General features: G+C 60.1%; 51 protein-coding genes and 1 tRNA gene (1 of these 52 running past the window's edge). 19 read left to right on the top strand and 33 right to left on the bottom strand.

Going from position 1 to position 57671, the window contains the following annotated elements; all coding sequences use genetic code 11:
* The 4 genes from HMPREF2779_RS03720 to HMPREF2779_RS03705 form a co-directional block, all read right to left on the bottom strand.
* Positions 1-369, bottom strand: the 5' portion of a protein-coding gene (locus HMPREF2779_RS03720) for an NfeD family protein (protein WP_070686795.1). Its footprint begins 81 nt before the window's first position; 369 of the gene's 450 nt are visible here — the first part of the coding sequence; it begins with the start codon at positions 367-369; its stop codon lies beyond the left edge, outside the window.
* Positions 370-904: 535 nt separating this feature from the next.
* The gene (trpD, locus tag HMPREF2779_RS03715; RefSeq protein ID WP_105360856.1) at positions 905-1978 is read right to left on the bottom strand and encodes an anthranilate phosphoribosyltransferase; all 1074 of its coding nucleotides are present in this window, start codon (positions 1976-1978) and stop codon (positions 905-907) included.
* A gap of 103 nt (positions 1979-2081) precedes the next feature.
* Positions 2082-2435 (bottom strand): HesB/IscA family protein, encoded by a 354-nt coding sequence (locus HMPREF2779_RS03710; RefSeq protein WP_070484390.1) that lies wholly within the window; start codon positions 2433-2435, stop codon positions 2082-2084.
* Positions 2436-2668: 233 nt separating this feature from the next.
* Positions 2669-4063 carry a M20/M25/M40 family metallo-hydrolase gene (locus HMPREF2779_RS03705; protein WP_105360855.1) on the bottom strand — a complete coding sequence of 465 codons (1395 nt, stop codon included), beginning with the start codon at positions 4061-4063 and terminating at the stop codon, positions 2669-2671.
* Between the two features lie 126 nt (positions 4064-4189).
* Here HMPREF2779_RS03705 and HMPREF2779_RS03700 point away from each other — a divergent pair, with 126 nt between their 5' ends.
* On the top strand, positions 4190-4819 hold the full coding sequence (locus HMPREF2779_RS03700; RefSeq protein ID WP_070686800.1) for a DUF3043 domain-containing protein: 630 nt from the start codon (positions 4190-4192) through the stop codon (positions 4817-4819).
* A 291-nt stretch (positions 4820-5110) separates the two neighbouring features.
* Here HMPREF2779_RS03700 and HMPREF2779_RS03695 read toward each other — a convergent pair whose 3' ends face one another.
* From HMPREF2779_RS03695 to HMPREF2779_RS03670, 6 genes are all read right to left on the bottom strand, one after another.
* Positions 5111-6199, bottom strand: coding sequence for a quinone-dependent dihydroorotate dehydrogenase (locus HMPREF2779_RS03695; RefSeq protein WP_070686802.1), 1089 nt, complete (start codon positions 6197-6199; stop codon positions 5111-5113).
* A gap of 69 nt (positions 6200-6268) precedes the next feature.
* A complete protein-coding gene (locus HMPREF2779_RS03690) occupies positions 6269-7060 on the bottom strand; it encodes an isoprenyl transferase (RefSeq protein ID WP_105360854.1) in 792 nt (263 codons plus the stop codon).
* A gap of 175 nt (positions 7061-7235) precedes the next feature.
* A complete protein-coding gene (gene recO, locus HMPREF2779_RS03685) occupies positions 7236-8087 on the bottom strand; it encodes a DNA repair protein RecO (protein ID WP_070686804.1) in 852 nt (283 codons plus the stop codon).
* 214 nt (positions 8088-8301) lie between these two features.
* Positions 8302-8580, bottom strand: coding sequence for a hypothetical protein (locus HMPREF2779_RS03680; protein ID WP_070643281.1), 279 nt, complete (start codon positions 8578-8580; stop codon positions 8302-8304).
* Positions 8581-8967: 387 nt separating this feature from the next.
* Entirely contained in the window at positions 8968-9927 is a 960-nt protein-coding gene (locus HMPREF2779_RS03675) for an L-lactate dehydrogenase (protein ID WP_070686806.1), read from the bottom strand.
* A gap of 275 nt (positions 9928-10202) precedes the next feature.
* Positions 10203-11807, bottom strand: a complete 1605-nt coding sequence (locus tag HMPREF2779_RS03670; RefSeq protein WP_105360853.1) for an amidohydrolase — start codon at positions 11805-11807, stop codon at positions 10203-10205.
* 339 nt (positions 11808-12146) lie between these two features.
* Here HMPREF2779_RS03670 and HMPREF2779_RS03665 point away from each other — a divergent pair, with 339 nt between their 5' ends.
* Positions 12147-13232: a 2,3-butanediol dehydrogenase gene (locus HMPREF2779_RS03665; protein WP_070686811.1), complete on the top strand. Its 1086-nt coding sequence runs from the start codon at positions 12147-12149 to the stop codon at positions 13230-13232.
* A gap of 192 nt (positions 13233-13424) precedes the next feature.
* On the opposite strand, the gene HMPREF2779_RS03660 is transcribed toward HMPREF2779_RS03665, so the two are convergent.
* Positions 13425-13510, bottom strand: a tRNA-Leu gene (locus HMPREF2779_RS03660).
* Between the two features lie 222 nt (positions 13511-13732).
* Between HMPREF2779_RS03660 and pepN the strand changes: the two genes are divergently transcribed.
* Complete coding sequence (pepN, locus tag HMPREF2779_RS03655) at positions 13733-16405, top strand: aminopeptidase N (RefSeq protein WP_070686813.1); 2673 nt, start codon at positions 13733-13735, stop codon at positions 16403-16405.
* A 366-nt stretch (positions 16406-16771) separates the two neighbouring features.
* Positions 16772-18028, top strand: coding sequence for an HIRAN domain-containing protein (locus tag HMPREF2779_RS03650; protein WP_105360852.1), 1257 nt, complete (start codon positions 16772-16774; stop codon positions 18026-18028).
* A gap of 169 nt (positions 18029-18197) precedes the next feature.
* On the opposite strand, the gene HMPREF2779_RS03645 is transcribed toward HMPREF2779_RS03650, so the two are convergent.
* From HMPREF2779_RS03645 to HMPREF2779_RS03620, 6 genes are all read right to left on the bottom strand, one after another.
* Complete coding sequence (locus tag HMPREF2779_RS03645) at positions 18198-19358, bottom strand: LCP family protein (protein ID WP_105360851.1); 1161 nt, start codon at positions 19356-19358, stop codon at positions 18198-18200.
* A gap of 326 nt (positions 19359-19684) precedes the next feature.
* On the bottom strand, positions 19685-19939 hold the full coding sequence (locus HMPREF2779_RS03640; protein ID WP_005506069.1) for a type B 50S ribosomal protein L31: 255 nt from the start codon (positions 19937-19939) through the stop codon (positions 19685-19687).
* 252 nt (positions 19940-20191) lie between these two features.
* Positions 20192-21070, bottom strand: coding sequence for a TrmH family RNA methyltransferase (locus HMPREF2779_RS03635; RefSeq protein WP_070738405.1), 879 nt, complete (start codon positions 21068-21070; stop codon positions 20192-20194).
* Positions 21067-21855: an ABC transporter ATP-binding protein gene (locus HMPREF2779_RS03630; RefSeq protein WP_005506071.1), complete on the bottom strand. Its 789-nt coding sequence runs from the start codon at positions 21853-21855 to the stop codon at positions 21067-21069. The genes HMPREF2779_RS03635 and HMPREF2779_RS03630 overlap by 4 nt, the downstream gene beginning before the upstream one ends.
* 228 nt (positions 21856-22083) lie before the next feature.
* Positions 22084-22827: an SDR family oxidoreductase gene (locus tag HMPREF2779_RS03625; RefSeq protein ID WP_005506073.1), complete on the bottom strand. Its 744-nt coding sequence runs from the start codon at positions 22825-22827 to the stop codon at positions 22084-22086.
* Positions 22828-22900: 73 nt separating this feature from the next.
* Positions 22901-23617 carry a beta-ketoacyl-ACP reductase gene (locus HMPREF2779_RS03620; protein ID WP_070686821.1) on the bottom strand — a complete coding sequence of 239 codons (717 nt, stop codon included), beginning with the start codon at positions 23615-23617 and terminating at the stop codon, positions 22901-22903.
* Positions 23618-23903: 286 nt separating this feature from the next.
* On the opposite strand from HMPREF2779_RS03620, the gene HMPREF2779_RS03615 reads away from it, so the two are divergent.
* Both HMPREF2779_RS03615 and HMPREF2779_RS03610 read left to right on the top strand, forming a co-directional pair.
* Positions 23904-24131, top strand: a complete 228-nt coding sequence (locus tag HMPREF2779_RS03615) for a hypothetical protein (RefSeq protein WP_005506080.1) — start codon at positions 23904-23906, stop codon at positions 24129-24131.
* A 169-nt stretch (positions 24132-24300) separates the two neighbouring features.
* Complete coding sequence (locus tag HMPREF2779_RS03610) at positions 24301-25029, top strand: metal-dependent hydrolase (RefSeq protein ID WP_070686824.1); 729 nt, start codon at positions 24301-24303, stop codon at positions 25027-25029.
* Between the two features lie 759 nt (positions 25030-25788).
* On the opposite strand, the gene abc-f is transcribed toward HMPREF2779_RS03610, so the two are convergent.
* On the bottom strand, positions 25789-27387 hold the full coding sequence (abc-f, locus tag HMPREF2779_RS03605) for a ribosomal protection-like ABC-F family protein (protein ID WP_105360850.1): 1599 nt from the start codon (positions 27385-27387) through the stop codon (positions 25789-25791).
* A gap of 291 nt (positions 27388-27678) precedes the next feature.
* On the opposite strand from abc-f, the gene HMPREF2779_RS03600 reads away from it, so the two are divergent.
* From HMPREF2779_RS03600 to HMPREF2779_RS03590, 3 genes are read left to right on the top strand one after another with little or no spacing between them, the layout of a single operon-like run.
* Positions 27679-28320, top strand: coding sequence for a biotin transporter BioY (locus HMPREF2779_RS03600; RefSeq protein WP_105360849.1), 642 nt, complete (start codon positions 27679-27681; stop codon positions 28318-28320).
* Positions 28321-28352: 32 nt separating this feature from the next.
* On the top strand, positions 28353-29261 hold the full coding sequence (locus HMPREF2779_RS03595) for an energy-coupling factor ABC transporter ATP-binding protein (RefSeq protein WP_070686830.1): 909 nt from the start codon (positions 28353-28355) through the stop codon (positions 29259-29261).
* Positions 29251-29925 carry an energy-coupling factor transporter transmembrane component T family protein gene (locus tag HMPREF2779_RS03590; RefSeq protein ID WP_105360848.1) on the top strand — a complete coding sequence of 225 codons (675 nt, stop codon included), beginning with the start codon at positions 29251-29253 and terminating at the stop codon, positions 29923-29925. Before HMPREF2779_RS03595 ends, HMPREF2779_RS03590 begins: the two co-directional genes overlap by 11 nt.
* A gap of 79 nt (positions 29926-30004) precedes the next feature.
* Here the strand turns inward: HMPREF2779_RS03590 and HMPREF2779_RS03585 are convergent, their stop codons facing one another.
* Positions 30005-30859, bottom strand: coding sequence for a DUF4253 domain-containing protein (locus tag HMPREF2779_RS03585; protein ID WP_070686833.1), 855 nt, complete (start codon positions 30857-30859; stop codon positions 30005-30007).
* Positions 30860-31400: 541 nt separating this feature from the next.
* On the opposite strand from HMPREF2779_RS03585, the gene HMPREF2779_RS03580 reads away from it, so the two are divergent.
* Positions 31401-31901: an HD domain-containing protein gene (locus tag HMPREF2779_RS03580; protein ID WP_070686834.1), complete on the top strand. Its 501-nt coding sequence runs from the start codon at positions 31401-31403 to the stop codon at positions 31899-31901.
* Positions 31902-31980: 79 nt separating this feature from the next.
* Here HMPREF2779_RS03580 and HMPREF2779_RS03575 read toward each other — a convergent pair whose 3' ends face one another.
* From HMPREF2779_RS03575 to HMPREF2779_RS03550, 6 genes are all read right to left on the bottom strand, one after another.
* Positions 31981-32553, bottom strand: a complete 573-nt coding sequence (locus HMPREF2779_RS03575) for an Ltp family lipoprotein (protein WP_070686835.1) — start codon at positions 32551-32553, stop codon at positions 31981-31983.
* Between the two features lie 271 nt (positions 32554-32824).
* Positions 32825-33154, bottom strand: coding sequence for a metal-sulfur cluster assembly factor (locus HMPREF2779_RS03570; RefSeq protein WP_105360847.1), 330 nt, complete (start codon positions 33152-33154; stop codon positions 32825-32827).
* Positions 33155-33193: 39 nt separating this feature from the next.
* Positions 33194-33952, bottom strand: a complete 759-nt coding sequence (sufC, locus tag HMPREF2779_RS03565) for a Fe-S cluster assembly ATPase SufC (protein ID WP_070686839.1) — start codon at positions 33950-33952, stop codon at positions 33194-33196.
* A gap of 19 nt (positions 33953-33971) precedes the next feature.
* Positions 33972-35246 carry a Fe-S cluster assembly protein SufD gene (sufD, locus tag HMPREF2779_RS03560; RefSeq protein WP_105360846.1) on the bottom strand — a complete coding sequence of 425 codons (1275 nt, stop codon included), beginning with the start codon at positions 35244-35246 and terminating at the stop codon, positions 33972-33974.
* Positions 35246-36703 (bottom strand): Fe-S cluster assembly protein SufB, encoded by a 1458-nt coding sequence (sufB, locus tag HMPREF2779_RS03555; RefSeq protein WP_070643258.1) that lies wholly within the window; start codon positions 36701-36703, stop codon positions 35246-35248. Before sufB ends, sufD begins: the two co-directional genes overlap by 1 nt.
* A gap of 220 nt (positions 36704-36923) precedes the next feature.
* Positions 36924-37772, bottom strand: coding sequence for a helix-turn-helix transcriptional regulator (locus HMPREF2779_RS03550; protein ID WP_049327159.1), 849 nt, complete (start codon positions 37770-37772; stop codon positions 36924-36926).
* 175 nt (positions 37773-37947) lie between these two features.
* Between HMPREF2779_RS03550 and HMPREF2779_RS03545 the strand changes: the two genes are divergently transcribed.
* The 9 genes from HMPREF2779_RS03545 (at position 37948) to HMPREF2779_RS03505 (ending at position 48740) form a co-directional block, all read left to right on the top strand.
* On the top strand, positions 37948-39081 hold the full coding sequence (locus HMPREF2779_RS03545) for an ABC transporter ATP-binding protein (protein WP_105360845.1): 1134 nt from the start codon (positions 37948-37950) through the stop codon (positions 39079-39081).
* Positions 39078-40028, top strand: a complete 951-nt coding sequence (locus HMPREF2779_RS03540) for an ABC transporter permease (protein WP_070686847.1) — start codon at positions 39078-39080, stop codon at positions 40026-40028. Before HMPREF2779_RS03545 ends, HMPREF2779_RS03540 begins: the two co-directional genes overlap by 4 nt.
* Positions 40029-40758: 730 nt before the next feature.
* Complete coding sequence (gene tkt / locus HMPREF2779_RS03535; protein ID WP_105360844.1) at positions 40759-42861, top strand: transketolase; 2103 nt, start codon at positions 40759-40761, stop codon at positions 42859-42861.
* 171 nt (positions 42862-43032) lie between these two features.
* On the top strand, positions 43033-44133 hold the full coding sequence (gene tal, locus HMPREF2779_RS03530) for a transaldolase (RefSeq protein WP_105360843.1): 1101 nt from the start codon (positions 43033-43035) through the stop codon (positions 44131-44133).
* Positions 44134-44410: 277 nt separating this feature from the next.
* A complete protein-coding gene (gene zwf, locus HMPREF2779_RS03525; protein ID WP_070686853.1) occupies positions 44411-45958 on the top strand; it encodes a glucose-6-phosphate dehydrogenase in 1548 nt (515 codons plus the stop codon).
* Complete coding sequence (locus HMPREF2779_RS03520; RefSeq protein WP_070686854.1) at positions 45955-46941, top strand: glucose-6-phosphate dehydrogenase assembly protein OpcA; 987 nt, start codon at positions 45955-45957, stop codon at positions 46939-46941. The genes zwf and HMPREF2779_RS03520 overlap by 4 nt, the downstream gene beginning before the upstream one ends.
* Entirely contained in the window at positions 46934-48034 is a 1101-nt protein-coding gene (locus HMPREF2779_RS03515) for a 6-phosphogluconolactonase (RefSeq protein WP_105360842.1), read from the top strand. The genes HMPREF2779_RS03520 and HMPREF2779_RS03515 overlap by 8 nt, the downstream gene beginning before the upstream one ends.
* Positions 48035-48151: 117 nt before the next feature.
* Positions 48152-48403, top strand: coding sequence for a toxin HicA (locus tag HMPREF2779_RS03510; RefSeq protein WP_005506120.1), 252 nt, complete (start codon positions 48152-48154; stop codon positions 48401-48403).
* A complete protein-coding gene (locus tag HMPREF2779_RS03505; protein WP_070604265.1) occupies positions 48396-48740 on the top strand; it encodes a type II toxin-antitoxin system HicB family antitoxin in 345 nt (114 codons plus the stop codon). The genes HMPREF2779_RS03510 and HMPREF2779_RS03505 overlap by 8 nt, the downstream gene beginning before the upstream one ends.
* Before the next feature lie 140 nt (positions 48741-48880).
* On the opposite strand, the gene HMPREF2779_RS03500 is transcribed toward HMPREF2779_RS03505, so the two are convergent.
* The 8 genes from HMPREF2779_RS03500 to HMPREF2779_RS09140 form a co-directional block, all read right to left on the bottom strand.
* The gene (locus tag HMPREF2779_RS03500) at positions 48881-51502 is read right to left on the bottom strand and encodes a hypothetical protein (RefSeq protein WP_105360841.1); all 2622 of its coding nucleotides are present in this window, start codon (positions 51500-51502) and stop codon (positions 48881-48883) included.
* 459 nt (positions 51503-51961) lie between these two features.
* Positions 51962-53302, bottom strand: coding sequence for a hypothetical protein (locus HMPREF2779_RS03495; RefSeq protein ID WP_233992258.1), 1341 nt, complete (start codon positions 53300-53302; stop codon positions 51962-51964).
* A 483-nt stretch (positions 53303-53785) separates the two neighbouring features.
* A complete protein-coding gene (locus HMPREF2779_RS09005; protein WP_168165229.1) occupies positions 53786-54124 on the bottom strand; it encodes a hypothetical protein in 339 nt (112 codons plus the stop codon).
* Positions 54125-54312: 188 nt separating this feature from the next.
* Positions 54313-54570 carry a preprotein translocase subunit SecG gene (gene secG / locus HMPREF2779_RS03490; protein ID WP_005506130.1) on the bottom strand — a complete coding sequence of 86 codons (258 nt, stop codon included), beginning with the start codon at positions 54568-54570 and terminating at the stop codon, positions 54313-54315.
* Between the two features lie 108 nt (positions 54571-54678).
* On the bottom strand, positions 54679-55143 hold the full coding sequence (locus HMPREF2779_RS03485; protein WP_070686862.1) for a hypothetical protein: 465 nt from the start codon (positions 55141-55143) through the stop codon (positions 54679-54681).
* Positions 55144-55381: 238 nt separating this feature from the next.
* Positions 55382-56158 carry a triose-phosphate isomerase gene (gene tpiA, locus HMPREF2779_RS03480; RefSeq protein ID WP_070686864.1) on the bottom strand — a complete coding sequence of 259 codons (777 nt, stop codon included), beginning with the start codon at positions 56156-56158 and terminating at the stop codon, positions 55382-55384.
* Between the two features lie 259 nt (positions 56159-56417).
* The gene (locus HMPREF2779_RS03475; RefSeq protein WP_105360840.1) at positions 56418-57254 is read right to left on the bottom strand and encodes a DUF6318 family protein; all 837 of its coding nucleotides are present in this window, start codon (positions 57252-57254) and stop codon (positions 56418-56420) included.
* A gap of 16 nt (positions 57255-57270) precedes the next feature.
* On the bottom strand, positions 57271-57516 hold the full coding sequence (locus HMPREF2779_RS09140; RefSeq protein WP_233992250.1) for a hypothetical protein: 246 nt from the start codon (positions 57514-57516) through the stop codon (positions 57271-57273).
* Positions 57517-57671: the final 155 nt, after the last annotated feature.

Here is a 57671-nt window from a genome sequence, read left to right as displayed (position 1 = left end):
TCCGGAGGCGGTGCGCGCCGTCCAGGTGTCGCCAGCTAGTACAACCAAACCAGTTTCACTAGTCACATCTTGAGTGACGCGCACCTCAGCACCAACGAGTGCTTCAGCATTAGTGACAGCACCGGTGGCTGATTTATTGAGCTTTTTCAGCAGCGGCGGGCGCAGACCAAGAACCAGAATCAGGCAGATTACCACGAAAATAACGGCTCGAATCAGCATGTTATCCACGAAGGGCGATATTGCTGCGGTGATGCCTGCGCTAATCGCCAGCATGAGAAAGAACAGGTCGAGGCTGAGCATTTCTATGACGGCGAAAACGAGGGCGAGTGCAACCCAGAGTGTCCAGGGTGTCTCAAAGAGCCAATCCACGAGTTTTCTCCTTTGGTGTACATCAACCGGCGTGGTTGACGTTGGATCTGCACACGAGGCGACAGCACCTTCGTGATGCGGGGTATATCCATTATTTCAGGTGGATTGAGTACTGGTGACAGTTCTGGTGACCGAGTGAGGTTAATACATAAACTGTTAAGACTTTATTTAGATACGGGGAATCTTTGGTTCATTCTAGACCTCCCTAAAAAGCCGATAATATACATTATGTAAAGTAGACCTATTTTTCACTACCCCACCGGCGCTCACCGGTGCTTTCTACGCTCTAGCTGGCACGGGTCGAACTGCGGTCCCCGTAATGCGACTGTTGCGACTACGCTCTTCCGTCCGCGGTTCTGAGCTCCGTGAGCCTCGCACCTTTCTCTGCGCTCCGCGCACCTCAGCTAGCAGTACGCTCACATGCCCCGAACCTTCGGGCTCCTCAACGCCTCCCGTTAAACGACAAACACCCGAGACTCCACACCTTTCGGTGCGCTCTGTTCGTCTCGGGTGCCTGCCATCAATTTCTAGAGCTTTACGCTTCTGCGTGCTTTTCGCTGAACTCTACCCATGCGTTGAGCACATGCTCCGCTGCACCGGATGCAATAGATTCGCGCGCATCAGCCAAAGCCTGAGTGAAACGGGTCTCAAAGCTCTCCCCGTTGACCGGGCGGTACGCGACCAGGCCAGCCGCAGCGTTCATCACCACGGCGTCGTGAATGGCGCGCAGCGGGCTCTTCGGGGCCTCGCCCTCCCCCGCCAAAATTGCACGGAAAATGCCCGCGTTGTACTCGGCGTCGCCGCCACGCAGCTGCTCCAGCGGTGCATTCTGCAGACCGTACTCGGTCGGGTCAAAACGATACTCGGTCAGCTCGCCGTCGACAGCCTCCCACAGGCGGCTCGTGGTCGCGATGGTCAGCTCATCCAGGCCGTCATCACCGCGGAAAATCAGGGCGTGGTCGCCGCGCTCCGCAAAGACGTGAGCCATCTTCTCAGCCATGACCGGGTTAGCAACGCCGATAGCCGAGGACTTCACGCGAGCCGGGTTGGTCATGGGGCCCAGGTAGTTGAACGCGGTCGGAATGCCCAGCAGGCGGCGGGTCGGGCCCACGTGGCGCATTGCCGGGTGGAAGGTCATCGCAAACAGGAACGTGATGCCGGTCTCGCGAGCGCATTCGGCGACTGCGGAAATGGGCATGTCGAGGCGGATTCCGAGGGCTTCGAGGACGTCTGCGGAGCCGGATTTGGAGGTAGAGGCGCGGTTGCCGTGCTTGACGACGGTTGCGCCGGTGCCTGCGATGACAAGGGCGGCCATAGTGGAGATGTTGACGGTGTTTTGCTGGTCGCCGCCGGTGCCGACGATGTCTACGGCGTTGGGGTCGATGTCGACGGTTTCTGCTTTGGCAATCATGCCGGCTGCGAGGGCGCCGAGTTCTTCGGGGGTTTCACCCTTGGAGTGTAGTGCGGTGAGGAATGATGCGAGGATCGGCTGTTCGGTTTGGCCGGTCATGATTTGGTCCATTGCCCAGGCGACTTCGGTGTCGCTGAGGTTCTGGTGCTTGACGAGCTGGTTGAGGATGTATTTCCAGGTGATTTCGTGCGTAGTCATGTGTTAAGTGTAAAACCCCCGCCGCGTATCTGCATGGTTGGGTGCAGTATGCGAGACGGGGGTTTGTTAGGCGTGTTGCGCTTTAGTGGTGGGTGCCTTCGGTTTAGTGGAAGGAGTCACCGCATGCGCAGGAGCCTGCTGCGTTGGGGTTGTCGATGGAGAAGCCCTGCTTTTCGATGGTGTCTTCGAAGTCGATGGTGGAGCCGTCGAGGTAGGGTGCGCTCATCTTGTCGACGATAACTTCTACGCCGTCGAAGTTGCGGACTGCGTCGCCGTCGAGGACACGCTCGTCGAAGTAGAGCTGGTAGATGAGGCCGGAGCAGCCGCCGGGCTGGACGGCGATGCGCAGGCGCAGGTCGGTGCGGCCTTCCTGTTCGAGGAGGGTGTGGACCTTGGTCTGTGCTACTTCGGTGAGGTTGACGCCGTGGGTCGGCAGTTCGATGGTGGTTTCACTCATTGGTGTTGTCCTTTTGTTTGGTTGGTTGCCCGTGTGCGCCGCGTGTGGTGCGTGCGGGCGTTTTATCCTTCACGATACGCGCCCGAGTGTTTGATGCACAACCTAGGGTGTGCATAGTTCGCCGGGGGCGTGAGTTTTGGTGTGGGGGCTTGACATGTAATTCTGCTTCTAGGATACCGAAAAAGTGGGGGTTGGGGTTTGTGACCCTTCTCCCCCATTTTTTGTGGATGTTCCTAGCGGGCGCCGAGTGCGCTCAGAAGTAGTGCCTCCGCGAGGATTGCGTTCTTGAAGTCCGGGATGTAGAGGGACTCGTTGGCGCTGTGTGCGCGGGTGTCGGGGTCTTCTACGCCGGTGACGAGGATCTGTGCCTGCGGGAAGAGGTCCTTGAGGTCGGAGATGAACGGGATGGAGCCGCCCATGCCGGTCTGTACGGGTTCTACGTCCCAGGCGGCGCGCATTGCGTCGAGGGCGGTTTGTGCGCCGTCTGCGTCGACTTCGGTGGCGAAGGGCATGCCGGAGTCGACGGCGGTGTAGTTCGCCTGGGCGCCGTGGGGTGCGTGTGCCTTGATGTGTTCGGCGAGTGCGCGGTGTGCGTTTTCGGGGTTGTCGCCGGGTGCTAGGCGGGTGCTGATGCGTGCGCGGGATACGACGGCGAGGGTGTTGGAGGAGGTTGCGATGGAGGGGATGTCCATGCCGATGACGGAGATTGCCGGCTGGGTCCACAGGCGGGATGCAACACTACCGGTGCCTGCTAGGGGTACGGTGTCGAGGATGCCGGAGTCGTTGCGGAAGTCTGCTTCGGCGTATTCGAGTTCGGGTTCGGGGGCGCGGTGCAGGCCTTCGACGGCTACGGCGCCGGTGGCGTCGTGCAGGGTGGCGAGTAGCTGCGCCATGAGGGTGTGTGCGTCGAGCATGGGGCCGCCGAACATGCCGGAGTGGATGGCGTGGCTGCCGACGCGTACTTCGATGTCGCCGGATGCGACGCCGCGCAGGCTGGTGGTCAGTGCGGGTACGCCGGCACGCCAGTTGGCGGAGTCTGCGACAACAATGTAGTCAGCGGACAGTTCCTCACGGTAGGTGTTGAGGAAGGAGACGAAGGAGGGCGAGCCTGCCTCTTCTTCACCCTCAATGAAGAGCTTCACGCCGAGCTTGAAGTCATCGCCGAGAGTTTCGTTGAGAGCTGCGAGCGCGGCGAGGTGCACGAGGATGCCTGCCTTGTCGTCTGCTGCGCCGCGGCCGTAGAGGCGGTCGCCCTTGCGGGTTGCGACGAAGGGTTCGATGTCCCACAGGTCGAGGTCGCCGGCGGGCTGCACGTCGTGGTGGGCGTAGAGCAGGATGGTCGGGTAGCCTTCTGCGGCGGGGCGGGAGGCGATGACGGCGGGCATGCCCTGCTTTTCGGTGCCGTCTGCGGTGGTGTAGGTGGCGCGTTCGATGCGTACGTTGTTGAAGCCTGCCTTGGTTGCGAGCGCGGCGACTGCCTCGGCGCTGCGGTCTACCTGGGTGAGGTCGTGCGATTCCCAGGCGATGGAGGGGATGGCGACGAGCTCGGTGAGAGTCTGCAGGGTTGCTTCGAAGTTTTTGGTGACGGCGTCGCTGAGGGCGCTGTGGTGGGTGAATTCAGTAGTCATGTTTCTACCTTACCCCCACCTTGACCCCGTCTTGGCCCGAACCGTCGAGTGGTTGGGGTTGTTTCAGTTGCTGGTGTGGGCTTGTGGGGGCGGGTTTGATGTGTACCGTTCGGGTATGATGGGAGGGTGTTTGGTCGTAAGAAAGAGAAGGCTGAAGCGGAAGCTGTTCAGCCGCAGGTTGTAGAGGAGCCTCAGGCTCCGGTTAATCCGAAGTTCACCCCGAAGAAGGGCCGTCCTACTCCTTCGCGTAAGGAGCAGCAGGCGGCTCGTCGTCAGCCTCTGGTTGTTAATGACCGTAAGGAGGCGAAGGCGCGTGAACGAGAGGCGATGGCAAAGGCTCGTGAGCGTCAGAATGATGCGTTGATGGGTGGCGATCAGCGTTACCTGCCCGCCGTGGATCGTGGTTCGCAGCGCCGTTATATCCGTGATTATGTGGATGCGCGCCGTAACCTTGGCGATTTTATGTTGGCTGTGCTGCTGGTTCTGCTTATTGGTGGCTGGATTGCTCAGGGCGTGTCGGGTACGTCTAGCGTTGGTGCACCGATTTATTACGGTTCCGTGTACGCGATGTATGCGCTGATGATTCTGTGGGTTGTTGACTACTTTATTTTGTGGCGCAGCCTGAAGAAGAAGCTGATTGCGAAGTTCGGCGAGGTTCAGCGTGGTTCTGGCATGTATGCGTTTAACCGTGTGATGATGATTCGTCGTATGCGCCGCCCGGTTCCGATGGTGAAGTACGGCGAGTACCCGCACTAAGTCGTTAGTGCCTTATAGGTGCTTGGGGAGAGGTCCTGAAGGTTCAGGCCTCTCCCCTATTTTTATGCCCGCTAATCCTCTATACGCGAGAAGCCACATGTGTTTCGAGAAGCTACTTCTTTGGTGGCTTTTCGAAACACATGTGGCTTTTCGGCAGAATAGAGGGCACACAAAGGGGGGGGGCACCGACTCCACCCCCTACGGGTAGAGAACAGTGCCCCCTTTCAGCACGCAGAGTCGACACGCCAAGTCAGCGTGCCGGGAAGCATAACGCTCCCGCCTGCAAACCTTCTAGCGGCGAGCGCGGCGCAACTTCACCAGGCCACGGTTAATGTGTGCCGCCCAGAGCGGACCCTCATACAGGAACGCGGTGTAGCCCTGCACCAGGTCAGCGCCAGCGTCCAGGCGCTCCTGCACATCCTCAGCGGTGGTCACGCCGCCAACGGAGATGATGGCGAGGTCATCGCCGATTTCACGCTTGAGCAGTCGCAGCACCTCCAGGGAGCGCGGCTTCAGCGGCGCACCGGAGAGGCCGCCAGCACCGATTTCCTTGACCTTGGTCATGTCGCTGGTCAGGCCCATGCCGTCGCGGGCGATGGTGGTGTTGGTGGCGATGATGCCGTCCAGCTTCAGCTCCTTAGCCAGGGCTGCCACCTCGATCACGTCCTCATCGACCAGGTCCGGCGCGATCTTCACGGTCAGCGGTACGTGGCGGTTGGGGCATGCGCGGTCTGCCTCTTCACGCACGGCGGCAAGCAGCGGGCGCAGCGACTCGATAGCCTGTAGGGTGCGCAGACCCGGAGTGTTCGGGGAGGAGACGTTGACGACCAGGTAGTCTGCCTGCGGTGCCAGGGTGCGGGTAGAGATCAGGTAGTCCTCGATAGCGTTCTCGAGTTCCACGATCTTGGTCTTGCCGATGTTCACGCCGATAACCGGGCGTACAGCGCCGCGGTATTCAGTTTCGAGGTCTGCACGGGCGGCGGCTACGCGCGGGCCTGCCGCTGCGGCGCCGTCGTTGTTGAAGCCCATGCGGTTGATGACCGCCTTATCTTCCACGAGGCGGAAGAGGCGCGGCTGCGGGTTGCCGGGCTGCGCCTGGCCGGTGATGGTGCCGATCTCGACGTGGCCGAAGCCGATACCAGCCAGCGCGGCAATGCCCTTGCCGCCCTTGTCGAAGCCTGCAGCCAGGCCGAACGGCGAGGGGAAAGTAATGCCCATGACGGTGGTTGCCAGTTCGGGGGCGGGCTGGAAGTACTTGCGCAGCGCGCGGGTGATGCCGACGTTGCGCAGGGTCTGAACGCCCCAGAAGCCGACGTGGTGTGCCTTCTCGGGGTCCATGCCCTTGAAGAAGATGTTGAAGAAGGTCGGGTAGATGCGCATTTGTTCTCCCTAGTGTTGGAGGGTGTGGGTGGTTTATGGGGCTATGAGCCGGGACTGTATGCCGGGCCGCTACTTGTCGTTGGCGACGGCGTCGACAGCGCCACCGTAGCGGCGGTCGCGGCGCGCATACTCTTCGACAGCTTCCCAGAGGGTGCGGCGGTCAACGTCGGGCCAGAGCACGTTCATGAAAATCATCTCGGCGTAGGCGCTCTGCCACAGCAGGAAGTTCGAGATGCGCTGCTCACCGGAGGAACGCAGGAACAGGTCAACGTCGGGCAGGTCGGGCTCGTCCAGGTACTTCTGGATGGTCTTTTCGGTAATGTTGCCGGGCTTGATCTTGCCCGCCACGGCGTCTGCTGCGATAGCTGCCGCCGCGTCAGCGATTTCTGCGCGGCCGCCGTAGTTCACGCACATGGTGAGGGTGCAGACGGTGTTGTCGATGGTTTCGCGCTCGCAGTGTTCGAGCTCTTCGATGACGTTCTTCCACAGCTTGGGTCGGCGGCCAGCCCAGCGGATGCGCACACCCCAGGTCTTGAGGGTTGCCAGCTGACGCTGCAGCACCTCGGTGGAGAAACGCATGATGAACGCGACTTCGCTGGGTGAGCGTTTCCAGTTTTCGGTGGAGAACGCGTAGGCGGTAACGTACGGGATGCCCATTTCGATAGCGCCCGCAACAACGTCCAGCAGTGCCGCCTCGCCGGCGCGGTGGCCCTCGGTGCGGGGCAGGCCGCGTTCGTTCGCCCAGCGGCCGTTACCGTCCATGACGACGGCGACGTGCTGCGGAATGAACTTCTTCGGGATCGGCGGCGGGGTTGCCCCGGTGGGGGGTGCGGGCGGGGGTACGGGCTGGGTGCGTGCCATATGTGCCTTTCTTCCCTGGCGGGTTCTCCCCCGGGGTCGTTTGCCTAGATATGCGCCAGATATAAACCTGGCGTGCTGTTAGCTATTTTACCGTGACACAGCGCGCATGGGCGGGTGCTTCGGGGGTTATTTTGCGTCCTGGTTGGCCCATGTTTGACGCGCCGGCGTGCATCTTTTACGATGCAGGAATTTCTGCTTCGAGGGCGCTCGCCGTTTTCAGGGGGTGTTCGAGCAGGTTTTGGGTGGTTTTCAGGTAGAGTCCCAGAATTTTGGAGGCGACCGGTACCGGTGCTGCGTCAATAGTTGCCCAGGCCCGCGGATCCGCCGATGCGGTAGCGAGCGCATAGCCGAGCTCTTCGGCATGCAGACCGGTTAGGGGCGTGTCGGTGGCGGGTGCGCATTGGGGGCAGAGAACCGTGTGGTGCCCGTAGGTGTGGGCGGTGTGGAAGGCAATGTACCTGCCGCTTCCGCTTGTAGCGACGGGGGTGCTACTGTCTGCCCCGTTATCGCCCCGGCTATCGGTGCTGACAAGCGGGTTGCCGCATCGAGTGCAGTTCTCACCGATGAGCGGCCAGCCGGCGGCGTTCATGCTACGCGCCAGGTAGCGGGTCAGGATCCTCTGCGGCACGTGCTGCCCGTGCGCGAGCACGGCAAGCGCCCCGTGGGTGAGGGTGTAAATATCGGCGGTGCTGTCGGTGTCTTTGGTGAGTGCTTCTGCCAGTTCGGCGATGGTGGAGGCACACGTGTACGCATCGTAGTTCGCCATGATGGGTGCGGTGTAGGCGTGCAGGGTTGCCGCCTGGGTGATGGTGTGCAGGTTGGTTCTGCCGCGGCTGAAGGACAGGTCGGTGTGCATGAACGGTTCGAGTCGTCCACCGAATTTGGAGGTGGGTTTGCGTACGGCTTTGGCGACGGCGTGGGTGATTCCTCCGTCGCGGGTGAGCATGATGATGATGCGGTCGGTCTCGCCGAGTTTTTGGGTACGGAGGATGAGGGCGGCGTCGCGCCAGGTGCGGGGTTCGCTCACGGGTGTCTCCGTTCTCGGTACATGCTCGGTGGGTATCGGGTGGGCAGGTGTTCGGCGGGTGCTTGGTAGACGTTGCACTCAGTAGGCGCTGAGGAGCGGTCGCTGAGGGCAGGGGCTGCACGGGTGTTGCGGGTACGGTTCGACCCCTGCCTCGTTACCCCGCGTAGGGGGTACCGGTCAGGGGTCGGTCCGTAACGTATGGGCGAGGTGCTAGTTAGTCCTCGTACTCGATATCGTCGTCGTCTTCATCTTCTTCGTCGTCGACCAGTTCGTCGAGGTCGTCTTCGTCTTCGTCACCGTAGACGCTCAAAGGAGTGACCTCGTTGTGAGCCTCGAAGAGGGCATCTTCGTAGGCTTCGAAGGCGTTGGCGATTTCTACGTACGCCTCATCGACGGCGGGGTCGTGCTCGCCGGTTCGGTTTACGACGGCGGTCAGGTGCGCCTCCAGTGCGTCAAGGAGGCGGGTGAGTTCGGTGCGAGGATCAATGCTCATGCCATTATTCTACTACCTACGCGCCTATAGTGTGCGCCGGGCGGTCATACAGCGGTTTAAAATGCGGAACTGTGAACGGGCGCGGCAGGTAAATCGGCGGGTAAATTCGGTGCCGTGAAGAGAACGCCAAAGCCAGAGCGGTAAGCCCGGTTAGTCAAGCCAGGCTGGGCGATTCAGGCTGGGCAAGCAAAGCATGCACGCGGCACATCAAGCCCCGCATAGAAGACCTTACAGACACAGCGAACCCGCCGTCCCCGGCTCCCCCACTCCTCAAGGGAGCAGGTGCCGGGTGCGGCGGGTTCTTCTGTCGGTTAGCTCAGCTTGACGCTGCGCCTACTGAATGTTTGCTTCTTGCGGGTTGAGCCGAGAGAATTAGAAGCCGGGTTTTTAGAAGCCCAGGGATGCTGCTGATGCGCGGATTGCCTCAGCGGACGCCTTCAGCTGTGCCAGCTCAGCCTCGTTCATGGGAACCTCGAGCACGCGCTGGATGCCCTCACGGTTGACGATGGTGGGCAGGGACAGTGCAACGTCCTTGAAGCCATACAGCTCGCCTGCAATGGTGGTGGAGACGGGCAGCACTGCGTTCTGGCCGCCGAGGAATGCCTCAGCGATACGTGCGCCGGAGATACCGATTGCGTAGTTGGTGGAACCCTTGCCCTCGATGACCTTGTATGCTGCGCGCATAGCTTCGGTTGCCAGTTCTGCACGGACCTCTTCGGTGAACAGCAGCTTGCCGTCCTGCTTCCACTCGGTCAGGGGAACCATGCCGATGTTTGCTGCGGACCAGACGGGGAACTCGGAGTCGCCGTGCTCGCCAACAACGTTTGCGTGGACGCTCTTGATGGAGACGCCAGCCTTGTTAGCGATCAGCCAACGCAGGCGGGAGGAGTCCAGAACGGTACCGGAGGACAGCACGCGGTTTGCGGGCAGGCCGGTGATCTTCTGGGCAACGATGGTGAGAACGTCACAGGGGTTGGTGACGAGCATGATAATCGCGTTGGGTGCTACGGACAGAATGTTTGGCAGCAGCTTCTCGAGGATTGCAACGTTTGCACCTGCCAGTTCGAGGCGGGGCTGGCCGGGCTTCTGGCGAGCACCAGCGGTGATGATGACCATGTCGCAGTCGCGCAGCAGTTCGATGTCGTCGCCACCGGTTACGGTTGCTTCGTGTGCGAACATTGCGCCGTGTGCGATGTCCAGTGCTTCAGCGTGTGCGCGCTTGCCGTCGATGTCGTACAGGACGATTTCGTCTGCGGAGCCGCGGACCATAGCTGCGTATGCGGTTGCGCTACCGACGCCGCCTGCACCGATGACGCCGAGCTTGGTGGGGTTGTTGACACCGTTCATTGCTGTATGCCCTCTTTCGTGAGAGTTATCCGTGTGGTGCGAGAGGATTCTCGCGTGGTTTATCGGGAAGCGGGTGTGTGCCTCGGGGTTGAATTTCCTCGGGTGGGCGTTCTTCCCCGGTGAGCTTGCTTCGTTATGTTCTATTATGCCGCAGATTTTGCGTTTTGTGTTGGGTTATTTTGCTTTTTTCGATGGGTCATAGTGACTTTATGGGTTGTGGATGGTGTTTTTCACTCATAAAACCAAATAATGACCTTCTGACCTTTTGAGCAAGCTCACATGCCGCTAAAGTAACCCTCCACATCCACGGCACCGCCGGAAGCCTCAAAATCAGCACGAACCGCCTGCGCCAACTCATTATCAACCAGGAAGTCCAAAGCAATAGAAGCCAAACCGAATGCCGCATCCAGAGCAGCATCAACCGCCGCCGGAGTGTCCGCACAGTGCGCGAACTCCACCGTGTGCATGCCGGTACCCTCGGGCGCAATCTGAATCAGCGGGTGAATACCGGGCACGCGCAGGCTCACATTACCGAAATCAGTAGAAGCCGCCAGGGTGTCGCTAACCGTACCGGGCGGGTACGGGTGGCGACCCACCGAACGCTGAGCCGAAACCCAACGCTTCAACAGCGGACGGTTCGTACGCACCGGCATGGTCATCGGCGAAGAATCCCACGTCACCTCCGCACCCACGCCAGCCATAAGCGCCGCACCGCGCAGCACCTCCTCAACCCGTCGCGACAGCGCACGCAGAGTCGGCGCGTGCTTAGAACGGATATTAATGTGTAGGCTCGCGGAGGCAGGAATCAGGTTCGGGGCGTCCCCACCGTGGTCGATAATCGCGTGAATACGGTCAGAACCAGGAATCTGCTGACGCAACAAACCCAAACCCTGATACGCCAGATTCGCCGCATCCAGGGCGTTACGACCCATAAACGGGTGCGAGGATGCGTGCGCGCTCACGCCCGTATAAGTCACGCGGCATTCACGGCGACCCAACCACGCCTGATCAGCTACATCCATAAAGTAGGGGTGCACCATAATGGCGGCATCCACCCGCTCGAACGCACCGGCGCGCGCCATCAGCTCCTTACCGGCATCGGACTCTTCGGCGGGCGTGCCGTAGTAGAGGACCCTGCCGCTGAACGCCTCGGGGCCGGTAGCGAGCGCATCCGCCAGGGCAAGGAAAGCGCCCAGCCCGGATACCGCGATGACGTTGTGGCCGCAGCCGTGACCGATACCCGGTAGCGCGTCATATTCGGAGAGAATCGCGATAGTGCGGTGTGTGGCGGGGTCGTAGTCGGCGCTGGTGAGCTCCACCTTGAACGCGGTATCCAGACCGAAGGCGGGGTACTCGATACTGAGGTTCGGGTAGGCTTCGCGGACCGCATCAACGATCGTGCGGGAGGCGAAATACTCCTCGTAGGCAGTCTCAGGGTACGCGTGAATCGCCTTGAGAATTGAGGTCAGGGAGTCCGCGCGGGTGGCGACGGATTCGGCGAGGTCGCGGCGAATATGCGCCAGCCCGCTGTCTTCGTCGAGGCGGTGACCGTGATGCGCACCGTGGCCCTTTCCGTGACCGCGCCTCTTTCCATGACCGTAGCGCTCGCCGTGGCTACGTTCCTGCTCGGGCTGACCGTGGTCAGCATGTTCCCGCTCGGGATGCGCATGCCCGCGCTTGCGACGGTGGTCAGCCGCACGCTTACGCTGCTCGGTTTCGAGGGCGAGGATTTCGGAGTACTCGCTACCGCGCACGCAATCAGCGTCGGGCGCGTCATAGTGGCGAGTTATTGCGGCGGGTCGGTTCGGTGCCGTTCGACCGGAGCTGTCAGAAGTGGGCTGGGTGTGGGCGGCGGTGCCCTGTGCGTTCGCGTCAGTCATACTTCTACGCTACCGTCTGCGCTCGCCGGTCGCTAGAGGGTCGGGTGTGATGGAGTCGAAAACACCCAAAAAGAAATTTGTGTCACATAAAAGAAAATTTGTATATATCCTAGGAATCTTTGATTCAGTGGAGTAGCGTTAAGCACATGGGAGCGACAATCCAGCCGTACCCATCACCATCCGGCGCTAGCGATGCGAATGCCGGCAGGACAGTTCACAACCGGTCCAAGCCATGTCGTTTGGGCCCCTGTCAACGCTGTGACAGACCCATGGATGCGAACCGTACCGGCAAGCACACACCGCTGCGAGCGCCACAACCACGCTAAGGAGCTCCATCCCATGAAGGCAGCACGCTTCTACGACCGTAACGACATCCGCATTGAAGACATCCCCGCACCCGAAGCCGCTGCGGGCGAGGTTCTGGTCAAGGTCGCATGGTGCGGTATTTGCGGTACCGACCTGCACGAATACCTTGACGGCCCCATCTTCTGCCCCCAGCACGGTCATCCCCACCCCATTTCTGGTGAGGACTCCCCCGTCACCCTCGGTCACGAATTCTCCGGTGTTGTTGAGGCACTGGGCGAAGGCGTAGACGACCTGCAGGTTGGCGACCACGTTGTCGTCGAGCCCTACATCATTCGTGATGACGTCTACACCGGCCCCGACTCCAAGGACTACCACCTGTCCAAGGACATGAACTTCATCGGTCTGGCAGGTCGCGGTGGCGGTCTGTCCGAGAAGGTTGCCGTCAAGCGCCGCTGGGTTCACAAGATTCCTAACAACATTCCCCTGGACGAGGCTGCACTGATTGAGCCCCTGAGCGTTGGCTACCACGCTGTTGAGCGTGCAGGCGAGTTCGAAGAGGGCGCATTCGCACTAGTGACCGGCGCTGGCCCCATCGGCCTGCTGACCTCCGCAGTTCTGAAGGCTAAGGGCGCTAAGGTCATCATCTCTGAGCTGTCCCCGCTGCGCCGCCAGAAGGCTCTGGACTCCGGCGTTGCTGACTACGCTTTCTCCCCCGCTGAGGTTGACGTCCTGGCTGAGATTCACAAGCTGACCGACGGCCGTGGCGCTGACATCGCGTTCGAGTGCACCTCCGTTCAGCCCGCACTGGACCTGATTCTGGATGCTCTCAAGCCCACCGGTAAGGTCGTCATCGTCTCCATTTGGGGTAAGCCCGCTTCCCTGGATGTTCAGAAGGTTGTGCTCAAGGAGCTCGATATCCGCGGCACCATCGCATACGTGAACTCCCACCCGGAGACCATCAAGCTCGTTGAGTCCGGCAAGATTGACCTCAAGCCCTTCATCACCGGCAAGATTGCTGTGGAAGACCTGATTGACGAGGGCTTCGACACCCTGATCAACCATAATGAGACCGCTGTGAAGATTCTGGTCACCACCGACCCGGAGCGTCTGGCTGAGTAATCTCTCTGAACGATACTGATTCATTCAGTTTCAGCTGATGCAGCTGTTCTTCTAGCTTCCTTAGCGTAGCTAGTGTGGGGTGAGGTTCCATTCAAGGAGCCTCACCCCACTACTTTTTTTGTGTACTTTTTACCGGGCATACTTTACCGGGCATACAAAAATCCCCGGTTCCAAAGAACCGGGGATTATCTGTGCGCGAGGGGGGACTTGAACCCCCACCCTCTAATACGAGGACTAGCACCTCAAGCTAGCGCGTCTGCCTATTCCGCCACCCGCGCAGGTGACTTTCGAACGTTTTCCTTTCGGTGCCGTTCGAAGCAACACGTAATACTATACGGACTTTCTGAGCACTCCGCAAATCGAATAAGTATGTTCTGCATCACATATTCGAGGTTGGTTGGTTCCCCACACCCCGGGCGATCTTCTCGCACCTTGAGTAATATGACCGGCACGCCCACTCGACTGCCATATTTTCGGTCATAACGACTAGAATAAAAAGCATGAATAATGAGAACCTCTCCCGCGAAGAAGCCGCAGAACGTTCGGCTCTCATCAGTGTCGACACCTACGACGTGCATGTCGACCTGACTAACGCCAAGGACCCCGAATTCGAGTCCTACCCCACCGTCACCACCGTCCGATTCTCCTGCAACACCCCCGGTGCAGAAACCTTCATCGACTACATCCACCACAGCGTCGACTCCGTTAAGCTCAACGGCACCGAACTGACCCTGGCTGATGTCGTCAACGGCGCACGCATCACCCTGCCCAACCTGCAGGCAGAAAACGTACTCACCATCCACGGTCGCTCCTACTACTCCCGCTCCGGCGAAGGTATGCACCGCTACTTCGACCCCTCCGACGGTCGCGTCTACCTGTACACCCAGTACGAGCCCTCCGACTGCCGCCGAGTCTTCCCGAACTTCGAGCAGCCCGACCTGAAGGCAGTCTTCAACTTCCGCATCACCGCACCCAAGGACTGGGTCGTCAGCTCCAACGGCGTACTCGAAAGCCAGGTCGTAGACCCCACCGACGACTCCATCACCAAGCGAGTCTTCTCCCCCACCGCAAAGATCTCCACCTACATCACCGCAATCGTCGCCGGCGAATACTTCACCGCAACCACCACCTACAAGCCCAAGAGCAAGGTCAACAGCAGCGACATCCCCCTGGTCGCATACTGCCGCCAGTCCCTCAAGCCGCACTTCGACTACGACCATATCTTCATGGTCACCAAAAACGGCCTGGATTTCTTCCAGGATCTCTTCGACTACCCCTACCCGTACCCCAAGTACGAGCAGGCATTCGTACCCGAATACAACATCGGCGCAATGGAGAACCCCGGCCTGGTCACCTTCACCGAAGACTACATCTTCGTCTCCGGCGCAACCGAGGACGACCTCGAAGGCCGCACCAACACCATCTGCCACGAAATGGCACACATGTGGTTCGGCGACCTCGTCACCATGAAGTGGTGGGACGACCTGTGGCTCAAGGAATCCTTCGCAGACTTCATGGGCACCCTCGGCGCTAAGGAAGCCAACAACTTCAACGACGCATGGGTCACCTTCGCGAACAACCGCAAGGCATGGGCATACATGCAGGACCAGCTGCCCACCACCCACCCCATCGTTGCTGACATCCCTCACCTGGAAGCAGCCTCGCAGAACTTCGACGGCATCACCTACGCAAAGGGCGCATCCGTGCTCAAGCAGCTGGTCGCCTACGTCGGCTTCGACACCTTCATCGAGGCAGCACGCGTGTACTTCAAGCGCTTCGAGTGGGGCAACACCTCTCTGAATGACTTCCTGCAGGTACTCAACGAGGTGTCCGGCCGCGACATGCAGGCATGGGCTAACGCATGGCTGCAGACCTCCGGCGTGTCCGCACTGGGCACCAAGCGCGTCTACGGCGAAGACGGCCAGCTCACCGACCTGATCCTCACCCAGGAACTGCCCGCACAGCAGCCCGCAGGTCTGGGCCGCCCCCACGTGGCAAAGCTGGAAACCTTCGCGCTGACCGACGGCAAGCTCACCTCCACCGGCCTGCTCTCCCTCGAGTACCCGGCAGAGCCCGTCTCCGAGCACCGCGTGGAGCTCACCGACGAGCAGAAGAAGCTCGTTGGCGAAGCTGACCTGCTCATGCTCAACGCAGAAGACCACACCTACGCCAAGGTCGCCCTGACCGACGAAGACGGCCTGCAGGCAGCTATCGAAGGTGTCTCCACCCTCGAATCCGCGCTCTCCCGCGGCCTCATCTGGGGCTCCCTCTGGGAGAACGTGCGCGATGCACGCCTGCCCGTCACCACCTACGTCGATGCAGTCGTACGCAACGTCTCTAAGGAACCGAGCGCATCCCTGCTGGGCACCATGGTCAACAATGCACAGGTCGCTATCGCAACCTTCTCCGCACCCACCGGCCGCGAGCGCCTCTACGACGCTCTCTACGACGCATTCGCAGCCGCACTGGCGCAGGCTAAGCCCGGCTCTGACGAGCAGCTGATTCTGCTGCGCGGCCTGATTTCGGTCTCCACCAACGCGACCAAGGGTGAAGAGCTCTGCCGCGATATTGCCCGCGGTGCTTTCGAAGACACCACCGGCGATATTGCTGACGCAACCGGCATTCCTTACGACCAGAACCTGGGCTGGAGTGCACTGGGTGCGCTTGCAAGCCGCGACCTGGTGACTGTTGAGGATCTGGACCGTGCGGCGAAGTATAGCCCCTCCTCGATTTCTTCGAATGGTTACGCGTACGCGATTGCTGCCCTGCCCTCTGCTGAGCGTAAGGCTGCCGCGTACAAGACCATCATGGAAGACGAGTCGCTGTCGAACGACGCTCTGGCTTCGACCATTAACGGTTTTGCTCGCGGTCCGGTTGAGCTGCGTGAGTCCTACTACGACTCCTACTTTGAGGCTCTGCTGCCCATTTGGGCGTCCCGTTCGATTGGTATGGCGACCCGCATTGTGCGTGGCCTGTACCCGAAGGCTCCGTACAACACCGGCTCCACCGAGGGTCTGGGCGTTGAGGGTAACCCCTCCGTTGCGTTGGCTCAGCGTTGGCTGGAGGCGAACCCCGAGGCTCCTTCGGCTCTGCGTCGTCTGGTTCTGGAGGCTCAGGATCACGGCCACCGTTCGATTGTGGCTCAGAAGTTCAACGCTTCTCTGCAGGGCTAAGCTGCATGGTTTGAGGGCTTGTGGCGGGGTGCTATGACCACCCTGTGAGGCTCTCAAGTTGATTAATGTAGACCGCCGCTTGGCGCTCACCCGGTTTTGAACCGGGTGGTGTCGGGCGGCGGTCTTTTTCGTGGCTTTCTCAGCCGAAATTTTTGTTTCGGGAGGGTCTACACGGCAGGGTCGCGGCTCTTTAGTGCCTTGACGTGGGCCGGCGTTACCGGGGCTGATTCCCCCAAAAATAAAACTATATGCACCCGGTGCTAAAAGACAGATAAATGTCACCCCTATTTGTGAGCTGTCTGCACTGAAACCATGAGAGAATAGACTAGGTATCCGCTCGCTTAGACATATCAGAAGGAGTTTTCAGTGGTCGATTACGCACTCGGTGACCGCGGTAGCGTTGACATTGTCACCGATGATTACTACGAAGCAGAAACCCTCCAAATCTTTGAGGAACTGCACATCGACCGTGAACGGATCTGGTACGGTGAAGCGCGCCTGGTTCCCGAACCGGATAACCCCTACGAGCCCGATAGCATTGCCGTCTACGTTGACGAATTCAAGGTAGGCCGCATGAGCGTGGAAGACTCCGCCGCGTACTGGGATTCCATTACCCGCGTGGTCGCCTCCGGTTACGAACCCATTGCGCACCTGCAGCTTTCCGCCGTTGCCGTGCGTGCTGAAGGCGGCGGCATGCACGTGAAGAGCACCGGTGTGCTCTCCCTGTCCGCACCCGGCTCTCTCTTCCCCCTCAACGACGCACCGACCCGCGCGACTCTGCTGCCCCAGGGTCCGTCGATGAAGGTGCTTGATGAGAAGGAACACTCCGAATACCTGCACAGCATCCTGCCGCCCAGCGGTGAAGGCCGCGTGATCCTGACTCTGGAAGCGAACCAGCTCAAGACCTCCGACGGCCGTTTCGTTGACAGTGTTGAGGTGCGCCACGACCGCAAGCTTGTGGGCCGCCTGAGCACTCAGATGTCCGAGCAGCTGACGCCCGTCATCCGTTACGCGTTTGAGAACGACCGCCTCACCAGTGCCTGGGGTACTATTCGCGGTAACACCCTGGAACTGTCCCTGACCGTTCAGGCTGCACGCCCCGCCGATATTCCGCAGGAATGGTACGAGACTCTGCCCAATAACGTTCCGGCACTGCTACCCGCCGGTGAAGAATACGAGGTGCCCGCCGCATTCGTGCCCACCGAAGGCGAGCGTCACTACCTGGAGTCTTCCGCACAGCAGGCACCGAAGAAGCGTCGCGGTTTCATGAGCTCCCTGACCGGCGGCTCCTCCGCACCCGAGCCGGCTCGCAGCGAACCCGCCGCAGAGAAACCCGTCATCGAATACAGCATTGAGGAAGAAGAATACTACGAACCGACCGAGCGTGACCGCCTGCTGAACCTGGTCAAGGGTGCAGGCCTCGCCGTTCTGGTCGCCGGCCTGATCTCGATGCTGTGGACCCCGATGCTCGGCATCCTCATCGCTATCCTGGGTGGCGCTATCGCGGCTGTGGCATTCTACTTCGGTCGTCAGCCCTACTACGATGACTACGAAGCCTACGACGACGAGTACGAGGACGAAGAGGCTACCGTGGAAGAGGAAAAGCCCGAATCGAAGGCATAAGCCTCTTCCCTCAGAACATACGCACAAAGGGCGGCTACCCACCATTACGGTGAGGTAGCCGCCCTTTCACGTACCCGGTTTCTCCCGGAACGGTTAACTCGGAACGGTTAAACACAGGGGGTGAAAGCTCATACAAGCTTTCACCCCCCCCCCCGCAAGGAGTCAAATCTTAATCCTGGCCGTAAGTAGCCATGAACTGATCCATCGTATCATTCTGCAAAGCATGTGCCAGCTGCGCATTTGCAGCCTGATCTACAAAAATGATTGACTGACCATCATAGGACCAACCCGGGCCAGCGTTCGGCAGGGTGGTCATACGCATCGTGGTGTCACCGCTGGTCAGCACCGGAGCCGCAATCTGAGCAATCTGCGCTGCATTCAGACCCTGGTCCACGCGCATATAGTCGGTCAGAGACTCAATAGAAGACTGGAAAGATGCCACGTTGCTCAGTGCGCCCTTAGCCTTCATCGTGTTGTATAGGCCGCGCAGGAATGCACGCTGGTTACGAACACGCTGATAGTCACCATCAGCAAAAGAGTAACGTTCACGAACAAAGCTCAGAGCGCCACTACCGTTGAGGTGCATCAGACCCGGCGTAAAGGTCCAGACGTTACTGGTGAATGCGAAGGGCACCTGGACGTCCACGCCGCCAATAGCATTCACGAGAGACTTGAATCCTTCGAACTCAATCTCAGCCACGTGGTCGATCTTGACACCCACCAAGTTCTCGATGGTAGCAACCTGTAGGGAAACACCGCCGTAGTTCAGCGCCGCGTTAATCTTTGCCGCACCGTAGCCAGGGATGTTCACCCAGGTATCACGCATAATCGAGATGATGTACACACCCTTGCCGTCAGCCGGGATGTGCATCAGCATGATGGTGTCCGCACGGGAACCGCTCACCAGAGCTGCATCAGCACCAGTACGGGTATCGCTACCGAGCAACAGAATGTTTTTGCCGGGTCCCTTAATAACGCCGTAATTGTATCCGTTGTCCAAGATACCGTCGCCGTCCTTATCGTGCTCGCTGGCGTTAGCTGCAAGAGCCGCAGCAGCATCGGTGGTGCCGTTCTTGCCGGTATCAGAGTTGGTCAGCTCCGTCACGTTGAGCTTCTTAGCCTCGCCAAGCTGCTCCTTAATTTTGCTGAGGTCTTCGTCCACCTTAGTGATGGAATCGAACTTCTCGGTCTTGCTATCCCAGGTGTGGCCAGCACGCCAAATAAAGAAACCAATACCGAGGGTAATAACCAGCAGAAGAATCAGCAGGATCAGCAGGGCACGCTTGACCCATTTCTTCTTCTGCGACGGTTCAGAGTGAGCGTCGCCCATTAAGTTGTCCTTTGTTTGAGGTGGTGATACGCGAGGCGCGCAGCGCATCCAGCGAAGTCTCTAGAATACAGAGAGCCGGAAAATAACCCGCCGATATGGGGCGGTGCTGGAGGGCACAGAAAATGCACAGCTCGCAAAATACTTTCCCATTGTAACGCCGTCAGCGGGTCTACGCACCGGTGAACGAAAGGTTTTACATTACAACTTTCCTCACGTTTGGGCGAACCATTCTGGTACCCGCATAGAACGCGCAATGCCCCGCCTCCTTGAAAACCAAGGAGAACGGGGCATTGATCTCGCTAAAAAGCAAAACTGGGAAAGAAGATTTACTTCTTGCCGAAGTTGCCGAAGCGTGCGTTGAAGCGCTCGACGCGACCTGCGGAGTCCATGATGCGCTGCTTACCGGTGTAGAACGGGTGCGACTCGGACGAGATTTCAACCTCGACGATCGGGTACTCGTTGCCGTCTTCCCACTTCTCGGTCTTGTCCGAGGTCATGGTGGAACGGGTCAGGAAGACCTTGCCGGATGCGAGGTCGCGGAACAGAACCAGGTTGTAGTCCGGGTGGATTTCTGCCTTCATTGATTACCTTCTTCTGCTACTGGATTTTGCCAGTAGCCCTTATATAGATGGAGTAGGTTTTTCGATGTGCAGCTATCGAGAAAATCTCAGAGCGCATCACCATTGTGCCCGCATAGGGCGTGCACAACCCATTAAGGGTACCACCTTCACGGATTAAATCCCAGTACGTTCCCTCACAGGCACCAACCTGCACACCGCAAGGGCGCCCGAAGAAGGCACTCGCACGGGTTAAGAATCAGGTGAGAACTCAGGTTATGAGCGCGGGCGGGTCTCCCAGAACGCCACGGCACTCGCCGCCGCAACATTCAAAGAATCCACACCGTGCGACATCGGAATCATCACCGTATCGTCACACGCCGCGAGGGTACGGGGCGACAGACCGTGCCCCTCCGTGCCCAGAATCAGCGCAAGCTTCTCATCCCGGCGAGCAGACAGCTCCTCCAGGGTCAGCGAGTCCTCCTCCAGAGCCAACGCCGCGCTCTTAAAGCCCAGCTCGTGCAGGGTCTGCAAGTCAGCAGGCCACGACTCCAGGCGAGCCCACGGCACCTGAAAAACAGTACCCATCGACACGCGAATCGAGCGGCGATACAGCGGATCAGCGCACCGCGGAGTCACCAGCACAGCATCCACGTTCAGGGCGGCAGCCGAACGGAAAATAGCTCCCACATTCGTGTGGTCCACAATATCTTCCAGGATTGCCACGCGAGAGGCACCCTGCAGCAACTGCTCCAGAGGCTGCGGCTCCGGACGAGCCATCGCCGCCAACGCGCCACGATGCAGATGAAAACCGGTCACCTGCTCCAGCTGCTCCTCACTACCCACATACGCGGGAGTATCAGGATGGGCACGCAGAACATCCACCAAATCATCAGCCCACTTCTCACTCATCAGGAAAGAAACGGGCTGATGACCGGCAGCGAGCGCACGACGAATCACTTTGGAAGACTCCGCAATGTAAATACCCCACTGCGGCTCCATGGCGCTACGGAGCTTCACATCGGTCAGCTGCGTGTAGTAGCGCAAAGCCTGCTCGGGTGCCTGCGCCAGAGCCGTGACCGACTCGATGGCGTAGACACGCTCGGCACGCTCAGCGATCTGTTCGGCGCTCAGCTGTTTCGGGGCACGGCTCATGCGCGCTTGAACGCGGAGTAACGACCCGCAGAGGTGACGGTCAGAGCCAGGTCCATATCGTAGGTTGCTGCGAGGTTCGCCTCGGTAATGGTGGACAGGATCGGGCCGGCGGCGACCACGCCACCGTCACGGACCAGTAGAGCGTGGGTGAAGCCCGCCGGGATTTCCTCGAGGTGGTGGGTGATGAGCACGGTAGCCGGTGCGTAGGGGTCAGCGGCAAGCGCGGTCAGACGCTCGACCAGGTCCTCACGGCCGGAGATGTCCATGCCTGCGCCGGGCTCGTCCAGCAGCAGCATTTCCGGGTCGGTCATGAGGGCGCGGGCAATCAGTGCACGCTTGCGCTCGCCGTCGGAGAGGGAGCCGAAGGTGCGGTCAGCGAGGGTATCGACACCCCACTCAGCCAGCAGCTCGGTTGCACGCTCGTCGTCCATGACGTCGTATTCTTCCTTCCAGCGGCCGGACACAGCGTACGCTGCGGTCACGACAACGTCGGAAACCTTCTCGTTGGCGGGAATCTGGGTAGCCGAAGCACCGGAGGACAGACCAATGCGCGGGCGCAGGTCGAATACGTCAACAGCGCCGAGGGTCTCGTCAAGGATTTCAACCTCGCCGCTGGTCGGGTGCAGGCGGGCTGCCGCAATCGAAAGCAGAGTGGACTTACCGGCGCCGTTGGGGCCCAGAACGACCCAGCGTTCACCTTCGTTCACAGTCCACGAAACGTTGTTAAGGATGGGGCGGCCGCCGCGAATCACGGAGACATTCTGAAGGTTGAGTACGGTGCTCATGGTTCTTCTTCCAGTGAGTTAGATGGATGGGATGCGCCCCTCACCCCGCAACCCGTGCCGGGTTATCGGAGCGGTTGGCGCATAGTGCGCGGGTACCCCACATTGGGCTCCTCGCGCAAAGCCTTAGGGGCTATAGGTGCCTCCGCGTCAGGGGCGGCGCACCTCATCAAATGTACCTTGTCAGAGGGGCGGGCGCATCCGCGACGGCACCTATAGCAGCTGAAGTTATTAGTCGATGAAGCCGCGTGCGCCGCCAACCAGCTCAACGTGGCCGGTCTCAACGTCTGCGGTGACCATCTTCGCGATTTCCTGCGCGAACTCGTTGACGGTGTAGAGCTTGCCGGCGGTCTCGCGGCGCTGCTCGATAGCGCCCGGGTGCAGGCGGTTCAGCAGGGTCGCGGTGACGGTGCCTTCAATCATGTCAGCGGACACGACGACCAGGGAGATACCCTTCTCGGAAAGTGCGGGGATCTCGGCGATCAGTGCGTCTTCGCCTGCGCGCTTGGACTCTGCGACGGGCTTGTACTCGTCCATGGTCTCAACCTCGCGGATGAAGTGCGCCTGGTGGCTGGTCACGAACACGATGCGTGCGCCTTCGGGCATCTTCTCTGCAGCCAGGCGTGCCAGGTTCAGCTGTGCGTCACGGTTCAGGCGCATTGCGTAGTCTTCGCCCATGCCGGTTTCCATGCCGCCCGAAGCGTTCAGGATCAGGTAGTCCAGGGAGCCGAAGGTCTCCACGGCGGTGTTAACGAGGTTCTGCAGGTCCTCATTGTTGGTCACGTCAGCCTGCACTGCGATTGCCTTGCCGCCAGCCTCTTCAATAGCCTTGACGATCTTGTTCGCGCGCGGTGCCTTGGAGCGGTAGTTCACCACAATGTTCGCGCCCTCAGCGGCGAGAATCTGTGCGGTGTCTGCGCCAACGCCGCGGGAGGAGCCGGTAATGATGATGGTCTTGCCGGTCAGCTGTGCCATAGTTTTATGTCCTTAAAGTTTAGAAAGGGTGCGCCCACGTTCAGGCGCTTCGTGCAGTCCGTACGGGGTGGGGTTAGTGACCCATGCCCAGGCCGCCATCAACAGGGATGACAGCGCCAGAAATGTAGCTAGCCTCATCGGATGCGAGCCAGCGAATCACGCGAGCGACCTCTTGCGCCTCCGCGAAACGACCAGCCGGGATGGACGCGAGGTAGTTCTTCTTGGTCTCTTCGGGCAGAACCTCGGTCATTGCGGTGTTAATGAAGCCCGGTGCCACCACGTTAGCGGTGATGTTACGGCCGCCCAGCTCACGGGTGATGGAGCGCGCCATACCGACCAGTGCAGCCTTGGACGCGGAGTAGTTGACCTGACCGGGGGAACCGTACAGACCCACCACGGAGGAAACCAGGATGATGCGGCCGCGCTTGAGCTTCAACATGCCCTTGATGGCGCGCTGAACCACACGGAAAGAACCGGTGAGGTTGGTGTCGACCACGTCGGTGAAGTCGGATTCCTTCATGCGCATCAGCAGCATGTCGCGGGTGATACCTGCGTTGGCGACCAGCACCTCCACGGGGCCGAACTCTGCTTCAATTGCCTTGAATGCTTCGTTAATGCTGTCGGCATCGCGTACATCTGCCTTGACGGCGAAAAATTCTTCGGGGGCTTCACCGCTACGGTAGGTGATGCAGACGTTGTGTCCTGCTGCCTGGAATTCCTTGGCAATTTCGTAGCCGATGCCTCGGTTGCCGCCGGTGACCAGCACGGTCTTGGGAGTGTTCTCGCTCATGAGCTTCCTTGATGAGTCGACCCCTCACGATCAGAGCCGATGCAGCGGCTACACGGTTGGGGTGTGGACGGATGGACAGACAAACCCTATTTTACCGCGTTTTAGCGCAAAGGTGCCGCAGGCTACACTTCACTCTTGAACACTGAACACCTGCTCCCCTTCTTTTACATGCCTCATCGGGCGCGTACACTAGCTGAAGCGGAACAGCCCGCACCCCTTTTCTGCCCGGTCGCGCGGGCACGGAATAACACCGCACGTCGAGGCGCAATAGTAAGGATAAGAAGACATGGATCTGCTCGGTTCACTTTCTCAGGATGCACAGCCCGAGTACGCCAAGTGCTCCCGCAAGGGCTGCCAGCAGGCGGCAGAATTTCAGCTGCTCTGGAACAACCCGAAGGTGCACACCCCCGAGCGCCGCAAGATTTGGTTGGCGTGCTCCGAGCACGTGGGTTGGCTGGAGAATTACCTGCGCGAGCGTGAGTTCTGGAAGCAGACTCTTCCGTTTGAGGGGTAGTGCCACTTGAGAGGTGATGTCGCTTGAGGTGACTCTGCTTGAGGGATAAGCCCGCTTATCGAAAGTAATTTCGATATATGCTATATTTATTCTAATTAGTTCGAGTGAACATCCCGATACCCAGGCAACCACACTCGCTGAGCATTCGCATTCAAGGAGGCACCTCCCCATGATGGGCTATTCGCACACCGTCAGCGCCGCAGCTGGCTGGCTAGTGCTCGTCGAGACGGGAGTGGTGCAGGTTCCCGATACCCCCACCCTCATCGTGACCACCCTGGCGTGCGCCGGTGCGGGCATGCTACCGGATATTGACCACCACAACGGCAGTATCGCCAACTCCATCCCGCCCATTTCACGCTGGGTAGCACGCATCGTAGGGGCGGTCAGCGGCGGACACCGCAAGGGAACGCACTCCATTTTGGGTCTGGTAGTCTTCTGGGCAATTGCCTATTTCAGCGCCAACCTGAGCTACAACGGAATCCCCTGGGCTTCACTACTTCTTGCCGCATTCTCGGGCGGCCTGGCATTGCGCGTGCTCGGCGCACCGGGTGGATGGATCGGTGCCGTCGCCCTCGGGTACGCCGCCTACACGACTGATTCGCTGGCACTGCTCCCCTGGGCTATTTCGGTCGGTGCCACCATTCACCTGATTGGCGACCTGCTGACAACCCGCGGACTGCTACCCCTCTACCCCATTGTTATTAAGCCCCTGGTGGCATCCCCCCTATGGAAAAAGAGCGGCTACATGGCACTGCCGATCCTGGGTGATGCTGGCAGCGTACGTGAGAAGGCACTCGTTCTAGCACTGATCGGATACGTCGCCTGGTACGCGGCAGCCATGATGGGCTTTACCGAATACCCCCTTCAAGTGTTTGGGCTGGGTATTCACGCCACATAACGTGCCGCATAACTAAATTCTCACCAAGGGCAGCAAAGCGCCCCGTCACTTCCCTATGGAAGCGGCGGGGCGCTTTTCTAATCCTTATCCCGACCTATCGGGGTGAGAGATTAAGCGTCCTGGATGGGCCAGAAGACGTCAACCTCAACGTTCTCTTCACCGGAGGTGGGGTACTTCTCGAACTCAGTGTTGTGCATTGGCAGTTCTCCTTCGTGAGCGGGCGGGAATCTCTTCTCCCCCGCGCTAGCTCACCATCGGTAGTGAGCCCTAATGTTTCGCGTTTGCGTCCTCGCAGTGGCGGGAACAGTTACAAGTCTACGCCCCATGCATGTTGTGTTTCTACCATTTTTCCCACAATGTATGTAGAGACACATGAAAAATTCAAAAAGCCCACACAGACCCTCTGAAATATCGACCGAGAGCTTTTCTTTCCCTCAGAAAAACCCACAAGGCAACATTATTTCCCGTCAAATATGCCGCAAGTTTCGTGTGTCAGAACCCACAGTCACCATGCACAGGAACGCAATAACAGCACACACGCTCAGAAAACAATACAACCCCACGGGTCAGGTCACATTTTTCCGCACTATTCACGACAAAAATACCGACAATATCTCCGCAACACATTTTCAGAACACAAAAAATACGCCCTGGACAATACACCCCAGACAATAAAACAACGCGCAATACACGTAAAGAGGCCCCGGCGCCACACGGTACCGGAGCCTCCCCCATGCTTTGATGTTCAGCGGATATTGCTTACGCCAGCGAAATCAGATCCTGGTAATCCTTCGACCATAGGTCCTCCACCGCATCCGGCAGAAGCAGCACACGCTCAGGATCCAGCGCCTCCACGGCACCCTCATCGTGAGAAACCATCACAATAGCACCCTGGTACGCCTTCAACGCGTTCAGAATCTCCTCACGTGAGGCAGGGTCCAGGTTGTTGGTCGGCTCATCGAGCAGAAGCACATTCGCGCTCGACGTCACCAGGGTCGCCAGGGACAGACGGGTCTTCTCGCCTCCGGAAAGCACACCGGCAGGCTTATCCACGTCATCGCCGGAGAACAGGAACGAACCCAGAATCGTACGCACGCGGGTGTCATCCAGATCCGGCGCAGCAGACTTCATGTTTTCAAAGACAGTGCGGTCACCATCAAGAATTTCGTGTTCCTGCGCGAAATACCCCAGCTTCGCGCCGTGACCGTACACAACCTCACCGGTATCAGGCTCGGTGGAACCAGCCAGCATGCGCAGCAGAGTGGTCTTACCGGCACCGTTCAGACCCAGCACCACCACGCGCGAACCGCGGTCAATCGCCAAATCAACGTCCGTGAAAATCTCCAGAGAGCCATAGGACTTCGACAGGCCTTGAGCAGAGAGCGGAGTCTTACCGCACGGTGCCGGATCCGGGAAGCGAATCGCCGCAACCTTATCGCTCTGACGCTCCTCCTCCAGGCCGCGCAGAAGCTTCTCAGCACGCTTAATCATCTGCTGAGCAGCAACAGCCTTCGTCGCCTTCGCGCGCATCTTATTCGCCTGCTCCATCAGAGCATTCGCCTTCTTCTGCGCATTCGCACGCTCACGCTTGCGGCGGTGCTCATCCTGCTCACGCTGAGTCAGGTAGTTCTTCCAGTCCATGTTGTACTGGTCAATCACGCAGCGGTTCGCGTCCAGGTAGAAGACGCGGTTGACGACCAGCTCCATCAGGTCAACATCGTGGCTAATGACCATCAGGCCACCCGAGAAGTTCTTCAAGAAATCACGCAACCACAGAATCGAATCGGCATCCAGGTGGTTGGTCGGCTCATCCAGCAGCATGGTGTCCGCATTGGAGAAAAGAATACGCGCCAGCTCCACGCGGCGACGCTGACCACCCGACAGAGTAGACAGCGGCTGGGCGAGCACACGCTCCGGCAAGTCCAGGTTGGAGGTGATGACCGCCGCCTCCGACTCAGCCGCGTAGCCGCCACCGGCAATGAACTCAGCCTCAAGACGGTCGTAGCGGCGCATACCCTTAGCGCGCACCGCCGGGTCTTCACTCGCCATATCGTCCTGCGCCTGACGCATCTTGCGCGCCACACCGTCCAGGCCACGCGCCGAAAGGATACGGTCACGCGCCAGCTGGCTCATGTCATCCACCTTCGGGTCCTGCGGAAGGTAGCCGATAGTGCCGCTGCGGGTCACCGTACCGTCAGCGGGCAGGGTTAGACCGGCAAGCACCTTAGTCATAGTGGTCTTACCGGCACCGTTGCGGCCCACCAGACCAATCTTGTCGCCCTTATCGATGCGGAAGGTGACCTCTTCCATGAGCAGGCGCGCGCCTGCACGCAATTCGAGGTTCTGTACAGCAATCATGGGTGCCTTTCCGGATGGCGGTCTGGTGTGTGGGTTGATAGTGCTCGGTAGGCGGGATTCGCCGGGTTAGAAGCGGCGAGCGCGCAGAGCACCTCATCAATTTTAGTGCAGGTGTGCCGAGTGCGCATGTGGGGCACCTTTTGTTTTTGCGGTGTGCGGTGTACTATACATACCGGACACCACTCATAGAACATTGTTCAAAACTGGGTTGTGACAAGCAGTCAACCACCGCCACCCTCAACTCTGTAGAAAAATCTGCAGAGCAATACGCATCAAAGGAGTACCACCCCAATGACCGATTCCGTGCGCGAATCAGCCCAGGAACCCCAGGCACCTCAGGCACCGCGCCGTAACGTAGCGGCAAAGACCTCCCTCGCCACCGACCTCTCCCTCATCGCAGTGTTCGCGGGCTTCATCGCCGCGCTCGCCATCATGCCCGCCGTCAGCTTGGGCGGCGTTGCGGTTCCCTTCACCTTCCAGACCCTCGGCATTTACATCACCGCACAGGTGCTCGGCGGCAAGCGTGCCACCGCCTCCGTGGCGCTGTACCTGCTGGTTGGTTTCGCTGGCCTGCCCATCTTCGCTAAGGGCGGCGCCGGTTTGGGTACGCTCGCCTCCCCGAGTGCTGGCTACCTGCTCGGCTTCCTGCCCTTCGCCGCTATTGCCGGTACCCTCGCCTACCTGTTCACCCGCAACACCCGCTCGATTGGTGCGACCTTCCTTATGGCTCTGGTCGCGAACTTCTGCGGTTTTGTGGTTCTGACCGCCTGCGGTATCGCCGGTATGATGGTGAACGCCCACATGACTTTTGACGCCGCATTCAGCGCGGCAATGGTATTCGTTCCCTGGGATCTGGTGAAGTCCACGATCGCGGTTCTGGTTGGTTTGTCGGTACGCCGCGCCTTCCCGTCCCTGACTTCTGTCCAGCGTTAAAGGCACACAATGTGCCGCACGAGAGGATAGCTATGTTTTTTCGCCGCTCCACGCGCCAGCCTGCACCGCAGCAGGTGCAAGGCGAGCAGGTGGTGAGCGCCTCTACCAGCATGCCCGCCCTTGAGCTTGAATCGGTGAGTGTTTTCACTGAGCTGCCCGAAGGCGGGCATCGCCGTATCCTCAAGGATGTGAGCCTGCGGTTCACGGCGAAGCGCACTGCGGTGCTGGGTCTGAACGGTAGCGGCAAGTCCACCCTACTGGGGCTTTTCAATGGGCTCACCCACCCGGATGAAGGTATTGTGCGCGTAAACGGTGTCGACACCATGGAGGCACTGAGCCGCGGCTCGACGGGCACTCGCAGTAATTCCCAGGGTGCTCGCGGTCATTCGCAGGGTGCTTTTGAGGGTGTGGGTATGCTCTTCGCCCAGCCGGAGGCGCAGCTAATTATGCCCACCGTTGCCGAAGATATTGACCTGAGTCTGCGCCGTGCCGCCGCCGTTGAAGGTAGTGCCCTCAGCGGTGAGCAGCGCCTCAAACGGATTCGTGAACTGCTCCGTGAGCGCGGCCTCGAGCACCTGGAGAACCAGAGCGTTTTCACCCTTTCAGGAGGCGAAAAGCAGCTGGTCGCTCTCACCAGTGTGCTGGCGGCGCGCCCGCAAATTCTTCTGCTCGATGAGCCGACCACCCTGCTGGATTTGCGTAATCGCGCGCGGCTACTCAAGCATTTGGAGTCGCTGGATCAGATGCTGGTGCTCAGCACGCACGACCTGGATTTGGCGGCGTCATGCGATGAAGCCGTGATTATTCATGACGGCCGTTTGCTCGCCCAGGGGGATGCGGCACAGCTGGTGCAACAGTACCGCACGTGGTGTGCCGAGGGGTTCCCCAACGAGGGTGCAACCGAAGGTCTGGATTCGGCAGGAGGCACGCATGGGCGCTAACACGCCGCGCGTGAATCCTCGCCCCGCCTCCCAGGGCTCAGATTTCAACCCCGGTAGTCTGCTGGTGGGTTTCTACCAGCCGTTGAACACGCCGGTGCATCGGGCGCCGCTGTGGCTCAAGGGCACGCTCTTCTTTGGGCTGTTTCTGCTGTTGGCGGTGACCGGCTGGCAGGTGGCGCTGGTGGCTTTGGTTGTCTCCACGCTGTGCGCGTTGTGGGCTGGTGTGCCTGCCTCCCAGCTGTGGCTGGTGGTTCGCACGCTGTCTCTGCTGCTACTGATTATGGTCGCCTATTACGTGTTTACGGGGCAGTACGCCTCCGGCGCGGATGCTATCGCGACCATGCTGACGGCTTTTTATGCGTCCCGCGCTCTGCTGGTGAGCACTCCCCTGCCGGTTCTGATTGATGGCTTTGTGAGGCTGTGTTCGCCGCTGCGTTTCGTGGGTCTTTCTCCCGAGCGTCTGGGCCTGCTGATTGCGTTGATGGTCCGGTCGATTCCGGCGCTCATGGACCGTTGGGGTGCGTTGCGCAGGGCGGCGGTGGCGCGTAACCTGCCCAAGCGCATGTATTGGCGGTTGCTGATTCCGTGGGTGGTGCAGGCGGTTGATTACGCAACGGCGACCGCTCGTGCTTTGCGGGCACGACACGTGGACGAACTGAAATAACGCAGATACGCGAGAGGGGCGGGATGAACCGTACAGGTTCATCCCGCCCCTTCGCTTTAACTCGCCTAGCTAGGCTGGTTTAGGGCGTTTCAATGAGGAGCGCCGCCGGGAGCTGCTCCCACCACAGGTACCAGTCGTGCTGGCCGTAGAGCGCCTCCACGAGCTTGTCGAAGCCACGGTAGACGCGCACCGGCATCGCCGAGGAAACCATCGTGTGCTCGACCGCCAGAATCTCTGCATCGCGGCGAGTTGTGACCGGTACCGGCGTGTAGAACTCGATAAAGTCCGAGGCGATAACAGCCGGGTAGGCGTCATCGCGTTCAAGCCAGTAGCGGGCAATGGACAGCAACGTTTCGGGGCTGGGGCTGGAGTCCCACCCACCGAAGGGCAGGTAGGCAAACACCCCGGAGGCGTCCCACAACGGCAGGTCCATGATGAGCAGTTCCGCGGCGCTGTCAATGTCGGTCGTTTTGACCTTCTCATTGATGATGCCGGCGGTCAGCTCGAAGGGGTACTCCGCTTTCAGGGGCATACCAATATCGTCTTCGCCGAGTTCGCCGTTTTCCATGAGGCGGCGGTAGGTCTGCAGGTAGGTGCTCTCGTTCAGGTGCCGGAACGCCTCGTGCGCGGCGATTTCTACACCGACTTGATCCAGGTAATTGTGGTGGTCGGTGATGAGGTCGTGTGCGTACCGCTTGATGGTGTCGGCGGTGATGTCCTGCACGGGGGTTGAGGTACGCAGGGAGACGTTATTCTCGATGGTTCCGAGCAGGGTCGGGTCGAGGGCAACCACGATGGGGGTTGTTCCCCGGTTCTTGCCTTCGTGGAAGTGTTCGAGGTATCGCCGGTTAAGTTCGGCTCGTGGGGCGCCGTGGCGGATTCGCTCGTGTGGGTAGGGATACAAGGCGACGAAGCGCTCGTAGAGCTCTGCCATGGTGTTCTCCGATGTTTGGTTGCCCCCAGTTTATCGCGTATTTTCGCACAAAAATACGGGTTTTTGGATGTTTTATCAGGGCGCGGAGGGCAAGCATTTTTTTCGTTTGATGAGTGTGTATCGGTGTGTGCTAAACCCGCTTAAACTGCCTTTGTGTTGGGCGGTTTGCGCACCCGTTTTCGCCAGAAAAAGTTAGAAATTTTTTGCCACCATATGAGATTTTGGGCGAGTTACACCGGGCGGTGCAAAAGGGTTCGGAGGACACTTTCGTGGAGGTGCGGGGCGCCTCCTGCAGGTCGGTATCCGCTGCAGAACTCGGGTAGAACAGGTACCAAGTTAATGATTTGCAGACATAAAGCACCCTATTTTCTTCTTCTGCGCGTCATATTTGACGTATTAGGGGCGTATCGGGCGAGTTCTGCCGCCGCCGCGTAGCTGTTGGAGTAAAGTGTTTGGTACCAGCTACCACCCGTGCCGCGTTGGTGCGGAAAACGTCGCTGGGACCATCAACTCGCAGGAGTTCAAACCAACGGAGGTTCTCATGTCGAACAACTACTACAAAGAGATGGTTCGCCTGGCAGACAGCATCGCTGATAAGGCGCATGAGGGGCAGACTGACCGTAACGGCTGGCCCTATATCTCCCACCCTCGCCGTGTGGCTCTTGGGGCGCGTAAGCTTGTGTGTGAGTTGGCTGCCGCAACTCACCCTGATATCTCTTTGGAGGAGCTGAAGGCTGAAGCACAGATCGTGGCGCTGCTGCATGACACGGTGGAGGATACCGGCGTTTCTCTCGCTTTCTTGGCGCGTCACTTCTCGGCGCGTATTGTGGATGCGATTGATGCCTTGACCCGCCGCCCGGGTGAGTCGCGTGAGTCGTATCTGAGCCGGGTGCGTGTGAATGATTTGGCTCGCCTGGTGAAGCTTGCCGATGTTGCGGATAATACTGACCCGCACCGTCTGGCTCTGTTGCCGGAGCCGACCCGCTCGACCTTGATAATCAAGTACGAATACTCGCTGAAGCTGCTGCACCTGGACGACTAGGTTCAAGGCTGACCATATAGAAGCCGCCCGGTATGGATTACGTTCCATGCCGGGCGGCTTCTATGAATCATCTATTGACTTAGCTCAGGTGAGAGACTGCGTAATCAGCTTCTTCCTCGGTGAATCCTTCAATGGAAGAAGTCAGCTGAGAACGGATTGCTTCAGGAGACATGTTCATAGTCTTCTGGTAGCTCTTTGCACTCTCCAGGGCATTCGCGTTCCAGTCAGCCTTCATATTGTCCACTGCATACTGAGCAGCTTCAGGAGTAAACTTTTCAAATTCACTAGTGAGCTGGTCGTAGATACGCTGCTTAGACATGTGCATGGTGCGAGAATAAGACTCTGCCTTCTTCAAAGCAGACTTATATTCGCTAGGAACGCTGTTATCGTTCTGCTTTGCGTTAGATTCCGCCCCAGCTACGGTAGAAGACTCAGTACCAGTTCCCTGAGAATTCTCATTAGTAACAGAAGAAGAATCAGCAGCTGCCGAAGACGAAGAAGCACTCGTAGACTTGCTGGAGCCACCGCCCATCATTGAAGCGCAACCACCAAGAAGAACAAGAATAACGAGAGTGATAAACCACCAACGGAGGTAGAAGGGCTTCTTCTTAACGTAGACAGCACCGTCAGCGGCAATAATCTTTTGTGCCATGATTTCCTTTCAGCTTTCCTCAAGCAACCGTTGCATGAGAGCCTAGTATGATGTGAGTGTATGATTCACAAGGAAATATACTCGACCCCCCCCAAAGTCAAAGCGTCCTAATTGTTTCAGCAAAATACATGACTACCATTATTAAATTACTTTTAAATCTGGGATTAAGACCACACATTCACTTCATGTAAAAACGCACAAAAATACCCGCCCGGTGCCGAAGGCATACACCTTCCGCACCGGGCGGGTACTTTATCTGCGAGTCAGGAGCTTAGATGTTGAAGCCCAGCGCGCGCATCATATCGCGGCCGTCCTCAGTAATACGCTCCGGGCCCCACGGCGGCATCCAAACCCAGTTCACACGCCAAGAATCAACCAGGTTATCCAGATTGCTCTGAACCTGTTCCTCAATAACCTCCTGCAGCGGGCACGCCGCAGTGGTCAGAGTCAGGTCCAGAATGAGGGTTCCATCCTCATCCCAGCGCAGACCGTAGAGCAGACCGAGGTCAACAATATTGACGCCAAGCTCCGGGTCAATGACCTCTTTGAGGGCTTCCTCAATTTCTTCCTGATGAATACGACCCTGCACAGTCTCAGTCATAGTTCTATCTTTCTGTCAGAATCCGGTCAGGGAAGAAGCTTACTTCTTACCCACGTAAGCTACGTAGCCCTCTTCTTCCAGGCGGTCAGCCAGCTCGGGGCCGCCCTGATCAACCATCTTGCCGTCCACGAACACGTGCACGAACTGCGGCTTGATGTAGCGCAGGATGCGGGTGTAGTGGGTAATCAGCATGACTCCCATGTCGTTCTCGTCGTGCGCACGGTTAACGCCCTCAGACACGATCTTCAGTGCGTCAACGTCCAGACCGGAGTCGGTCTCGTCCAGGATGCCGAACTTGGGCTTGAGCAGCTCCAGCTGAAGGATCTCGTGGCGCTTCTTCTCACCGCCGGAGAAGCCCTCGTTCACGTTACGTGCGATGAACGCGGGGTCAATCTCCAGGTTCTTCATGGCTTCCTTAACGTCCTTGGTCCAGGTACGCAGGGAGGGAGCCTGACCGTCCACAGCGGTCTTAGCGGAACGCAGGAAGTTGGACATGGTCACGCCGGGGATCTCAACCGGGTACTGCATCGCCAGGAACAGGCCTGCGCGTGCACGCTCGTCCACGCTCATCTCGGTGATGTCCTCACCGTCGAGCAGGATCTGACCGGAATCAACCTGGTACTTGGGGTGCCCAGCAATGGTGGAAGCCAGAGTGGACTTACCGGAACCGTTCGGGCCCATGATTGCGTGAATCTCGCCAGAGTTGATGGTCAGGTTAACGCCCTTCAGGATGGGCTTGGTGGTTTCATCGTCGAGGATAACCGAGACGTGAAGGTCCTTAATTTCAAGAGTAGACATTGATTTCTCCTGGTAAAGCTTAGTTGTTGCTGAGGGCGAGCTCTGCCTCAAGGGCCTCGGTGAGCTGCTCTTCAAGTTCGGGAACACGAATCTGCTGAATAATCTCGTTCAGGAAGCCGCGCACGACCAGACGGCGCGCCTCAGCCTCCGGAATACCGCGAGCCTGCAGGTACCACAGGTGCTGCTCATCGAGCTGGCCGGTGGTGGATGCGTGGCCGGCGCCCTCAATCAGGCCGGTCTCAATCTCCAGGTTCGGCACGGAGTCAGCGCGGGGGCCAACTTCCAGCAGCAAGTTACGGTTCAGCTCGTAGGTGTCGGTGCCTTCTGCATCCTTACCAATCAGAACGTCACCAACCCATACGGAGTGCGCACCCTTACCCTGCAGCGCGCCCTTGTAGGTCACGCGGGACTTGCAGTTGGGTACGGAGTGGTCCACGAACAGGCGGGACTCAATGTGCTGACCGGCGTCTACGAAGTACAGGCCGTACATTTCAGTCTCAGCGCCGGGAGCGGTGAACTTGGTGGAGGGGGTCACGCGCACCAGGTCGCCGCCGAGGGACACCACAACGTGCTTGAAGCGTGCGTTGCGGCCCAGCTTAGCGTAGTGTGCGGAGGTGTGAATCGCGTCGTCAGCCCACTGCTGCACGGAAACAACGTTCAGCTCAGCCTCGTCGTTCACCACGAACTCAACGTTCTGTGCCAGGACGGTGGAGCCGGTGTGGCGCAGAACCACGACAGCCTTCGAGAAGGGCTTAGCATCAATCACGATGTGCTGCGCGGCAGCCTCGTTGCCGGTGCCGGTGATGTCGATTTCCACGTGCTCAGTCAGTTCAGCTTCGGCGGGGATGGTCACCACGGTTGCTTCGGTGAAGCTGGACCACGCGTTTGCTGCCACGCGGTCCTCGGGGATACCTGCGGAGCCGATGCGTGCATCCTCGCGGGAGACAGCCTCAACCTGAACCTGCTCGGGTGCAGTGATCTGCGGTGCCGGTGCGGTGCCGGTCGGCTTCTCCAGGTGCAGGCCGCCCAGACGCTTCAGCGGGGTGAAGCGCCAGTCCTCTTCACGACCGGTCAGGGGTGCGAAGTCCTCCACGTTGTAGGAGGTCTTACGCTCTGCACGGGATGCTTCGAGTACCTTCTGGATGTTGTTCGGGTTGGAGCCCTGGTGGTGTGCCTCGGTGGCGCGCAGCAGGGTGTCATCGTGGGCGAACTCGGTGGCGAGCTTCTCGCCCTCCTGGTCCATGCCGGGGATGATCGGGGAGTGGTAACCCAGGGTTTCTTCGTTGGTCGGCATTAGCCCACAGATCCTTCCATCTGAAGTTCGATCAGGCGGTTCAGTTCGAGTGCGTACTCCATCGGCAGCTCGCGGGCGATAGGCTCAACGAAGCCGCGGACGATCATCGCCATTGCTTCTTCTTCGCTCAGGCCGCGCTGCATCAGGTAGAACAGCTGGTCCTCGGAGACGCGGGAAACGGTCGCCTCGTGACCCATGGTCACATCGTCCTCGCGGACATCCACGTAGGGGTAGGTGTCGGAGCGGGAAATGGTGTCCACCAGCAGTGCGTCACAGACCACGGAGGACTTGGAGTGCTTAGCGCCCTCACGAACCTGAACCAGGCCACGGTATGCGCTGCGGCCGCCGTTACGTGCCACGGACTTGGACACAATGGTCGAGGAGGTGTTCGGTGCAATGTGAACCATCTTCGAACCGGTGTCCTGGTGCTGGCCCTCACCCGCGAATGCGATGGACAGGGTCTCACCCTTAGCGTGCTCACCGACCATATAAACAGCCGGGTACTTCTGGGTGACCTTCGAACCGATGTTGCCGTCCACCCATTCCATGGTGGCGCCCTCGTGCGCAACAGCGCGCTTGGTCACCAGGTTGTAGACGTTGTTCGACCAGTTCTGGATAGTGGTGTAGCGAACGCGTGCGTTCTTCTTCAGCACAATCTCAACCACTGCGGAGTGCAGGGAGTCGGACTTGTAGATGGGGGCGGTGCAGCCCTCAATGTAGTGAACGTAGGAGTCTTCGTCCGCAATGATCAGGGTACGTTCGAACTGACCCATATTCTCGGTGTTAATGCGGAAGTACGCCTGCAGCGGAATCTCCACGTGAACTCCCGGGGGAACGTACACGAAGGAGCCACCGGACCATACGGCGGTGTTCAGCGCGGAGAACTTGTTGTCACCAATCGGGATGATGGAGCCGAAGTATTCCTTGAACAGTTCGGGGTATTCGCGCAGACCGGTATCGGTATCGACGAAGATCACGCCCTGCTTCTCCAGATCCTCACGGATCTGGTGGTACACGACCTCAGACTCGTACTGTGCAGCCACACCCGCGACGAGGGAGTTACGCTCCGCCTCGGGAATGCCCAGACGCTCGTAGGTGGTGCGGATGTCCTCGGGCAGTTCCTCCCAAGAAGCCGCCTGACCCTCGGTCGAACGCACGAAGTACTTGATGTTGTCGAAGTCGATTTCGGAAAGATCCGCACCCCAGGTGGGCATGGGCTTACGCTCGAAGAACTTCAGCGCCTTCAGACGCATATCCAGCATCCACTGGGGTTCGTTCTTCTTCGCAGAGATGTCGCGCACGACGTCCTCGTCCAGGCCGCGCTTTGCTACCTGGCCTGCTTCGTCGGAGTCTGCCCAACCGTACTCGTAGTTGCCAATGCCCTCGAGTTCGGGGTTCATCTCCAGGATCTCTGAAATGACGGTGTCGTTGGCGTTCTGCCCAACTTTCTCAGTCATTACGGCCTTTCTTCGATGGTTATTACATTTCTCGCCGCCACCTGCCGGATGCAGGCGCGGTAGTTTTAGGGGCTGTTGCCGCGCTCGACCACGGCGTTTAACGCAGCGTGGGGCGGGCGGGTTCCAGCGTGCGGGTCGCACCGTTGAGGGGTTCATCGGGGTACGCCGCGGGGTACTGCGGTAAGCGTTACGCGGAAGGTTTCTCTAGGAATAAGTTTCTCTAGGATTCTTCTGCGTTCTTCTCACCCTCGGCGGTGACGCGGTTCAGGGGCACGTGAGTGGTACACACGTGAGCGCCCGAAGCCATGGTTGAAAGCCTACGGACATCAACGCCGAGCAGGTCAGAAATAATCCCGGTTTCCTGCTCGCAGAACACTTGGAAGTCTCCAGCGAGGTCGCGTACCGGGCAGTGACCCTGACAAAGCTGAATACTTGCCAGAAAATGCTCGGGAACGGTCCGTCCTGCAGGAGGCGCGGTAACCTGAGCGGTCGCTACGAAACCGTCCTTGCTCATTGCCTCTGCGAGCGCCTGCGCTCTGGCTGCCACATCGTCACCGGCGGCTTCTACGACGGGTCGGTAGCGGGCTTCCATTTCTGCGGCGCGGGCGGAGGCGAAAGCTTCGAGGGCTTCCTGACCGACCGTGTCGCGGAGCATTTGCAGGGCGTCGCGGGCGATGATGAGGTAATCGTTGCCGAGGCGTTCGTGGCCCTGGGGGGCAATCACGTAGCGGCGGGCGGGTCGTCCAGCTCCGGCGCCGTGCTTTTTGATGGGCGCGACCTCGATCATGTTGTTGGATTCGAGGGCGTCGAGGTGGCGGCGTACCGCTGCGGGAGTGAGGCTGAGGAGCTCACCGAGGGTTGCTGCGGATACGGGTCCGTTGTTGAGGACTTCGCGCAGGACGCGGTCCCTGGTACGTTCTTCTGCCTCGGCCTTGCGCTTGGATGTGCGTGCCGCGGAGGACTTTGTACTGGAAGCACCAGTAGAGCCCGAGGCGGCGGTTCGGGTACCGTTTCGGGTCTGCGCCTCGTTCGTTGAGGCGCGCTGAGGGGTCTTATTCACGGAATACACAAATAAAGTATGTCCTAATTAGTTTTTCTTTGGCTAGTTAGGTACCCCTACTTGCTAACTTTTCTACCTTAAAGTGAACTTTTGAGTCGTAGCGGGCGTGCTTTGAACGTGAGTTAGGGCATAAGATGAAGGGGCACACACGCTCCTTCATCGCAAAAATCGAAAGTGACTGTCTATGGAGACCACCACCGCGGGCCAGCAGGACCACCCAGGGCGTGCATCCGCCGCGCCAACGGCACACGCTGAGCACCACACAGAGCCCAGCGCCTCCCCCACCGCACGACGACGCATCGTCACCGAAGAACCGGCGCTCACCATTAAAGACCTCATCAAAGAGTTCAAACCCTCACGCGCCTTCCGCGCCAAATACCCCGAACGGCTCACCGCCAGCGGGCTCTACCGCGCCGTCAACAACGTCAACCTGCGCGTCTTCCCCGGTGAGGTGGTCGTCCTCCTCGGAGCCAATGGTGCCGGCAAAACCACGACCCTCGCCTGCGCCCAGGGCCTACTCAAACCCACCCGCGGTACCGTGCGCCTGCTCGGTGAAAACCCGCTGCAGGCGGATCCGGAGCTACGCGCCAAGGTCGGCATTATGCTCCAGGACGGCGGCCTACCCAACGCCATGCACCCCATTCCGCTACTCGAGCACATCTCGACCATGTACACCGACCCGTACCCGGTCGAAGAGCTTGCAGAACGCCTCGGCATTGATGCCTTCAACGGCACCACGATTCGCCGCCTCTCGGGCGGTCAGAAGCAGCGCGTCTCCCTTGCCGCCGCCCTCATCGGTCGCCCGGACGTGCTCTTCCTCGACGAGCCCTCCGCGGGCCTGGATCCGCAATCCCGCAACGTCGTCTTCGACATCATTCGTGAACAGCGTGAACTCGGCACCGCAATCGTGCTCACCACGCACCTGATTGACGACGCGCAGAAGCTCGCCGATTACGTCTACATTATTGAAAACGGCGCCACAGTTCAGGAAGGTACCGTCTCCGAGCTCATCGCCAGCGACGGCACGAACCGCCTGCAGTACACACTGGATGCACCCACCCCCACCCGTGAGCAGCTGCTGCCCGCGCATCTGCGTGCCGGTGTGGAGCTCATCGAGAAGGTGCCCTACACCCCGGCTCGTGACGGCGCACCCTCCGTGCCCGGCGCGTATGAGCTGGTCGGCGCGCTACGCCCCGAGCATCTGGCGGCGTTCACCGCGGCGCTCGCCGAACGTTACCTCATGCCGATTTCTCTCACCATGGAACCGAAGACTCTTGAGGATGTCTTCCTCGACATTTCAGGACGTGATATCCGATGAGCAACACCGCACGCACTAACAATAACCGGGCGACCAACAACCGGGCGGCAGAAAACCAAGTAAAAGAAAAGCCTGCAGAAGAGAGCCGAGCGGAAGGGAACCGAATGGAAGAACGCACCGCGAACACCCGCTCCGCCGTAGACACTCGCCCTAAGGTCTCTTCTATTGACGAAGACGAGGAGTACATTCCCCCGCGCGCGAACTACCCGCTCGTGCGCGTGATTGAGCAGGGCCGCTACGAAACCATGGCGATGCTACGCAACGGCGAGCAGCTGATGCTCAACATTATTTTTCCCGTCATGGCGCTTATCGCCCTGCGGTTCACCGGTCTGATCGATGAATACGCGAACTCGGTGGGGGTATCCCGCATGGATGCGGCGGTCCCCGGCGTTCTGGCGCTCTGCGTGATTTCTACGGCGCTGTCCGGTCAGGGCATTGCGACCGGTTTTGATCGCCGCTACGGCGTGCTGCGGTTCCTTGCGACCACCCCCCTGGGCCGTAACGGCCTGATCATGGGCAAGTGCATTGCAGTGCTGGTGGTCGTGGCGATTCAGTTCACACTGGTGGCGGCGCTCGGGTACGGTCTAGGCTGGCGCCCGGACGCTATCGCCGTCTCCCGCTCCATCATCACGATGCTCATGGGTGCCGGCGCGTTTACGGCGCTGGGTCTGCTCATTGCCGGCACGGTGCGTGCGGAGGCGACCCTCGCCATCGTGAATATTGCCTGGGTGATTCTTGCCGGTGCCGGCGGCGTGGTGTTCCCGTTGAAGTCCTTCCCCGACTGGTACGCCGGAATCGTGGCGTGGTCGCCCTCGGCGGCTCTGGGTGACGCGTTGCGCGGCAACTTCATTCAGCATCAGTGGCTCGCCGACCCGCACTGGGTGTTGATTGTGTGGACTGGGGTCATTGGGTTTGTTGCCTCGCGTAAGTTCAAGTGGTCCGACTAGCAGCAACCTGGCAGGCAGCGCTTTTCGCGCATACAGATAAAGCAACCACAGGTTAATTAAAAGGCGGGCGCCGGATATGTTCCGATCATATCCGGCGCCCATTCATATAACACAAACCTTTAGCCTCAACCCCGCACAAAGTGCACGGTCAGAGACTAAAAGAAAGCACCTCCTCCAGAACCTTTTATCTCACCACCACAGTAAGATAATCAACGGTTCTTGCGCGGAGGAGGGGCTTCAATCACCGAGATGTAGACCGACCCAACCACTGTTTCGGTCTACAACCTTCCTGCTCAACCTTAACATGAGCTTCACCACTTACACAAAAATTGTTACGTTACTGAACAATATTCAGCGCATAGCTCACCAACACACCCTAACCACGCACCAGCCACACGCCACGAAACCCGACTGAAACCCAGCTAAAACCCGACTGAAACTCACCAAGTCCGCGCTCCGGCGGCACATTCGCCCCCGAATCGCCCCGCATCATCCCTGCGCCGTGCACGTATCACCCTGTGAATGTCTGCATTCACACACCGGATCCTGCCGCCTCGTGAACTATCCTGTTAAAACGAAAGGGTCGAAACAAACCTCCCGGCGCCCCGCACCTACCCGGGCACCTACCCGGCGCGGGAATAAACACCCCCGAAGGCACGTTACACCCGACGGACAGCGCGCTAGCACAAGCCTGCTGGCGCATCCACTCACGTTGTGAAAGGACACCCACGTGGCAGAGAACTTCCAGTGGACAGAAACCGACCAGCGCGCCGTAGATACCGCACGTATCCTCGCCGCAGACGCCGTAGAAAAGGTCGGATCCGGCCACCCCGGCACCGCAATGAGCCTGGCGCCGGTCGCCTACCTGCTCTTCCAGAAGGTCATGAACCAGGATCCCTCCGACGACCGCTGGGAAGGCCGTGACCGCTTCATCCTCTCCCCCGGCCACACCTCCCTCACCCTGTACACTCAGCTGTTCCTCGGCGGCTACGGCCTCGAAATGAGCGACCTGAAAGCCCTGCGCACCTGGGGTGCCCTCACCCCCGGCCACCCCGAATACAAGCACACCAAGGGCGTAGAAATCACCACCGGCCCGCTCGGCCAGGGCCTGGCATCCGCCGTTGGTTTCGCCTACGCACAGCGCCGTATGCGCGGCATGTTCGACCCCGAAGCAGCACCGGGCACCTCCCCCTTCGACCACCACGTCTACGTCATCGCCTCCGAAGGTGACGTGCAGGAAGGCGTCACCGCCGAGGCGTGCGCGCTCGCAGGTCACCAGGAGCTCGGCAACCTGATCGTCGTCTGGGACCGCAACCACATCTCCATTGAGGAAGACACCGACGTTGCCTTCACCGAGGACGTAGCAAAGCGCTACGAGTCCTACGGCTGGGATGTTCAGCGCGTGGACTGGACCCGCACCGGTGACTACGTTGAGGACGTCGCAGAACTGTACGCCGCTATTGAGCGTGCGCAGGCTGTCACCGACAAGCCCTCCTTCATTGAGCTGCGCACCATCATCGGCTACCCTGCACCCACCAAGCAGAACACCGGCGCAGTGCACGGCTCCAAGCTCGGTGCTGAAGAGGTCGCCACAACCAAGGAACTGCTCGGCTTCGACCCCGCCAAGAGCTTCTTCATCGAGGAGAACGTCCTGGCACACACCCGCCAGCTCATTGAGCGCGGCGCCGCAGCACACAAGGCATGGGACGAGAAGTTCGAGGCATGGGCCAAGGCTAACCCCGAGCGCGCCGAACTGTACAAGCGCCTCGTCGCAGGCGAACTGCCCGCAGACTACAAGGCTGCCTTCCCCGTGTTCGAGGCTGGCACCTCCGTAGCAACCCGCGCGGCATCCGGCACCGTCATCAACGCTATTGCTGACACCTTCCCCGAACTGTGGGGCGGCTCCGCTGACCTCGCCGGCTCGAACCTGACCACCATCAAGGGTGCGGATTCCTTCAACCCGGCATCGCGCAGCACCGAAGACTGGACCGCGAACCCCTACGGTCGCGTGCTGCACTTCGGTATTCGCGAGCAGGCTGCCGCAGCAATCGTTAACGGCATCGTGCTCTCCTCACCCACCCGCGCGTTCTCGGGCACCTTCTTCGTGTTCTCCGACTACCAGCGCCCGGCTGTTCGCCTCTCCGCGCTGATGGGCGTTCCCGCACTGTACGTGTGGACCCACGACTCCATCGGTGTGGGCGAGGACGGCCCCACCCACCAGCCGATCGAGCACCTCTCCTCCCTGCGCGCTATCCCCGGCTTCGACGTGGTTCGCCCCGCGGACGCTAACGAAACCGCCGTCGCATGGCGCACCATCCTGGAGAAGTCCGACCGCCCCGCAGGCCTCGTGCTCTCCCGCCAGAACCTGCCCGTCTGGGCTCGTGAAGACGTGCACGCAGACGCTGAGGGTGAGAAGTTCGCTTCTGCCGAGGGCACCGCACGCGGCGGCTACATCATGGCTGACACCGAGGGCACCCCGGACGTCATCCTGATCGCTACCGGCTCCGAGGTTGAGCTCGCTGTTCAGGCTCGCGCAACCCTCGCAGAGCAGGGCATCGCCGCCCGCGTGGTTTCCATGCCTTCGCGTGAGTGGTTCGCTGAGCAGGACGCAGAGTACCGCGAGTCGGTTCTGCCCTCCTCGGTTGCAGCCCGCGTCTCCGTCGAGGCTGGCCTGGCAATGAGCTGGTACGACCTGCTCGGCACCGCCGGCCGCGCCGTATCCATCGAGCACTTCGGTGCATCCGCCGATGCGAAGACCCTGTACCGCGAATTCGGTATCACCACGGAGGCTGTCGTGGCTGCCGCTAAGGATTCCATCGACGCCGCTAAGTAGGCAGTAACAACGCCGCGGTAACTGCCGCGCACACTGCGCCCCCCCTGTACGGGTGGGGTGCGGACGCAACGGGTAGGCTCCGGCTGACCGCTCAGCCGGAGCCTCCCGCCGCCCAGAAGATTTCACTGATATCTCAAATTTCAATTTCGACAAAGAATCGAAGGTTTTCACATGTCTGAGTCCACTCAGAAGCTTTCCGACGCCGGCGTCTCCATCTGGCTTGACGACCTCTCCCGTGAGCGTCTGACCAGCGGCAACCTCGCCGAACTCATCAAGACCCACAACGTCGTCGGTGTGACCACCAACCCCACCATCTTCGCTGGCGCGCTCTCCAAGGGCGCCGCATACGCCGAGCAGATGCGTGAGCTTGCCGCCGCCGGTGCGAGCGTTGAAGAGGCAGTCTTCGCCGCAACCTGCGACGACGTGCGCGCAGCCTGCGACGTGTTCGCACCCGTCTACAAGGCATCCAACGGTTTTGACGGCCGCGTCTCCATCGAGGTTGACCCCCGCCTGGCACGCGACTCCGAAGGCACCGCCAAGATGGCACGTGAACTCTACGAGCGCGTGGGCCGCGAAAACGTCATGATTAAGATCCCCGCAACCCAGGAAGGCCTGCGCCCCATCGCGGAAACCCTGGCTGCTGGCATCAGCGTGAACGTGACCCTGATCTTCTCCCTGACCCGCTACCGCGAGGTCATCAACGCCTACATGCTCGGCCTGGAGCAGGCGCTGGAGAACGGTAAGGACCTGTCCACCATCCACTCGGTCGCATCCTTCTTCGTCTCCCGCGTAGACACCGAAATCGATGCGCGCCTCGAAGCTGCCGGCGGCGACGCTGTGCAGCTCAAGGGCAAGGCAGGCCTGGCAAACGCACGCCTCGCCTACGAGGTGTTCGAGGAAATGTTCTCCTCCGAGCGTTGGGCACGTCTGCAGGCACACGGCGCGAACGTACAGCGCCCGCTGTGGGCATCCACCGGTGTGAAGGACCCGTCCCTGCCGGACACCCTGTACGTCACCGGCCTGGTTGCACCCAACACCGTGAACACCATGCCCGAGGCAACCCTGAACGCTGTTGCCGACCACGGCGAAATCACCGGCAACACCATCGTGCCGAACTACTCCGAGTCCAACAACGTTCTGGACGCTATCTCCGTTCACGTCTCCTACCCGGAGGTCGTGGAGAAGCTCGAGGTTGAGGGCCTGTCCAAGTTCGACGTCTCTTGGGAAGAGCTGCTGCAGACCGTCCGCGAGGCACTCGAGCAGGCTAAGTAGCCGCACCCCAGTAGCCGCCGAAAATATAGCGCGGCACTAAACACTGTCGGTGTGCACCGCCCGATGCGCACCGCAGCACCGTGACCCAATCCGCCGGGGTTCCCGTCAGAGCTTCACTGCTCGGGGAATCTCGGCGAATTAGGGTGCCACTGAAACAATCCCGTCAAAACCGGTACAATACAGGGTACACACCTTCCAGAATGCGGCATCGCCTCCGCGCGACAAGGTACGAACCGCGCGCCGCACGAACCAACCAAGGCAATCAAAGGAATATATTGTGACTATCGGTCATGAAGCGAACCCCCTCAGGGACACTCGCGACCGCCGCATTACCCGCATTGCGGGGCCGTCCGCGCTCGTCTTCTTTGGCGTAACCGGTGACCTGGCCCGCAAGAAGCTGCTTCCGGCAGTGTATGACCTCATGAACCGCGGTTTGCTCCCCCCGAGCTTCGGCCTTGTCGGCTTCGGCCGCCGCCCCTGGAGCGATGACGATTTCCGCTCCTACGTACGCGAATCCGTTGAAGCACACGCCCGTACCCCCTTCCGCGAAGACGTATGGAACCAGTTCCAGCAGGGCATGCGATTCGTCGTAGGTGCCTTTGACGACGACGCAGCCTATGAACAGCTCAAGAGCACCCTTGCCGAACTCGACGAGCGTGGCGCTCACGGCAACCACGCCTTCTACCTCTCCATCCCCCCGAAGGCATTCGAGCAGGTCCTCACCAAGCTCGCCGAACACGACCTCGCATCCCGCGATAACGACACCATCAACCCCGTCGACGGTTGGCGCCGCGTGGTCATTGAGAAGCCCTTCGGCCACAACCTTGAGAGCGCACGCGAACTGAACTCCATCGTGGAGGCAGTCTTCCCGCCCGACGCAGTATTCCGCATCGACCACTACCTGGGCAAGGAAACCGTTCAGAACATCCTGGCGATGCGTTTCTCCAACCAGATGTTCGAGCCCCTCTGGAACTCCCACTACGTGGATCACGTCCAGATCACTATGGCTGAAGACATCGGCATCGGCTCCCGCGCAGGCTACTATGACGGCGTGGGTGCGGCCCGCGACGTCATCCAGAACCACCTGCTGCAGCTGCTCGCCCTCACCGCCATGGAAGAGCCCCTCAGCCTCGACGCTAAGCACCTGCGCGCCGAGAAGGCGAAGGTCCTCGAAGCAGTCCGCATCGACGACCTGCCGAACTCCTTCGCGCTCGGCCAGTACGCCGCAGGCTACCAGGGCGGCGAGCACGTCAACGGCTTCTTCGACGAGAACGACATCCCCGCAGACTCCCGCACCGAAACCTTCGCAGCGCTGAAGGTGTCCATCGCAAACCGCCGCTGGGAAGGCACCCCCTTCTACCTGCGCGCCGGCAAGCGCCTGGGCCGCCGAGTCACCGAAATCGCCGTGGTCTTCAAGAAGTCCTCCGACCGTCTCTTCGGCGAACGTGAAAACCCGCAGGTCGGCCAGAACGCCATCGTCATCCGCGTGCAGCCCGACGAAGGCATGACCATCCGATTCTCCGCGAAGGTGCCCGGCACCCAGATGGAAATCCGCGACGTCAACATGGACTTCGGCTACGGCCACTCCTTCACCGAAGAGTCCCCCGAAGCCTACGAACGCCTCATCCTGGACGTTCTGCTCGGCGAGCCGCCGCTGTTCCCCCGCCACGAAGAAGTTGAGCTCTCATGGAAGATCCTCGACCCCTTCGAAGAGTACTGGGAAGAAAACCGCATTAAGCCTGAACCCTACGAGTCTGGTTCGTGGGGTCCGCGTTCAGCACACGAGATGCTTGAGCGTGACAACCGCGCTTGGAGGCGCCCGTGATCTCGCACCTGCATAACACCACCGTTTCCGCAATCAACAAGGAACTGAGTCACCTGACTGCCGCCAACGGTAGCCTCAGCAGCGGACGAGTACTCACCCTCGTTGTTCTCGCGGAAAAGGGCCACTCCCGTGAAGCAATGCGCGCCGCAATTCGTGCCTCCCACGAACACCCGAGCCGCATTATCGTGCACATCTCCCACGACCCGCTCGACCCCGACCAGCTGGACGCAGAAATCCACCTCGGCGGCGACACCGGCGCGTCCGAGATGATTGTTCTGCGCGGCTGGGGTAGCGCATCCCGCCCGACCGAAGCACTGATCTCCGGTCTGCTGCTGCCGGACTCCCCGATTGTGGTCTGGTGGCCGCACTCGGTGCCCGAGAACCCGGCACAGCACTCCATCGGTCGTATCGCGCAGCGTCGCATTACCGACTCTGCACGCGCCGACGACCCGAAGGAAGCGCTGCACAAGCTCACCGACGTATTCCGTGCAGGCGACACCGACCTGGCGTGGACCCGCCTCACCCTGTGGCGCACCCAGCTGGCAGCGCTCATGGAGCAGATGCCTTCCTCCCCTGTGCGCCGCGTGGTTGTGTGGGGTTCGAGCAAGTCCCCGTCCGTGGTGCTGCTCGGTACGTGGCTCGGCTGGAAGCTTGAAGCACCCGTGCACCTCGCCACCATCGGTGCGGCAAACCGCGGCCTGTACCGCGTCAGCATTGAGCGTGAAGACGGTTCCGTGACGATGTTCCGCCCCGGCATTTCCGTGGCAACCATCTCCACCCCGTACGCACCCAATCAGCAGATTGCGCTGCCGGTGCGTACCCTCGCCGAGTGCATCTCTGAGGAGCTGCGCCGCCTCGACCCGGACGACACCTACGGTGACGTGCTGAAGCAGGCGCTGCGCACCGTCACCCTCGTCGATGACACCTGCCAGCCTGAAGACATGCTGGACCTCGAAGAATACCCGGAGGTTTTCGATGCCTAAGATTCAGAACATGGGCGCATCCACCCCCACCCTGGTGGCGCACCCGACCCGCGAGGCTCTCGCAGCGGACGCGGTGACCCGCATCCTCGACATCATTGAGCACGTGCTCTCTGAGCGCACAATCGCCCACATTTCGCTGACCGGCGGCACGATGGGTATCGCCACTTTGAAGGCGTGGGCTGAGAACGAGCGCGTAAAGGATATCGACTGGTCCCGCGTGCACTTCTGGTTCTCTGATGAGCGTTACGTGCCCGAGCGTAGCCCCGAACGTAATGACGGTCAGGCTATTGAGGTGCTGCTCGCTCCCCTGCTGTCGCACGGCCTGGTCGTGGGCAATGTGCACCGTATGGGTCCGTCCGATATTTTCACCGGCCTAGAAGCTGCAGCTGAGCACTACGCCTTTGAGATGCGCGACTACGCCGGTTCCGCACCGGCTGTGAGCGTGCAGATGCCCGAGGGCGCAACCGAACTGCCGCTGGCTGGTGGTCACGGTGGCGGCGCAGGTCACGAGCACAGCGGCTCCGGCGGTTGTGGTTGTGGTGGCGGCGGTTGCGGTTCTTCCGCACCCGAGCAGTCCATCGAAGAGACCACCTTGGACGAATTTGATGCTGAGGCTGCTGAGGCTTCGGAATCCGCCGGTGGTTGCGGATGCGGCGGCGGAGGCTGCGGTGGTGGTGGCGGCCAGTGGCCCGCACCGGTCTTTGACATCACCCTGCTGGGCATGGGCCCGGACGGTCATATTGCTTCCCTGTTCCCGGGCCGTAAGCAGGTTCTGCTGGGTACCGGTCTGCCGGAGGATCCGGTTGAGGGCGGTAAGGCTGTGACCGTGATGGTTTCTGATTCGCCGAAGCCGCCGGCTGAGCGCGTGTCGGTGACCCTGCCGATTATCAATAATTCGCGTCACGTGTTCTTCCTCATCACCGGTGAGGATAAGCAGGATGCGACCAGCCGTCTTTTGGCTGGCGCGAAGCTGGACGCTGAGGACCTGAACGCGGAGTTGCTGCTGGAAACCCCGGCGGTGGGTGCGCGCGGTAAGAAGCAGACCCTGATTTTTGCAACCGAGGAGTCGCTGGCTCCTGAGAACCGCCCGTAAGGTTCTGGTTCTGAACTGCATCAACAAAAGAGTGGAGCCCCGGATAGACATCTATCCGGGGCTTTCTCTATGGTTTTAAACCACCCCGATATGGTACCAAAAGTGGTACTATGAAGTATGCCGAGTATTGAAGATTTAGTTGCGAAGATGGCCTCCAGCCCTCAAAACGTTACTTTCACTCAACTTCAAAAGGTATGCACCCATTTCTTTGGAGCGCCGCGTATCCGCGGATCTCACCACTACTACAGCACCCCCTGGCATGGTGACCCTATTGTCAACATTCAACAGGGAAACTCCGGTAAAGCAAAGAAATACCAAGTCAAGCAGGTTCTAACTGCCATTCGAAAACTGGAGAATAACGATGACTAGTACTCTCCCCCGCCAAGAGCTCTACACCTACCGCGTCGAGTGGTCTGAAGACGACCAGGAATTCGTCGGAACCGTAGCCGAATTCCCCAGCCTCTCATACCTGGCCCCAACCTCTACCGAGGCATTCGCAGGTATCCGAGAAGTCGTCGCCGATACCCTCGAAATTCTTGAAGAAGACGGCCGCGAGGCACCCGAACCGTTCTCTCTGCGTTCCTTCTCAGGACGATTCAACTTGCGTGTTTCACCGCAATTGCATCGTCGTCTGGTTCAGCAGGCAGCGCTTTCTCACCAGAGCCTGAACCAGTACGTGAGCCAACAACTCGAAGCAGTCGCCTAAGTAAGCCAGTACATCTTCATCATCCAACGAAGATTCCAAAATGTTATGACATAACAAAAGAGTGGAGCCCCGGATAGTTTCGACTATCCGGGGCTCCACTCTTTTGCTACGCCCGCTTACTTTTCAGCAGCGGCAGGATTCTACCCATCCTGTTCCTGCGGCTCCTGTTCCTGGGCCTCCTCCGCTTCGCTCTCAAAGCCCACGTACAGTGCCGCCAGCGACGGAACCGTCGCCTCCAGCACCTGCTGCGCCTCCTCAGCGGTCGGGGTGAGCTTCGCGCCGGTCAACTGCAGGTACTCGCGCACCGTCATGGGCTGTGCCCAGTCGAAGTGCTCACGCACGGCGGTGATATTCGCGCCGGACTGCAACACGTTAATGCCGTGGGCAAGACCAATATCCGTCACCTTCACGATGGCGTCGGTCTCATCGGGGATGTCGTACGGGTCGCGGTTCTGCAGGTCCACGATGAACGGCAGCACGCCGCGGCTCTCAGCACGCAGGGTGAACTTGGTGTGCACCTGGCTCACCTCGTGCACCTCACCCACACCCACGGCAGGAACCACCATGAAGCCCGCCTGCAGGTCGTTCACCGCGGCCAGGGTGTGTGCCTCCCCGAAACCGGAGTACAGCTGCACCACCGGCACGAGGTAGCACACCTCCGCCTTGAGCGCCTTGCGAGCCTCAATGTCGATGTACTCCCAGGCGCCGCCGGTACCGTCCGTAATGTCGCCCGAGTGGTGCGCGTAAATGGCGCCTTGGCTGTTCTTCACGGTCTGCGACCAGTAGCTAATCTTGTCCATGTAGTTGCCTTCGGCATCGAACATCATCAGCGACAGGTCAATGTCCACGCCCTCGTCCCAGAAACAGAAGAGGCGGATCACGCCGGTGGGCGGCAGGTGCACCGTTGAGGTGTTGTAGCGGCCCATACCGTCCAGGGAGGGGCGGGCGCTGCGGGTGTTCAGCGGCATGATCGTATCGCCCACCTGCTCGGACAGGTAGATACTGGTCTCGGCAAGACGGCCGGACAGGCCAATCTCGACCAGGCGCTCCAGCAGGTCCAGCACCGCCGGGCTGTACTCGCGCGCCGGAATCATGGTGGCGATACCGGTCTTGGACAGGTTCATGCGCTGCGGGGCGGCAGGCTGAGCCTTCTGAGCGGAGGCCGCGGCACGCTGAGTGCTTCGCGGGCTCTCGGGAACAGAGGTGTGCGGGTTAGACAGGCCGGCGTTACGGTCAAAGAACGAGCCTAGCGGGTTCGGGATGCCCGCGTTCTGCATGATGTTCTGAACCCTCGCAACGCCCTCCGGGTTACGGCGCGCATAGTCGGCGAGCTCACGGTCCTCCTGCACCGCCACCGGGTTGGCGGGGCGCTCCTTCGGCGGGTTCGCGAGCGCATTACGCTGCATGGCCACCAGGTTGCGGATCTGCACCAGGATGGGCGCGGAAACGCGCGGCGCCACGGCGGCAAACGCTTCAAAGATGATCTGCTGGCCGGGGCTCGGCGCGGTATCAATGCCGTAGCGGGGCGCTTCGAAAGCATCCAGGGCGCGCACCAGCTGGCGCGCAAACACGCCGGGGCGGGTCGAGAGCAGACGCGCCACGTTCTGCGCATCCCGGGTTGCGTAGGCGCGGTCTACCAGCGACTCGAAGCTGTACACCTCGCCGCGGTACAGGTCGTCAGCCCAGCGGCTCAGCGCGATCAGCGACGGGTAGTCGCCGGGGTGAACCGCCTTGACGAGGCGCTTGTACATTTCGGCGGCGAGTGCGCTGTCGTAGCGGGCACCAACCGGGTCAGCTTCCAGTACCCGGTTGAGCAGGTGCGCGATGCGGGTGCGTTCGTTACGGCGCAGCTTCAGGCGCGGCGCGATGCTCAGGCTCAGGTCCCCCACCGTGCCGTTGGAACGCAGACGCGAGTAGGCTGCGGCGAGGGCGAGCGCCTCCTTCATGGTGCGTAGGTGCTCAGCGTCTTCGGGGTGCAGGCAGGCGGCGATGAACACGCGGTTTTCGCGGCTGGTGTTCTCCGGTCGGGCAGCCGGCAGCGCGTCATGCTGGGCGAGGAAACGGCGCAACGCCACAAGGTCGCGCTGGTCGGTCTGGTTGTACGCCTGCTGCTGACCGAGTAGCTGCTGGTAGAGGGCACCCGCCATGATCAGGGCGTTCTGCACGCCGCTGACCATCTGCAGGGGTCGGCGGTTGCGTTCCATGCTGGTGAAGTTGGAGCGGCTCATCGGCTGCTGCCACTCGTAGGGCACGTAGTTCTCGGGCAGGCCGCCAAGGATTCGCTCGGTGCCGTCCGGGTTGTAGTACGGGTTGGAGAGGTAGTGCATGATCTGCTCGGTGTAGCGTTGCTCGTCGGTGAGCGTCAGGGCGCGCAGATCAAAGTCGCGGCGGAACACGCGGCCGGGACGGTACCCGTATTCGTAGGACCAGATGGTTGCGAACAAGGCAAATTCGTTGGCGCTGGCGTTCAGCGCCTGGGCGAGGGACTCAGGGCTGAGGGTCAGACCGCAATTGCTCAGGACGGATACTCGCCCCAGGTCGGTGTCGAATGCGCCGGAGTGGTGCAGGTCGTTAATGCTCGAGTAGTTCGAGCGGTAGTAGGGGCCGTACAGGTCGGTGAAGACGTACACGCCGTAGCGGCGCATCAGGATGAGGCGCACGAGGGGGCTGAGGCCCTCGGGCGCTTCGCCGTGAAGGTAGGCGGATTCGTTGAAGTAGGGTGATTCCTGCAGGTAGGGGGATGCATCGTAGGGAGTGGTCACGGGTCGTCCTTTCCGTTGGTCTCACCCGGCTGTCACCGTCGGTGGTGTGTCTATGTTCTTATCGTAGCGGCGTGGGCGCGGGTTGTCGTGGGGTTTGGTCATCGGTGACCTGCGGGGCACGTATTCGCGGGGTAACCGACCGTTACATGTCACGGAGCCTGGGCGGCGCTTATCCGTTGCTTGTTGATTGGTCGATTGTTTATCTGCTAGCCGCCCATCTGTTAGCCGCGTGGGAACGGGGTTAAAAGAAAAATGGCGGGAAGCGAAGAATCCGATAAATATAGGAAAAGATATTTCAGAAAGTAGGACTCTTCATAATCCGCCATTACTTATAGAGTACTCCCGCCCCGCGACGGTGGTCAAGCCGTTTCGTCACCGAAGCATGCTCGGGGTTTTCCACCCGCCGGTGAGGCTCTAGCTAAGGGGCAAGTAGCCTCACCGGCAGATAGGTTTTTCGGGTTAGGACTCCCCCAGTAGCGCGAGCGCAGCCTCGCGGGCGGCAAGCGCCTCCTCCGTCTTACGGGCAGGCACGGCGGCTAGGGCGCGCAGTGCTTTCGCCAGCACCGTAGCCCCCTTCATCGTCGGTTCCAGCTCGGCAGGGATCTCAACAGCCACACCGTACAGTTCGGCAAGCTCCACCGCCAGGCGCACATAGTCGCCTCCCTTCGTCAGCCCACCAACCATCGGCAGTAGCAGACGCAGAACCTGCAGCACACGCCAACCCGCCAGCGGACTAATAGCCGACACCTCACGCAGGGTCGCCACCAGGCGGTTCGGAAGAACCATCCCGTCCTCCAACGCCCACTTTAGGGTCTCTGCGAAGGTGGATGCATCCAGCAGGCCCGCCTCAAAGAGCGCCGCAATGGCCTCTGCCGCCGCCAGACGGTACTCAGGATTCTTCGCGCTCGCCACATAGCCGAGCAGGGTGCAGGTCGGAGCGCCCACCTGCACGGTAGACTCCCTCAGCGCGCGCAGAAGCGGCAATACGGGGGTCGCATTTTTATAGTCGAGTGCGGTCCTCCCCGCGAACAGGAAGTATGCCGAGAGCAGGTCCGGGTTGTTCTGAAGCAGCCAGGACGCCCATTCGGTGAGTGCCGGGAGGAAATCACCCAGCCAGCTGTCGACCCTGTCGAGATTCAGCAAATATACGAAGGGAATGAACGCGGTGTTAAGAGCTTCGTAGGCGATGGCCTCCTCGGAGCTCATGCCAGCGGTTGCACGGCTCAGCGCCTCGAGTGCCTCATCCACGGTATCCGCGATGTCGCCCTTGGCCTGCCACATGGGCTGGTACTCCACGAACTCCTCGGCGTCAAAGTTTTCGAGACCTGCCTCGCGAAGACGACCTTCCTGGCTGGCTTGCCGGTATTCCTCAATTCGATCAAAAACGAGACCGCGGTTGTAGCCACTCCAGGGGATGTCCAGGCTGGAGACCATGCGGTACGTCCATTCCTCCGGGGTGATAGGGCGGGACGGCAGAGGTTCCGTAAGCAGACGCACCGTGCGTCCTTCCGTACGGTATTCTCCCCCGGCAGCGACGGCACGCATCTGCTCGCGGAAGATCTCGTGGAGGTCACGGTAACCCTTCAACGGCTTGTAGTCAGCATTCCAGAGATGGTGTTTATTCTGAATAGTCAGACGTATCATCTCTTCCTTGCTCAGGAGCGCGTTACCCGGGCGAGCTCGTGCAACCATCTCACTACGATTGGAATACTGCAGGAGCGGCGTCAGCTCGGGTAGCTCCCAGGACTTGTACCCGGCGGCCTCGGCGTTAGCTTTCAATACTGCGCGGAGAACAGGCATGTACGCAACGTTGTTGTAGTAATATTCGCTGGCGATCTTGCACAGGGTACGAAGCTGCCGCTGATCCGCCGGCGCCAGCTTGTCGGTCGCGGCAAAGTGGTAAAGACGTGCCAGGTTCTCTCCCCTAGTGCGGGGAGATTCGTCCCCGGTAATTCGACCGGAGTTTGTGTTCGATTCCTCCGTGATGAGGGTGCAGAACTCATCCAGATTCGCGATGGATGCGACGGGTTCCCGGGCTCAACGCCGGGCAACAGCACCGACGGCACCTCTACGGAGGCGCCCGCCGCCTCCGCCTCTTCCGGCTGGGGTAGGCGGTCTTCGGGTAGGCAAGCTTCAGCGGCACCGCGCAGTTCCAGGGGTAGCACCTCGTAGGCTTCGAGGACGCGGTCAGCAACGTAGTTGGCGAGCGCGGCGCGCAGGGGCGGGTTGACGTCTACGTTGGTGACGCCTACGGCGCTGTGGCTGGCGTCGAGCGCGCTGGAGTCAACGTCGAGGCGCGCGTACACTCCGCAAGCAGGCGCTGAAGGATTCGAAGCGTAGGCCTTCGGCAGTGCTGGTGACGACGGGGTCTGCGGCGCGTAGGGCTCCAGCGAGGGAGCTGGGCGGCACGTAGAAGCGGGTGCGGGCGACCCTGGCGACGACCAGTAGTGCGGTGGCGTAGACGTCTGCTCGTTCGAGAAACCCGGAGAAGAAGTACGGGTGGGATGCGGCGCCTTCGGGGGTGCTGCCGCCGCTGGTAGCGAGGCTGAGCGCGCAGGAGTCGGCGCCGTCGATGAGGGCTGACGGGGCGGTGTACGTGTAGTCGAGGGTGTAGGCGCTCATGGCTTCTTTGCCTTTCGTATGTGGTGTATACGTCCTATCATGCCGTAAAGATTAGCGCCTCGCTACCGCTTTCGTCATTGCCGTTTGGTGCATAAAAAATCCCCGGCATTCTCGGTTGAGAAGTGCCGGGGAGAAGCTCTATTGCCTCACCCTCGGTGGGGTGGGCGTGGGCTCTGGTTAGAGGCTGGCTAGACGACAATCTGGCCGTTGAAGCGCATTGCCAGGCCGTACAGTACCACTGCGATAACCCAGATAACAATCACGGTGACGGTCAGGCGGATCAGGTTCTTGGACGCCATACCGGAGGAGTTCAGGGAGTTGGTCATACCGCCGCCGAACATGTCGGAGAGGCCGCCGCCCTGACCGCGGTTAAGCAGCACAAGCATTACTGCGATCACGCTGGTGATGGCGATGATGACCATGAGTACGTTCATGATGACGTCCATGGGGACCTTCCTTCGTTGTCTTCTGGTGGGGTGCCTGGGCTGCGGGGCGCAGACAGACGGGTTTAACTATACGCTACAGCCGCCATTCGGTCACGTTGAGGCGGCTTTTTACGCGGCGCGGTTGCTGCGGCGCTGGTATTCGCTGGGGGTCAGCTGCAGTGCTGCGGGGCGGTCGGTGAGCACACGCTGGGCGGTGAGTTCGTCGCCTTCGGTGTCGTAGGCGCGCACGTATCCGCCGTCGATGAGGTAGTAGGTGAACTGCTGCGCGGCTGCCCAGTAGGCGCCTCCTTCAGCGTAGAAGCCCTGGTCTACCCAGTCGCGCAGGGTGAGGGTGACGGGGATTTCCGGTGAGGAGGTGCGGCTGTAGAGCTGGTCGAGGAATGCTTCTCGGCGGCTCTCGAAGTACTGGTATTCGGGCGAGGGTTCCTGGTATTCTGCGCCGCCTGCGTAGCCGATGTTGCCGCCGTCATTGCCGGGTAGGCGCGGGGCACTCACTTTACGGTTGCGCAGGTAGCTGTAGAGGATTATGCCGACGAGGGCTGCGATGACCAGGGAAAAACCAAAGCTGAACATGCCGTTAAGTGTACGGGGCGAACTGCGGGGTCGGCGTATTCTGGGTGGGTTTTGCGGTTAGGGGCGAACGCGCCCGGCTCTTACACCCGACTCTTACGCCTGAGTCATGCACCAGCCTCTTACGCCCATCCATTGTCCCCGCCACTAGCTCGGTGGCGGTTAAAATGGTTCAGCGCCCGGTCGGGTGGGTACCCGCCGGGCGCTGTAACGCTATGAGACGCTATGGTGCGTCGGGGTTTTATGCGTCGAAGCGTGCGATTGCTGCGAATTCGTCAGCCTGCAGGGATGCGCCGCCGACGAGCACGCCGTCCACGTCTTCCTTGCCCATGATGGAGGGTGCGGAGGAAGACTTGACGGAGCCGCCGTAGAGAACGCGGACCTTTTCTGCAACGTCTGCGGAGTAGAGCTTAGCGATTTCTGCGCGGATTGCTGCGGACATTTCCTGTGCGTCGTCTGCGGTTGCGACCTTGCCGGTGCCGATTGCCCAGACGGGCTCGTATGCGATGACGAGGGTTTCTGCCTGCTCTGCGGTCAGACCTGCGATGGAGCCGCGCAGCTGTTCGAGGGTGTACTCGACGTGGGTGCCTGCTTCGCGGATTTCGAGGGGCTCACCGACGCAGAGGACGGGGGTCAGGCCGTGCCTGTATGCTGCCTGGACCTTTGCTGCGCACAGCTCGTCGCTTTCGTGGTGGTAGGTGCGGCGCTCGGAGTGGCCGACGAGCACGAAGGTTGCGCCGAGCTTGGAGAGGAACGCGCCGGAGATTTCGCCGGTGTATGCGCCGGAGTCGTGGACGGAGAGGTCCTGGCCGCCGTAGAGGATGTCCAGCTTGTCGCCTTCGACGAGGGTCTGCACGGAGCGGATGTCGGTGAAGGGCGGGAAGACGGCTACTTCGGTTGCGGAGAAGTTGAAGTTTGCGTCGTCGAGGGTCCATGCGAGCTTCTGGACGAGGGTGACTGCCTCTGCGTGGTTGAGGTTCATCTTCCAGTTGCCTGCGATGAGGGGCTTACGCGACATAGTTCGCTCCTTAGCTTTCCCGCGCGGTATGCCGTACGGGGTTGTTGTTCGGAATTTTCCTTTTCTATTTTAGAGGTTTGAGGGCATATTTTCACGGTTTTTGGCGCTTTTTATGCTCTCTGATGAGCATTCTCACCCTACGTTCATCGGTTTCTTTCAACCCTTGCCATTTTGCGGGTTCTGTTGCCATTTAAATGGCTGCGGGGGAAGCCTCATAGTGGTTTCCCCTGCGGATGCACTTCCTCGGTTTTAGAGAAAGCTACAGCTGCCCAAATCCTTGCGGGTAAATCGGCTCGTAGATGTTGCGGTTGCTGTAACCGTCGCGGTCAACCACAATCACCCACTGCCCGCGCAGATGCTTCACAGCCAGCGAGAAACGCCCCAGATACCTCAAATATTTGCGGATATCCTGCTTCTCACCCGTCTCTTTAACGTAAAACGCAAGGTCCTTAGCCTTAGTCGTGTACAGGGTGCTCACCAGGATTTTCCGGCTCGTATTTTTAGCCTTTTCACCCGCGACAAGATCATCAGCGACATTGGCGCTCAGCACATTCTTGTCAGCCGAAATAATCCACCCGCGCTTCTCCCTGTACAGGCGAAGAATTTCGGGGTGCAGCACCTTTTCGGGGTCCGTAACCTTAGAAAGAGGGTCTGTATCACCCGTGTGGTAGAAGTAATTCATCGACGCAAAGAAGTACGCCAAGAACGCGTACAAGCCGGCGCGGTCGTAGTTATCCATTCCGGGCTGCTGAGTAGGGTACGGCACGTTTTGTGCCGCCTGCGCCTCGGTAGCAGGAATGAAGCGCCCCTTACGTTCGAATGCCGTATAAACCAGCGGCCCGGAGGAATGCCCCAAGCTGTGGAGCTCATCGTACTTCTCCGTGGGTTCCAGACGCACAAATTCCTGGTCACGCTTCTTATCGGCCTGGGACTCCAAGCCCGTCTCATTGAGCAGTTGAGTACCCCAGCCAAAAGCTATCGCGACGAGGACGGCACCGGCAAACACGCCAGCTCGTATAAACTTGGCGCGAGAAATCATAGACCTCATGAGCGCTCGTTGCTCGTTATATCCGGGTCCACCAAAGTTATTCGTCATGTTGCTCTCCCCTCCCCTAGCTCAAACTATTTTCTGGGATGAATTGGACGGGCCTCCACTCATTTGTGAATTGTGTGCGTAGAGTCCCGTGTATTGCACCGTCTCGGATCAGGCCGCGCGTATCAAAATCGGTGATGGGGTACACCTGGTTTGTGTCTTTGCGGTACACCTGAACTTCGGGAAGAATATCGAACCGCACGTTCCATTCCACAATTTTTAGCGTCTCGTCGATGAGGCGCGGCTGCCCTTCCAGCAGGTTCATGGTCAGAATCTGGGGGGTTAGGGGTAATGACCCAGCCTTTACCTTCTTCGTAGAGGTCCTGAATGGTGGGGAAGAACATTTCTTCACTGATATTGTCCATCCTCAGAACTGCCGGTTCGGAGGCGAGAATCATGTAGTTTTGGCAGGCGTAGTAG

Origin of the sequence: Rothia sp. HMSC069C03 (assembly GCF_001811075.1) — a bacterium.
GTDB lineage: Bacteria > Actinomycetota > Actinomycetes > Actinomycetales > Micrococcaceae > Rothia > Rothia mucilaginosa.
Note: the sequence above shows the minus strand (reverse complement) of the source record. Positions and strands in the feature narration are given on the sequence as shown.

Bases quoted from the DNA above. Each gene is read 5' to 3' on its own strand.
- trpD (WP_105360856.1), bottom strand. From the start codon at position 1,978: ATGACTACGCACGAAATCACCTGGAAATACATCCTCAACCAGCTCGTC.
- HMPREF2779_RS03710 (WP_070484390.1), bottom strand. From the start codon at position 2,435: ATGAGTGAAACCACCATCGAACTGCCGACCCACGGCGTCAACCTCACC.
- HMPREF2779_RS03705 (WP_105360855.1), bottom strand. From the start codon at position 4,063: ATGACTACTGAATTCACCCACCACAGCGCCCTCAGCGACGCCGTCACC.
- HMPREF2779_RS03695 (WP_070686802.1), bottom strand. From the start codon at position 6,199: ATGCGCATCTACCCGACCTTCTTCAACATCTTCTTCAAGGGCATGGAC.
- HMPREF2779_RS03690 (WP_105360854.1), bottom strand. From the start codon at position 7,060: ATGGCACGCACCCAGCCCGTACCCCCGCCCGCACCCCCCACCGGGGCA.
- HMPREF2779_RS03680 (WP_070643281.1), bottom strand. From the start codon at position 8,580: ATGAGCATTGATCCTCGCACCGAACTCACCCGCCTCCTTGACGCACTG.
- HMPREF2779_RS03675 (WP_070686806.1), bottom strand. From the start codon at position 9,927: ATGAACGGTGTCAACAACCCCACCAAGCTCGGCGTCATCGGTGCAGGC.
- HMPREF2779_RS03670 (WP_105360853.1), bottom strand. From the start codon at position 11,807: ATGACTGACGCGAACGCACAGGGCACCGCCGCCCACACCCAGCCCACT.
- HMPREF2779_RS03665 (WP_070686811.1), top strand. From the start codon at position 12,147: ATGAAGGCAGCACGCTTCTACGACCGTAACGACATCCGCATTGAAGAC.
- pepN (WP_070686813.1), top strand. From the start codon at position 13,733: ATGAATAATGAGAACCTCTCCCGCGAAGAAGCCGCAGAACGTTCGGCT.
- HMPREF2779_RS03645 (WP_105360851.1), bottom strand. From the start codon at position 19,358: ATGGGCGACGCTCACTCTGAACCGTCGCAGAAGAAGAAATGGGTCAAG.
- HMPREF2779_RS03640 (WP_005506069.1), bottom strand. From the start codon at position 19,939: ATGAAGGCAGAAATCCACCCGGACTACAACCTGGTTCTGTTCCGCGAC.
- HMPREF2779_RS03635 (WP_070738405.1), bottom strand. From the start codon at position 21,070: ATGAGCCGTGCCCCGAAACAGCTGAGCGCCGAACAGATCGCTGAGCGT.
- HMPREF2779_RS03630 (WP_005506071.1), bottom strand. From the start codon at position 21,855: ATGAGCACCGTACTCAACCTTCAGAATGTCTCCGTGATTCGCGGCGGC.
- HMPREF2779_RS03625 (WP_005506073.1), bottom strand. From the start codon at position 22,827: ATGGCACAGCTGACCGGCAAGACCATCATCATTACCGGCTCCTCCCGC.
- HMPREF2779_RS03620 (WP_070686821.1), bottom strand. From the start codon at position 23,617: ATGAGCGAGAACACTCCCAAGACCGTGCTGGTCACCGGCGGCAACCGA.
- HMPREF2779_RS03615 (WP_005506080.1), top strand. From the start codon at position 23,904: ATGGATCTGCTCGGTTCACTTTCTCAGGATGCACAGCCCGAGTACGCC.
- HMPREF2779_RS03610 (WP_070686824.1), top strand. From the start codon at position 24,301: ATGATGGGCTATTCGCACACCGTCAGCGCCGCAGCTGGCTGGCTAGTG.
- abc-f (WP_105360850.1), bottom strand. From the start codon at position 27,387: ATGATTGCTGTACAGAACCTCGAATTGCGTGCAGGCGCGCGCCTGCTC.
- HMPREF2779_RS03600 (WP_105360849.1), top strand. From the start codon at position 27,679: ATGACCGATTCCGTGCGCGAATCAGCCCAGGAACCCCAGGCACCTCAG.
- HMPREF2779_RS03595 (WP_070686830.1), top strand. From the start codon at position 28,353: ATGTTTTTTCGCCGCTCCACGCGCCAGCCTGCACCGCAGCAGGTGCAA.
- HMPREF2779_RS03590 (WP_105360848.1), top strand. From the start codon at position 29,251: ATGGGCGCTAACACGCCGCGCGTGAATCCTCGCCCCGCCTCCCAGGGC.
- HMPREF2779_RS03585 (WP_070686833.1), bottom strand. From the start codon at position 30,859: ATGGCAGAGCTCTACGAGCGCTTCGTCGCCTTGTATCCCTACCCACAC.
- HMPREF2779_RS03580 (WP_070686834.1), top strand. From the start codon at position 31,401: ATGTCGAACAACTACTACAAAGAGATGGTTCGCCTGGCAGACAGCATC.
- HMPREF2779_RS03575 (WP_070686835.1), bottom strand. From the start codon at position 32,553: ATGGCACAAAAGATTATTGCCGCTGACGGTGCTGTCTACGTTAAGAAG.
- HMPREF2779_RS03570 (WP_105360847.1), bottom strand. From the start codon at position 33,154: ATGACTGAGACTGTGCAGGGTCGTATTCATCAGGAAGAAATTGAGGAA.
- sufC (WP_070686839.1), bottom strand. From the start codon at position 33,952: ATGTCTACTCTTGAAATTAAGGACCTTCACGTCTCGGTTATCCTCGAC.
- sufD (WP_105360846.1), bottom strand. From the start codon at position 35,246: ATGCCGACCAACGAAGAAACCCTGGGTTACCACTCCCCGATCATCCCC.
- sufB (WP_070643258.1), bottom strand. From the start codon at position 36,703: ATGACTGAGAAAGTTGGGCAGAACGCCAACGACACCGTCATTTCAGAG.
- HMPREF2779_RS03545 (WP_105360845.1), top strand. From the start codon at position 37,948: ATGGAGACCACCACCGCGGGCCAGCAGGACCACCCAGGGCGTGCATCC.
- HMPREF2779_RS03540 (WP_070686847.1), top strand. From the start codon at position 39,078: ATGAGCAACACCGCACGCACTAACAATAACCGGGCGACCAACAACCGG.
- tal (WP_105360843.1), top strand. From the start codon at position 43,033: ATGTCTGAGTCCACTCAGAAGCTTTCCGACGCCGGCGTCTCCATCTGG.
- HMPREF2779_RS03515 (WP_105360842.1), top strand. From the start codon at position 46,934: ATGCCTAAGATTCAGAACATGGGCGCATCCACCCCCACCCTGGTGGCG.
- HMPREF2779_RS03510 (WP_005506120.1), top strand. From the start codon at position 48,152: ATGCCGAGTATTGAAGATTTAGTTGCGAAGATGGCCTCCAGCCCTCAA.
- HMPREF2779_RS03505 (WP_070604265.1), top strand. From the start codon at position 48,396: ATGACTAGTACTCTCCCCCGCCAAGAGCTCTACACCTACCGCGTCGAG.
- HMPREF2779_RS03495 (WP_233992258.1), bottom strand. From the start codon at position 53,302: ATGCCTGTTCTCCGCGCAGTATTGAAAGCTAACGCCGAGGCCGCCGGG.
- HMPREF2779_RS09005 (WP_168165229.1), bottom strand. From the start codon at position 54,124: ATGAGCGCCTACACCCTCGACTACACGTACACCGCCCCGTCAGCCCTC.
- secG (WP_005506130.1), bottom strand. From the start codon at position 54,570: ATGGACGTCATCATGAACGTACTCATGGTCATCATCGCCATCACCAGC.
- HMPREF2779_RS03485 (WP_070686862.1), bottom strand. From the start codon at position 55,143: ATGTTCAGCTTTGGTTTTTCCCTGGTCATCGCAGCCCTCGTCGGCATA.
- tpiA (WP_070686864.1), bottom strand. From the start codon at position 56,158: ATGTCGCGTAAGCCCCTCATCGCAGGCAACTGGAAGATGAACCTCAAC.
- HMPREF2779_RS03475 (WP_105360840.1), bottom strand. From the start codon at position 57,254: ATGACGAATAACTTTGGTGGACCCGGATATAACGAGCAACGAGCGCTC.
- HMPREF2779_RS09140 (WP_233992250.1), bottom strand. From the start codon at position 57,516: ATGAACCTGCTGGAAGGGCAGCCGCGCCTCATCGACGAGACGCTAAAA.